The 56,761-nt window shown below is 58.1% G+C and carries 55 protein-coding genes and 2 tRNA genes; 41 read left to right on the top strand and 16 right to left on the bottom strand.

What is annotated here, in order from left to right:
* Positions 1-201 precede the first annotated feature (201 nt).
* The gene (locus tag HY29_RS18440) at positions 202-441 is read left to right on the top strand and encodes a hypothetical protein (RefSeq protein WP_051601355.1); all 240 of its coding nucleotides are present in this window, start codon (positions 202-204) and stop codon (positions 439-441) included.
* A 171-nt stretch (positions 442-612) separates the two neighbouring features.
* Here the strand turns inward: HY29_RS18440 and HY29_RS09050 are convergent, their stop codons facing one another.
* The 3 genes from HY29_RS09050 to HY29_RS09040 form a co-directional block, all read right to left on the bottom strand.
* On the bottom strand, positions 613-1,794 hold the full coding sequence (locus tag HY29_RS09050) for a DUF6538 domain-containing protein (protein ID WP_051601353.1): 1,182 nt from the start codon (positions 1,792-1,794) through the stop codon (positions 613-615).
* A 128-nt stretch (positions 1,795-1,922) separates the two neighbouring features.
* A tRNA-Gly gene (locus HY29_RS09045) sits at positions 1,923-1,996 on the bottom strand.
* 70 nt (positions 1,997-2,066) lie between these two features.
* Positions 2,067-3,608 carry an alpha-N-arabinofuranosidase gene (locus HY29_RS09040; RefSeq protein WP_034795938.1) on the bottom strand — a complete coding sequence of 514 codons (1,542 nt, stop codon included), beginning with the start codon at positions 3,606-3,608 and terminating at the stop codon, positions 2,067-2,069.
* 138 nt (positions 3,609-3,746) lie between these two features.
* On the opposite strand from HY29_RS09040, the gene crcB reads away from it, so the two are divergent.
* The 8 genes from crcB (at position 3,747) to HY29_RS09000 (ending at position 11,411) form a co-directional block, all read left to right on the top strand.
* Positions 3,747-4,130, top strand: a complete 384-nt coding sequence (crcB, locus tag HY29_RS09035; protein ID WP_034795935.1) for a fluoride efflux transporter CrcB — start codon at positions 3,747-3,749, stop codon at positions 4,128-4,130.
* Entirely contained in the window at positions 4,127-5,173 is a 1,047-nt protein-coding gene (locus HY29_RS09030; RefSeq protein ID WP_034795933.1) for an RluA family pseudouridine synthase, read from the top strand. The genes crcB and HY29_RS09030 overlap by 4 nt, the downstream gene beginning before the upstream one ends.
* On the top strand, positions 5,173-5,853 hold the full coding sequence (locus HY29_RS09025) for an HAD-IA family hydrolase (RefSeq protein WP_034795931.1): 681 nt from the start codon (positions 5,173-5,175) through the stop codon (positions 5,851-5,853). The genes HY29_RS09030 and HY29_RS09025 overlap by 1 nt, the downstream gene beginning before the upstream one ends.
* Before the next feature lie 150 nt (positions 5,854-6,003).
* Positions 6,004-6,717, top strand: coding sequence for an ATP12 family chaperone protein (locus HY29_RS09020; RefSeq protein WP_034795927.1), 714 nt, complete (start codon positions 6,004-6,006; stop codon positions 6,715-6,717).
* A 107-nt stretch (positions 6,718-6,824) separates the two neighbouring features.
* Positions 6,825-7,379: a hypothetical protein gene (locus HY29_RS19185; RefSeq protein ID WP_155838273.1), complete on the top strand. Its 555-nt coding sequence runs from the start codon at positions 6,825-6,827 to the stop codon at positions 7,377-7,379.
* Positions 7,380-7,559: 180 nt separating this feature from the next.
* A complete protein-coding gene (locus HY29_RS09010) occupies positions 7,560-9,092 on the top strand; it encodes an acyl-CoA carboxylase subunit beta (protein ID WP_034795921.1) in 1,533 nt (510 codons plus the stop codon).
* Between the two features lie 259 nt (positions 9,093-9,351).
* Positions 9,352-10,185: an alpha/beta fold hydrolase gene (locus HY29_RS09005; RefSeq protein WP_155838272.1), complete on the top strand. Its 834-nt coding sequence runs from the start codon at positions 9,352-9,354 to the stop codon at positions 10,183-10,185.
* A gap of 443 nt (positions 10,186-10,628) precedes the next feature.
* Entirely contained in the window at positions 10,629-11,411 is a 783-nt protein-coding gene (locus HY29_RS09000) for a PhyR family response regulator anti-anti-sigma factor (protein ID WP_034795916.1), read from the top strand.
* 12 nt (positions 11,412-11,423) lie between these two features.
* On the opposite strand, the gene HY29_RS08995 is transcribed toward HY29_RS09000, so the two are convergent.
* Positions 11,424-13,547: a TonB-dependent receptor gene (locus tag HY29_RS08995; RefSeq protein ID WP_034795913.1), complete on the bottom strand. Its 2,124-nt coding sequence runs from the start codon at positions 13,545-13,547 to the stop codon at positions 11,424-11,426.
* A gap of 523 nt (positions 13,548-14,070) precedes the next feature.
* Here HY29_RS08995 and HY29_RS08990 point away from each other — a divergent pair.
* From HY29_RS08990 to HY29_RS08980, 3 genes are all read left to right on the top strand, one after another.
* Positions 14,071-15,657, top strand: a complete 1,587-nt coding sequence (locus tag HY29_RS08990) for an MFS transporter (RefSeq protein ID WP_034795910.1) — start codon at positions 14,071-14,073, stop codon at positions 15,655-15,657.
* Between the two features lie 16 nt (positions 15,658-15,673).
* Positions 15,674-16,450: a hypothetical protein gene (locus tag HY29_RS08985; RefSeq protein WP_155838271.1), complete on the top strand. Its 777-nt coding sequence runs from the start codon at positions 15,674-15,676 to the stop codon at positions 16,448-16,450.
* 96 nt (positions 16,451-16,546) lie between these two features.
* A complete protein-coding gene (locus tag HY29_RS08980) occupies positions 16,547-18,481 on the top strand; it encodes a glycoside hydrolase family 9 protein (RefSeq protein WP_051601352.1) in 1,935 nt (644 codons plus the stop codon).
* A 14-nt stretch (positions 18,482-18,495) separates the two neighbouring features.
* Here HY29_RS08980 and xth read toward each other — a convergent pair whose 3' ends face one another.
* Positions 18,496-19,272, bottom strand: coding sequence for an exodeoxyribonuclease III (gene xth, locus HY29_RS08975; protein ID WP_034795904.1), 777 nt, complete (start codon positions 19,270-19,272; stop codon positions 18,496-18,498).
* Between the two features lie 81 nt (positions 19,273-19,353).
* Between xth and tatA the strand changes: the two genes are divergently transcribed.
* The 9 genes from tatA to secF all read left to right on the top strand — a co-directional run bounded on the left by tatA (position 19,354) and on the right by secF (position 26,868).
* A complete protein-coding gene (tatA, locus tag HY29_RS08970; protein ID WP_034795900.1) occupies positions 19,354-19,572 on the top strand; it encodes a twin-arginine translocase TatA/TatE family subunit in 219 nt (72 codons plus the stop codon).
* A 24-nt stretch (positions 19,573-19,596) separates the two neighbouring features.
* On the top strand, positions 19,597-20,022 hold the full coding sequence (gene tatB / locus HY29_RS18430; protein WP_051601351.1) for a Sec-independent protein translocase protein TatB: 426 nt from the start codon (positions 19,597-19,599) through the stop codon (positions 20,020-20,022).
* Entirely contained in the window at positions 20,019-20,849 is an 831-nt protein-coding gene (gene tatC / locus HY29_RS08960; RefSeq protein WP_081811315.1) for a twin-arginine translocase subunit TatC, read from the top strand. Before tatB ends, tatC begins: the two co-directional genes overlap by 4 nt.
* 87 nt (positions 20,850-20,936) lie before the next feature.
* A complete protein-coding gene (serS, locus tag HY29_RS08955; protein WP_034795897.1) occupies positions 20,937-22,223 on the top strand; it encodes a serine--tRNA ligase in 1,287 nt (428 codons plus the stop codon).
* A 114-nt stretch (positions 22,224-22,337) separates the two neighbouring features.
* Positions 22,338-23,099 (top strand): 5'/3'-nucleotidase SurE, encoded by a 762-nt coding sequence (surE, locus tag HY29_RS08950; protein WP_034795894.1) that lies wholly within the window; start codon positions 22,338-22,340, stop codon positions 23,097-23,099.
* Positions 23,087-23,740 (top strand): class I SAM-dependent methyltransferase, encoded by a 654-nt coding sequence (locus tag HY29_RS08945; RefSeq protein WP_034795890.1) that lies wholly within the window; start codon positions 23,087-23,089, stop codon positions 23,738-23,740. Before surE ends, HY29_RS08945 begins: the two co-directional genes overlap by 13 nt.
* Positions 23,741-23,832: 92 nt before the next feature.
* Positions 23,833-24,204 (top strand): preprotein translocase subunit YajC, encoded by a 372-nt coding sequence (gene yajC, locus HY29_RS08940; RefSeq protein WP_051601350.1) that lies wholly within the window; start codon positions 23,833-23,835, stop codon positions 24,202-24,204.
* Between the two features lie 48 nt (positions 24,205-24,252).
* Positions 24,253-25,860 (top strand): protein translocase subunit SecD, encoded by a 1,608-nt coding sequence (gene secD / locus HY29_RS08935; RefSeq protein WP_034795888.1) that lies wholly within the window; start codon positions 24,253-24,255, stop codon positions 25,858-25,860.
* An 18-nt stretch (positions 25,861-25,878) separates the two neighbouring features.
* Positions 25,879-26,868: a protein translocase subunit SecF gene (gene secF, locus HY29_RS08930; protein ID WP_034795886.1), complete on the top strand. Its 990-nt coding sequence runs from the start codon at positions 25,879-25,881 to the stop codon at positions 26,866-26,868.
* 18 nt (positions 26,869-26,886) lie between these two features.
* On the opposite strand, the gene HY29_RS08925 is transcribed toward secF, so the two are convergent.
* Positions 26,887-27,450 carry an LOG family protein gene (locus HY29_RS08925; protein WP_034795884.1) on the bottom strand — a complete coding sequence of 188 codons (564 nt, stop codon included), beginning with the start codon at positions 27,448-27,450 and terminating at the stop codon, positions 26,887-26,889.
* Positions 27,451-27,592: 142 nt separating this feature from the next.
* Here HY29_RS08925 and HY29_RS08920 point away from each other — a divergent pair, with 142 nt between their 5' ends.
* Together HY29_RS08920 and HY29_RS08915 are read left to right on the top strand one after the other, a co-directional pair.
* Positions 27,593-29,431: an ABCB family ABC transporter ATP-binding protein/permease gene (locus HY29_RS08920; protein ID WP_241765174.1), complete on the top strand. Its 1,839-nt coding sequence runs from the start codon at positions 27,593-27,595 to the stop codon at positions 29,429-29,431.
* Between the two features lie 18 nt (positions 29,432-29,449).
* A complete protein-coding gene (locus HY29_RS08915; RefSeq protein WP_034795879.1) occupies positions 29,450-30,322 on the top strand; it encodes a phosphatidylserine decarboxylase in 873 nt (290 codons plus the stop codon).
* On the opposite strand, the gene HY29_RS08910 is transcribed toward HY29_RS08915, so the two are convergent.
* Positions 30,319-30,534: a DUF2842 domain-containing protein gene (locus HY29_RS08910; protein ID WP_034795876.1), complete on the bottom strand. Its 216-nt coding sequence runs from the start codon at positions 30,532-30,534 to the stop codon at positions 30,319-30,321. The genes HY29_RS08915 and HY29_RS08910 overlap by 4 nt on opposite strands.
* Positions 30,535-30,608: 74 nt before the next feature.
* Here HY29_RS08910 and HY29_RS08905 point away from each other — a divergent pair, with 74 nt between their 5' ends.
* Entirely contained in the window at positions 30,609-31,664 is a 1,056-nt protein-coding gene (locus tag HY29_RS08905; protein WP_034795873.1) for a COX15/CtaA family protein, read from the top strand.
* Here HY29_RS08905 and HY29_RS08900 read toward each other — a convergent pair.
* The gene (locus HY29_RS08900; RefSeq protein ID WP_034795870.1) at positions 31,637-32,608 is read right to left on the bottom strand and encodes a hypothetical protein; all 972 of its coding nucleotides are present in this window, start codon (positions 32,606-32,608) and stop codon (positions 31,637-31,639) included. The two genes, HY29_RS08905 and HY29_RS08900, sit on opposite strands and share 28 nt — an antisense overlap.
* A 38-nt stretch (positions 32,609-32,646) precedes the next feature.
* On the opposite strand from HY29_RS08900, the gene rplM reads away from it, so the two are divergent.
* From rplM to argC, 3 genes are all read left to right on the top strand, one after another.
* Positions 32,647-33,111 carry a 50S ribosomal protein L13 gene (gene rplM / locus HY29_RS08895; RefSeq protein WP_034795868.1) on the top strand — a complete coding sequence of 155 codons (465 nt, stop codon included), beginning with the start codon at positions 32,647-32,649 and terminating at the stop codon, positions 33,109-33,111.
* A gap of 5 nt (positions 33,112-33,116) precedes the next feature.
* A complete protein-coding gene (gene rpsI, locus HY29_RS08890; RefSeq protein WP_034795865.1) occupies positions 33,117-33,602 on the top strand; it encodes a 30S ribosomal protein S9 in 486 nt (161 codons plus the stop codon).
* 84 nt (positions 33,603-33,686) lie between these two features.
* On the top strand, positions 33,687-34,634 hold the full coding sequence (argC, locus tag HY29_RS08885; RefSeq protein WP_034795862.1) for an N-acetyl-gamma-glutamyl-phosphate reductase: 948 nt from the start codon (positions 33,687-33,689) through the stop codon (positions 34,632-34,634).
* Positions 34,635-34,638: 4 nt separating this feature from the next.
* On the opposite strand, the gene HY29_RS08880 is transcribed toward argC, so the two are convergent.
* A complete protein-coding gene (locus tag HY29_RS08880; RefSeq protein WP_034795859.1) occupies positions 34,639-36,474 on the bottom strand; it encodes a PHA/PHB synthase family protein in 1,836 nt (611 codons plus the stop codon).
* A gap of 72 nt (positions 36,475-36,546) precedes the next feature.
* Here HY29_RS08880 and HY29_RS08875 point away from each other — a divergent pair, with 72 nt between their 5' ends.
* The 12 genes from HY29_RS08875 to HY29_RS19180 all read left to right on the top strand — a co-directional run bounded on the left by HY29_RS08875 (position 36,547) and on the right by HY29_RS19180 (position 46,876).
* Positions 36,547-36,984 (top strand): hypothetical protein, encoded by a 438-nt coding sequence (locus tag HY29_RS08875; protein WP_034795856.1) that lies wholly within the window; start codon positions 36,547-36,549, stop codon positions 36,982-36,984.
* Positions 36,981-38,189, top strand: a complete 1,209-nt coding sequence (locus tag HY29_RS08870; protein ID WP_034795854.1) for an LL-diaminopimelate aminotransferase — start codon at positions 36,981-36,983, stop codon at positions 38,187-38,189. The genes HY29_RS08875 and HY29_RS08870 overlap by 4 nt, the downstream gene beginning before the upstream one ends.
* A gap of 74 nt (positions 38,190-38,263) precedes the next feature.
* The gene (locus tag HY29_RS08865; RefSeq protein WP_034795851.1) at positions 38,264-39,547 is read left to right on the top strand and encodes a homoserine dehydrogenase; all 1,284 of its coding nucleotides are present in this window, start codon (positions 38,264-38,266) and stop codon (positions 39,545-39,547) included.
* A 57-nt stretch (positions 39,548-39,604) separates the two neighbouring features.
* Positions 39,605-40,558: a class II fructose-bisphosphatase gene (gene glpX, locus HY29_RS08860; RefSeq protein WP_034795848.1), complete on the top strand. Its 954-nt coding sequence runs from the start codon at positions 39,605-39,607 to the stop codon at positions 40,556-40,558.
* 65 nt (positions 40,559-40,623) lie between these two features.
* On the top strand, positions 40,624-42,417 hold the full coding sequence (gene recJ / locus HY29_RS08855; protein WP_034795845.1) for a single-stranded-DNA-specific exonuclease RecJ: 1,794 nt from the start codon (positions 40,624-40,626) through the stop codon (positions 42,415-42,417).
* A gap of 79 nt (positions 42,418-42,496) precedes the next feature.
* Positions 42,497-42,571 (top strand) — tRNA-Glu (locus HY29_RS08850).
* Between the two features lie 122 nt (positions 42,572-42,693).
* The gene (locus HY29_RS08845) at positions 42,694-43,218 is read left to right on the top strand and encodes a cold-shock protein (protein ID WP_051601349.1); all 525 of its coding nucleotides are present in this window, start codon (positions 42,694-42,696) and stop codon (positions 43,216-43,218) included.
* 53 nt (positions 43,219-43,271) lie between these two features.
* A complete protein-coding gene (locus HY29_RS08840) occupies positions 43,272-43,727 on the top strand; it encodes a DUF192 domain-containing protein (RefSeq protein ID WP_034795842.1) in 456 nt (151 codons plus the stop codon).
* Complete coding sequence (locus tag HY29_RS08835) at positions 43,720-44,151, top strand: PaaI family thioesterase (RefSeq protein ID WP_241765173.1); 432 nt, start codon at positions 43,720-43,722, stop codon at positions 44,149-44,151. Before HY29_RS08840 ends, HY29_RS08835 begins: the two co-directional genes overlap by 8 nt.
* Positions 44,152-44,256: 105 nt before the next feature.
* Positions 44,257-45,675: a cytochrome ubiquinol oxidase subunit I gene (locus HY29_RS08830; protein ID WP_034795839.1), complete on the top strand. Its 1,419-nt coding sequence runs from the start codon at positions 44,257-44,259 to the stop codon at positions 45,673-45,675.
* Between the two features lie 9 nt (positions 45,676-45,684).
* Positions 45,685-46,740 carry a cytochrome d ubiquinol oxidase subunit II gene (gene cydB, locus HY29_RS08825; protein WP_034795837.1) on the top strand — a complete coding sequence of 352 codons (1,056 nt, stop codon included), beginning with the start codon at positions 45,685-45,687 and terminating at the stop codon, positions 46,738-46,740.
* Positions 46,730-46,876, top strand: a complete 147-nt coding sequence (locus HY29_RS19180) for a hypothetical protein (protein WP_155838270.1) — start codon at positions 46,730-46,732, stop codon at positions 46,874-46,876. Before cydB ends, HY29_RS19180 begins: the two co-directional genes overlap by 11 nt.
* Here the strand turns inward: HY29_RS19180 and HY29_RS08820 are convergent.
* The 3 genes from HY29_RS08820 to groES form a co-directional block, all read right to left on the bottom strand.
* Positions 46,866-48,470, bottom strand: coding sequence for an acyl-CoA synthetase (locus HY29_RS08820; RefSeq protein WP_034795835.1), 1,605 nt, complete (start codon positions 48,468-48,470; stop codon positions 46,866-46,868). The genes HY29_RS19180 and HY29_RS08820 overlap by 11 nt on opposite strands.
* Positions 48,471-48,662: 192 nt before the next feature.
* Positions 48,663-50,312 carry a chaperonin GroEL gene (gene groL, locus HY29_RS08815; protein ID WP_034795833.1) on the bottom strand — a complete coding sequence of 550 codons (1,650 nt, stop codon included), beginning with the start codon at positions 50,310-50,312 and terminating at the stop codon, positions 48,663-48,665.
* Positions 50,313-50,366: 54 nt separating this feature from the next.
* A complete protein-coding gene (gene groES, locus HY29_RS08810; RefSeq protein WP_034795831.1) occupies positions 50,367-50,657 on the bottom strand; it encodes a co-chaperone GroES in 291 nt (96 codons plus the stop codon).
* Between the two features lie 414 nt (positions 50,658-51,071).
* On the opposite strand from groES, the gene HY29_RS08805 reads away from it, so the two are divergent.
* On the top strand, positions 51,072-51,827 hold the full coding sequence (locus tag HY29_RS08805; RefSeq protein WP_155838269.1) for a GGDEF domain-containing protein: 756 nt from the start codon (positions 51,072-51,074) through the stop codon (positions 51,825-51,827).
* Between the two features lie 42 nt (positions 51,828-51,869).
* Positions 51,870-53,009, top strand: coding sequence for a DUF3137 domain-containing protein (locus tag HY29_RS08800; RefSeq protein WP_034795829.1), 1,140 nt, complete (start codon positions 51,870-51,872; stop codon positions 53,007-53,009).
* Positions 53,010-53,018: 9 nt separating this feature from the next.
* On the opposite strand, the gene HY29_RS08795 is transcribed toward HY29_RS08800, so the two are convergent.
* From HY29_RS08795 to HY29_RS19360, 4 genes are all read right to left on the bottom strand, one after another.
* Entirely contained in the window at positions 53,019-53,966 is a 948-nt protein-coding gene (locus HY29_RS08795) for an RDD family protein (RefSeq protein WP_241765171.1), read from the bottom strand.
* Positions 53,963-54,967, bottom strand: coding sequence for a stage II sporulation protein M (locus tag HY29_RS08790; protein ID WP_034795826.1), 1,005 nt, complete (start codon positions 54,965-54,967; stop codon positions 53,963-53,965). The genes HY29_RS08795 and HY29_RS08790 overlap by 4 nt, the downstream gene beginning before the upstream one ends.
* Entirely contained in the window at positions 54,964-56,277 is a 1,314-nt protein-coding gene (locus tag HY29_RS08785; protein WP_034795823.1) for a DUF58 domain-containing protein, read from the bottom strand. Before HY29_RS08785 ends, HY29_RS08790 begins: the two co-directional genes overlap by 4 nt.
* On the bottom strand, positions 56,274-56,761 hold a 488-nt coding region (locus HY29_RS19360; RefSeq protein ID WP_034795820.1), incomplete at its 5' end, for an AAA family ATPase. The genes HY29_RS08785 and HY29_RS19360, both read right to left, overlap by 4 nt.

The raw sequence follows: 56,761 nt of genomic DNA, 5'->3' as shown, positions 1-56,761 counted from the left end.
CTGGAGATCTATCTATTGGGGGAGCTAGAGCTATTATAGGTTGCCGGTGCTCCATCATTCGAAGTCGTAGGCATGCCTCGGCTGTCTGACTGCCTAACGCCGTAGCGACCCATGAAGCAATTGCTGTTGCGGACAATTGCTAAACGTTGCCTGAAAATTCCCACGCTCCAACTATGATTAGTCGCCGTCGTGCGGATCATTATGGCAATGACGGTTTCGGACGACACACTCGCTCACGCGCGCACCCTGGCCGCCGAAATCGTAGCGACTTTCGGTATGACCTATATGCCGATCTACAAACTGCTCGATGACGAAATTCAAAAACGCGAACAGGAAGCAGCGTCCATTCACGCGATCCTGTCGGGTCACACCGCGCTTACGCCGCGCGCAGGGCGTCGAAAGCGCGAAAGAAGTTTTTCGGAACGCGGTGCGCGATTTTGAGAAGTTCCTTGCGTTGATATTCGAGCGAACCGCCGGTTCCGTATTCCGGCCGGTCATTCTTGTGTCCCATGAGAAGCATGCGGAGCTCGTAGTCGACATGACCTTCCTTCATCCTGTCTTCGAAGGAATGCCGGAACGAGTAGATGACATGCCGTTCGGTAGGGAAGAGACCTAAGCGCCTATAGGCGGCATTGGCGGCCGCCGAAAACGCGTTCGTCTTGTCGTGATACTTCGGGAAACCGTTCGGCGCGCGCTTGGCCGCTTCCAGTGAAATGCCGACGAGCGGTATGCGGCGCACGGACGTTTCAGTTTTAACCTCGTGATCTTCGCGGTCTGGAATGACGAGATGCGGAATCTTGGCGTCAAGGCAGATGTCTTCGGCCGCAGATTAATGATCTCTCCTGGCCGACATCCGGTTTCAATGATCATGAGCGGCGCTAGGAACATCTCGTCGGTCAGGCGCTCATACCAACCCGGGACGAGTAGTTTTTCGCGCACCCATTTGTCCGCAAAGGGCGGATATTTCCGCGTGCCGCGGTTTCGCCGATCCTTGAAGGTGAGGTTCCGGAACGGGTTCAGCCGCGTCTCATCGCCGACATACTTAAAATAGTCCGTATAGAGCCTGCGTATATCGCCGAAGTGCCGATCAGCCGTTTTTGGCTGCTTGGGCTTTGCCGCAGGATCAGACGGAGACACTTCGCCGTTCCAGAAGTCGTAATATTTCTGGCCGTGCTCCCGGGTGATGTCGACCATGGCGAGGTCGCCAATCACGTCGACGAAGTATTTCAGCGAGAGATCCTTTGTGGCTTTCCACCGGCGCTTCTGTTGGGGAGATTTCTTGACGAGCAGGGGCGGCGCAATTTTGGTCTGGTAGATTTCCATCGCCTCACTGACTGAGACCTTCGGCTCCTCCACTGCGCCAAGCATCGCGGCGACATCTTCTTCGTTCAAGGCGCCGTTCGAAGGCGCTCGGCGTTCGATCGCCTGAAGCCGGCTCACGACCTCGTCGATCATGCCCGGAGTGGCCAATTCGTCCATCGCCCGGAACCGGAAGCCGGCCGCGAGCGCCCGGGCCTTGGCGACCTCGTATCGCTTTCGCGCATGTTCGATGTCCATGGGCTCGCCCATGCGTTCGAGGTCGAGCGACAGGCGCAGTTTTCCCCAATAGCTTTCGTCCGCGTCGACGAGTTCGTCGCGTCTCGCCCGGGCGACTTCGAGCGACGATGTACCGAGGGCGATCCGGATGAATTCGCTCGGATAGAAGGGGCGCAAACGGGTCGGGACGCGGCGGTAATAATAGTACCGCCCGCCACGCTGCTTGAGGAATTTGTCGTCGTCCGTGGACTGAGCCATGCCAAAATTGTAGCCCAGTTTGTATCAAAAAAGTAGCCCAAAAATCGCCGGTTTGAGAATCGAACCCTCGACCAGAAAACAATAGAGGTATGTTTTCAATGGGTTATTTCGAAATGTCGGTGATAAACTGGAGCGGGTGAAGAGAATCGAACTCTCGTCGTCAGCTTGGGAAGCTGCTGCTCTACCATTGAGCTACACCCGCCGTGCAAATGTATTTGAGATGGAATCTGCCGCCGCGCAAGAGAAAAGGCGGTGGCAGATGCCTAAAGACATTATTCAAGGGTGACAACAAGCACCGAGCGCGGCGGTACGGAAAGGATCAAATCGCCGCCGCTGCCTTCCGTGCGGTACGGCACAGGATGGACACGGTTCGGATCCTCGAACGTGTTGTGCGCATCCATGGTTTTGCCTTGAAGAATCCGGCCTATGGCGGTGGAGGCACCGAAGGCGCTCGCATCGACCAGATGGTTGTCTCTAGCGGATGCATTCACAACGGCCAGGACTATCTTGCCCTCTTCTGTGAGGGCCGCGCTGACACTGATTGCGGGGACGGTAACATCTGCATAGGTGTAGTCCGGTGACTGAATATCCAGATCCAGCGCCTCGGCGCCCATGAAGGGCTTGTACATCTCGAACACATGGTAGGTCGGTGTCAGCACCATGTCCGGGCCATCTGTCAGGATCATGGCCTGCAGAACATTCACCATCTGCGCGATGTTCGTCATCCTCACGACATCGGCATTCTCGTGAAAGATGTTCAGATTCAGGCCCGCGACGACCGCATCACGGATGCTGCCCTGCTGGTATAGCGCCGGAGGGTTTGTGTCCTCGTCCTGGTCTACCCACATGCCCCATTCGTCGACATAGAGACCGAACTCGTCTGCCGGAAGTTCATGCTCTTCGAAGATGGCGCGTTGGTCGGCGATAACATCCGCCATGCGCAATGTGCGCTTCATGGTCGAGGCCCACTCTGCTTCCGGGAAGCCCGTGGCCGGGCCTTTCTTTCCCCAGTCACCCGTCGGCAGAGTATAAACGTGGAGAGAGATACCTTCTGCCAGATCGTCAATATAGGGGTGCTGCAAAATCGTGTCGGCATATTCCGGATTGCCGTCATGCGCGCCGGAAATGATGCGGACAGGTTGCTCTCCAGCGGTCTTCGCGAAGCTGGCATATTGCGAATAGAGATCGGCGTAGGTCTCGGCGGTAAAGTGGCCGCCACAGCCCCAGGTTTCGTTGCCGATGGACAGATAGTCGACCTTCCATGGCGTTGCCCTGCCATTTTCCTCACGCTCTGCTGCGCGGTCGCCGGTCTCGGCGGTGATATATTCCAGCCAGTCGGCCGCCTCTTTTGCTGTGCCCGTGCCAAGGTTCACATTGAGATAGGTTTTCGCGCCAAGGCGTTCCGCGAAATCGAAGAACTCATGTGTTCCGAAGGCATTCGTCTCAGGCGTTCCGCCCCACACCATGTTCACGCGCAGGGGGCGTTCAGCCTCCGGGCCAATGCCGTCCTGCCAGTGATACAGGTCCGCGAAGCAGCCACCCGGCCAGCGCACCACTGGCACTTCCAGCGCTTTCAGGGCATCGAACACATCGTTGCGAATGCCGTCAGTATTGGGGATTTCGCTATCTTCACCGACCCAGATGCCGCCATAGGGCTGGGTGCCGACATGTTCCAGAAACTGACCATATATTTCTGGCGCAATCGTGTGTGTGGGTGCGTCAGCGTGCACTTCGATGCGCGCTTGTGCCAATGCAGGTGCCGCGCTGAGCAGCAAACCGGCGCTTATCAGGCCCGCCGCGATACGAGTTTTCATGAATGCCTCCCTAAAGTTTCGAGTTATTTTAGCGCTAACATTCGGGTGCTCCGGGCCTCAAAGTCAAGCTGCAATCCTTTTCGCAACAACGTCATGGCGGCACTGGCTAAGCGCGCCTGTTGACGGTAGAAGGCGGCCATGAACGGATTTCTCGCAGTCGCAGCTGGCGGCGCCCTGGGCGCGGCTCTCCGGCATGGTGTCGGCCTGTTGGCCGTACGCCACCTTCCAGCCGGCTGGCCGCATGGCACATTCCTTGTGAATATACTGGGCAGCCTGCTCATGGGCCTGTTTATTGGCTGGTTAGCGCTGCGTAGCCAGGGCGAGCCCCAGGCGATGCGTCTGTTTCTGGCCACGGGCCTTCTGGGCGGCTTCACGACGTTTTCAGCGTTTTCGCTGGAAGTGTCGAATTTCATCCGGAGTGGCGACGTGACGAAGGCGGCGCTTTACGCTGTTCTCTCGGTCACTCTTGGTCTCTTGGCATTGTTTATTGGGCTGTGGATAGCCCGGAAAGTGTTCGCATGAGCGGCCAGATTGTCACCGAAACGGTTTCCGAAAAGGAAGCAGACACACGTCTTGACCGATGGGTGAAGCGGCGCGTGCAGGTCTCCCAGGGGCAGATCGAGAAAATGCTCCGCACGGGGCAGATCCGCGTAGACGGGTCGCGCGCCAAGGCCAATACCCGCCTTCAGGCTGGCCAGCAGGTGCGTCTGCCTATTCTGGATACTGAATCCTCCCGCCCAGCTCAGAAAAAGGCTGATCGGGTATCCCAGGAAGACCGGGAATTCATCCGCAGTCTCATCCTTTATGAAGACGACGAGATGATCGCCATCAACAAGCCGGCCGGCATTGCCGTACAGGGTGGATCCGGCCAGGGGCGGCATATTGATGGCATGCTCGCGGCTCTGGGGGATGGAGAGCATCGCCCGGTTCTCGTGCACCGGCTCGACAAGGATACGAGCGGCGTACTGCTGCTCGCCAAGTATCCGAAAGCTGCCGCGCAGCTGTCTGAGAAGTTTCGCAGCCGTGACATGAGCAAGGTTTACTGGGCCGTCACTGTCGGTGTGCCCAACCCTCCCTTTGGTCAGATTCGCTGCTGGATGGTGAAGGGCATTGAAGACGAGAATGAAGAGGGCGGCTACCGCATTATCAATCCCAAGGCACGCGGACGCCGTGATGCGGATCGTGAGCGCATGTTCCGCTCTGCGCAGGGCGTCGAAGGCGCGCGTCATTCGATTACGGATTATGCGGTCGTTTCGACTGCGGGGCAGAAAGCTGCTTGGGTCGCCATGAAGCCGGAGACGGGGCGGATGCACCAGCTGCGTTTCCACATGCTGGAAATGCAAACCTCCATTCTGGGAGATTTCAAATATCAGTGCCGCCGGGAAGTTCCGCAGGGACTCGCGCCCGGCTTGCATCTTCATGCGCGCGCGCTGATTATCCCGCGTCAGAATGCAAAACCGATTAAAATCGTTGCGCCGCTGCCGCCGCATATCAAGCAGACCTTCGAAGCGTTGGGATTCCTGGAACAGGAAGCGGGCAAAGACCCGCTGGCGCCATTCGTCTGATGTCCGGGCTGAAACTCGCTATATGGGACGTGGACGGAACACTCGTCGACAGTCGTGAAACCATTCACAATGTGATGGTGGAAACTTTCCACCTGTCAGGCCTCACGCCGCCTGAATATGATGCTACGCGGCGCATTGTGGGACTAAGCCTGCACGAGGCTTGTGGCCAATTGGCTCCGGATGCCAATGCAGATGACATCGAGAAACTGGTTGCGGACTATCGCAACACATGGGTGCGTGCCCGCAGCCAGCCGGGTTTTTCCCAGCCACTCTATGATGGCGCGCTGGAAACGCTCGAGGCGCTTCGGCAGGAAGGCTGGCTGATTGCCATGGCCACCGGCAAGACCCGTAGGGGCATTGCCAGCCTGTTTGAGCTGCACCAGCTGGAGCACTTCTTTGACACCATATGGTGCGCCGATGACGGCCCAGGAAAGCCGAACCCCTATATGGTCGAGCAGGCCATGGGGGCGCTTGGCGCTGCGCCCCACGAAAGCCTCATGATTGGCGATGCCATTCATGACATCTCAATGGGACGGGCCGCGGGTGTCTACACGCATGGCGTCACCTGGGGCTTTGGCGCTGCGCACGAACTGGAAGAAGTTGGGGCAAACGAAGTGCACCATGACTTCAGTTCACTGCGCGACAGCCTGCTGGCGTTTGAGGCAAAGCCGAACGCCTAGTTCGCTCCATGCGATACTCGGCTTGACCTAAGTGGAAGTGCAAGCTTATCCGGTCCAGGTGGTTCGGGTATACGCTGGCCATGCGTTGATATTTGGCCGACAGCATATCTGCCCTTGGAAAGCGCCCCTTCAGCGCGTACATGCGCGGCCATGACTGACGAAACTCCAAAGCCTAAGCGTTTCTACGAAACTGCTCGCGCTGAGCAGATGCCCGGTGGCTGGACGGTCCAGCTGGACGAGCGCGCGATCAAGACTCCTGCGCGCGCGGCTATGCTACTGCCGACTGAAAAACTGGCAAAAGCCGTGGCAGCTGAATGGAATGCGCAGGAAGAACAAATCGACCTTCTGTCCATGCATCTGACGCGCCTCGCAAATGTCGCGATCGATCGCACGCCTGAGGTTCGCTATGAGATGGCTGACGAGTTGGCGCGGTACTGCGAGACAGACCTCATCTGCCATATCGCTGAAGACGATGAGGAACTGGCTGAACGTGAAGAGGCCCATTGGGCGCCCATCCGGGCATGGGCAGGGCAGGCATTGGATGTCATCCTCGTGCCGGTGGAAGGTATTATTGCCTCACCGCAACCGGATGCCTCGCTTGAGGCCGCCCGCACCTATGCGCTTTCTCTGGATGATTTTGCCCTTACCGGCCTTGTGTATGCTTTCGGTCTTTATGGCTCTGCTGTTCTTGCGATGGCTGTTCTCGAAGGAGAGCTGTCTGCGACAGATGCCTTTGAAATTTCCCGCATTGATGAAGCCTGGCAGGCGTCGCAATGGGGTGAAGATGATGAGGCAAAGGCCGCGACAGCTCTGCGCCGCATTGAAGCCAAGGCTCTGGATACCTGGCTGTCCGGTCTGAACTGAGCCTTTCTGGCGGTGTCGGCCACCTGAATTCCTGATGAACCCTGGTGAAACCGGCGATGAACGCGCCGGTCAGATACCGTTCCGATGTGCCGTGTTCTGATGCACGCATGATGAAACGCATCATGAATATCCGAGTGGCTGCCGTTGCCGTTGCTGCGTCAGCTCTCACCGTAGCCCCGGCGGTTGCCGATCCTGGTCGGAGTAGCCCTGCCAGGATTGAAGCCCGCCTGGGCTCAAATACAGGTCTGGTGGTCAGTGTGGGGCACAATAATCGTGGCCATCACGGTCGCCGCCATGGAGGCTATCGCCTGAATGAGTGGGGCCAGACACGTTCCGAGGAGCGTCAGTTACGCCGTCAGGCGGTTCAGACTTGCCGGGCCGAGATCAATCGCGCCGCATGGCGTATTGGCTATCGTGATGTTGACTTTGATGATGGTCGACGTGTGCGCCAGGTTGGCCCTTATGGTTTCCGCATCCTCTTTGATGATGTCGAGTTTGAAGGCCGGCGTCGGGATCGCGAGCAGGATATAACCTGCGTGGTTCGCCGCGGTCATATTGCCCGTCTCGAGGGCATTCCGGACAGAGGACATTATCGCAAAGGCCACAGATATGATCAGGGCTATCGCAACGGAAGAGACGGTCGGCATCGTCGCAGTCACTAAGGCGGCTAACGTCGCGTCACCCTTTTAACCAGCCAGCCAGAATGGCGGCTTCTGCGCAGTGCCTCGGGTTTTACACCTGGGGCACTGTTGTTTGAAAAGGCCTAACGACGCACTTGCGTTTGCTGTTCTGCTGTATAAGCACGTCTGAAACAAAGAGTAACAGACGGCTGGGAGAGGCCCATGAAGGACGTAATCGAAGCGCTGGAAGCAAAACGCGAGCAGGCCCGGCTGGGCGGCGGCGAAGCCAGGATCGAGAAGCAGCATGCCAAGGGCAAGCTGACAGCTCGGGAGCGGATAGGCGTTCTTCTGGATGAAGGCAGCTTCGAAGAGTACGACATGTTTGTGGAGCACCAATGCTCCGATTTCGGCATGGAAGAGCAAAAGGTTCCGGGCGATGGCGTCGTCACGGGGCAGGGCATGGTCAATGGCCGTCTCGTCTATGTCTTTTCAAAGGACTTCACCGTTTTCGGCGGATCGCTTTCCAAGGCCCACGCTGCGAAGATCGTGAAGGTACAGCAGGCGGCCGCCCGTAATGGTGCGCCCGTGATCGGCATCTTTGATGCTGGCGGCGCACGTATTCAGGAAGGCGTCGATTCGCTCGCTGGCTATGCAGACATCTTCATGGAGAACGTCCTCTCTTCCGGCGTGATCCCGCAGATCTCTGTCATCATGGGCCCCTGTGCGGGCGGCGATGTTTACTCTCCTGCCCTGACCGACTTCATCTTCATGGTGAAGGATACTTCCTATATGTACGTCACCGGTCCGGATGTTGTGAAAACCGTGACCAATGAAGACGTCTCCCACGAAGACCTTGGCGGTGCCCGGGTCCACGCGGCCAAGTCCGGTGTCGTGGACGGCGCGTTCGAGAACGACATCGAGGCGCTGGTTCAGATGCGACGTCTGATCGATTTCCTCCCAGGCTCCAACCGCGAAGACCCGCCAGTCCGGACGGTGTACGATTCTGCGGAGCGGATTGAGGACAGCCTCGACACGCTGATCCCGCCGAACCCGAACACGCCTTACGATATGAAAGAGCTGATTGAGAAGGTGGCCGATGAAGGCGACTTCTTCGAAATCAGCCCGAATTTCGGGGCGAACATCCTCTGCGGTTTTGGCCGCATTGAAGGGTCTACCGTTGGCTTCGTCGCCAACCAGCCAATGACGCTGGCCGGTGTTCTGGACATTGATGCCTCCCGTAAGGCGGCTCGGTTTGTGCGGTTCTGCGACTGCTTCAATATTCCGGTCGTGACCTTTGTTGACGTTCCGGGCTTCATGCCGGGCACGAAGCAGGAATATGGCGGTCTGATCAAGCACGGGGCAAAGCTTCTGTTCGCCTATGCCGAGGCAACTGTGCCCAAAGTAACGGTCATCACGCGGAAAGCCTATGGCGGCGCCTATGACGTGATGAGTTCCAAGCATCTGCGCGGCGACGTGAACTATGCTTGGCCGACGGCTGAGATTGCCGTGATGGGTGCAAAAGGTGCTGTTGAGATCATCTTCCGCAAGGACCTTGGGGATGATGAGAAAATCGCTGCGCATACGAAGATGTATGAAGATAATTTCGCGAACCCCTATGTCGCTGCGCGCAAGGGCTATATCGACGATATCATCATGCCGCACTCAACGCGGCGCCGCGTCGCCAAGGCGCTGCGTACCCTGCGGACCAAGCAGCTGGAAAACCCTTGGAAGAAACACGATAATATTCCGCTCTAGGACACGGCCTGGAGTTTGAGACCTATTCTGCCCAGGGCCAGATAGCCACTATACTGGCCCTGGGCGTGTTTGATTACGTATACAAATCTTAGGTGCAGAAGATTTGATGCGCGCTCTTATCTGTAAGGATACCTGCTGATGGGCAGCATCAGGTCGCTTATGGAAAATTACCCGGAAGTCTCCGGGAAAGCTGTCCGGTTCAAAGATGCAGGCAAGTGATATGCGTTGTGCCCTAGGGCGACCCTATCAGGTATTTTCGGTGGGTAAGTGCTCGCTGGAATACATGGTGTGCGGGTCGGATGAGCTTGTACCGCTCGTCCTTATCCATTCCGTAGAATATCCTGGCTGGCCGCCCCAAGACTTCTGCCAAGAAGCAGAGGCTGCAGGCTTTCAGGTGATTGCGGTCCGGCGCCCGGGGTTTGGCAATAATCCGGCCCTTCCATGCATGAAGGGGCAGGCGGATCTGATTGCGGATTTTCTTCGTGAGAATGATTTAAGGGGCGCTGTGATCGCGCTGTCCGGTACCGGATGTCCGATCGGTTACAAACTAGCCAAGATGCCTGATTTGGGGATCCGGACATCAATCTTCGTCAATTGCTGTTTCAATTACGATCAGATCGCCCAGTTCCAGCCCGAGTGGTACAGCAAGATCATTCAGCAGACCCTGAACAGTGTCTCTGGTGCAAGGCTGTCCCTGATGGCTCTCAAAAGCTCTTGGGGCATTTTCGGCCGCGCCTGGGTGCATGAAACTGCTCTGGCAAAAAGCAAGGGAGACATCTCCTTTCTGCGCGAAAATCCAAAGCTTGTGTCCGAGGCGATTGATAACCTTCTTGCCCGGCTGGATGTTCACACATTCCATACGGAAATCTCGTCTTCGGTCAGAACAGACCCTTGCTTGACCGATGGCTATTTCGAGGATGTGCCAGCGCTTGTCATGTCTGGCAGTGAGACCACGGCGACATGGAAAAAGGGCGTAGAGGGCGAGGTCGCGCGTCTCGGACTACCTGCAGTTACCTATCTGCCTTCTGGAGACTTTCTTGCGGTCTATCAGTCGCCAAGGGAGTTTTTTGTTTCTCTACAAAAGCAGATGTGAATGGGGCTACCCAAGTTAGAATTGGCTCACCTGAGCCGGCAGGCTTAACCGGAACAATTTGAGTTTCATGCGGCTGCGGAATGACCGTGCAAAGTGACTGCGAATTCCCGGCTCGGGTGAGAGGTTTTCGCTTCGCCAGGCCAATATATACGGCATTCTGTAATAACCATTAAGGGTATTGATTTGCCAGTTTGCACATAAATTTACAAAGGAGTAACGGAGCTTCCTCTACCTATGTCCCTAGGATATATACGTATAGCTTTTTCAAGCTGTCGGGGAAACAGTGTCAGAGCGTGATTTAGGTTTGGTTTTAGGGTGGCGTGGTCTGTCCAAGGATCGACGAATAGGGGACTTCGAGCTTGAGAAACAAGACAACGGGAACCTTTGGTTTATTTGGGGCTTGGAACTAGGTTATCTGTCCTGTTCTGGTTAGGGGGGGCTGAATGCTCTCAGATCTGATATCTTCTGAATTGCCGTATCTGCGCCGTTATGCGCGAGGGCTCATGGGTCAGCAAACCGAGGGTGACGCTGCCGTTGAGGACATGATCGAGTCCTTGATCTTCCGCATTTCTGTTGCGCCTGAGATAAAATTCAACAGGGCTGACCTGTTTGCGGAACTCGACAAGACTGCTCGCAAACGCATTGCAGCCTTGTCTGATGACAGTGGCATCGCGCGCATCCTGAATGCCATGTCGACAGAAGAGCGTCGTACGCTACTGCTGACCATTGTTGAAGGTTTCACAATTGCGGAGACCTCCAAAATCCTTGGCATGACTATCGACAAGGTAGAGGATACGCTGAAGACAGCGGAGACCACGATTACGCACGCGGTTTCGACGCCTGTCCTGATCATCGAGGATGAGACGCTGATTTCTTATCAGCTTTCCCAGATCGTGCGTGACGCGGGGCATACGATCGCGGCTGTTGCGACCACGCAGGGAGAAGCCGTGGAATTTGCGCGAAATGGCAAGTTTGGTCTGATCCTTTCGGATATTCGGCTGGCAGATGGTTCGACCGGTATTGATGCCGTCTCGGACATTGAAGGCTTCACCGATGACGACGTGCCTGTGGTCTACATCACGGCTTATCCGGAAATGCTGTTGCAGGGTGGAGTAGGCGAACCGGCCTACCTGATCCCCAAACCGTTCGATCCGTTGCACGTTCGTACGGTGATTGATCAGGCTGTCCTGTCCGCCTACCTCGCAGATTCACGCAAGGCCGCCTAAGGCCTCGCTCCCTTAAAACGAGACCTTGATACCGGCGCGGATATTCTGCCCCGGTGCAGGAACCGTGTCTTTCAGGACGGAGGTCGAATAGCGAACTTCCTCGTCCGTCAGGTTGCGGCCCTCAACAAACAATTGCGTGCCTTCTTTGCCAAAGCCGAGCGCGGAGAGCTTGAGGGCAGCGCGTGCGCCGAAGGTCGTATAGCCATCGGTGGGGAGGCTGCCTGCGCCTGGATCATCCTGGTCGGCAGCAATGGTCATGTTGGCCTGTACCGTCCAGAGTTTCCAATCGGCTTGCACTGAGCTGTGGAAGGTTACCGGCGGCAGGTAAGGAATATTCCCCCCATCATCCAGTTCACCATTCACGAAGTCGACGCTCGCCTTTGCCGTCCAGTCGGCTGATAGGGCGCTTTGCGGGATTTTGGCTTCTCCATAGATTTCGCCGCCAACGAATTTCGCATCCTGCTGGCTGAACAGGTATACCGGAACACCGTCCACCACATCCGTCAGGGCGCCTTCATTCAGGGTTGACCCTGGCGTCAGATAGATGAAGCCGTCAAAGTCTGTGAGGAACAGGTTGCCGCCTGCGCTGAGCCAATCATTCTCCCAGCGTATCGTTGCTTCCAGGTTGGTGCCCTTTTCCTTGTCGAGCGCCGTGTTGCCAACTTCATACTGGCTCGTGGCAAGGTGAGCGCCGTCGGCGAAGAGTTCGCTCTCATTTGGGGCGCGCTCGGTGTAGGAGAGCTGAACGCCTGTGAACCAGCCTGTTCCCCAGTGCGCATGCGCTCCCAGTGAACCGCTGACCAGATTGAAGTCGACTTTTCCGGCGACGGAGTTGTCGAGTTCGACATCATCAAAGCGTAGCCCGCCTTCAAGACCTGCATCGTCATTCAGTTCATAGGTCTCATAGACAAAGACACCCAGATTTTTGGTCTTTGTCGGCGTAATGAACGCCTCATCGCCAAATGCGCCGAGTTTCTTGTCGAGGTATTGAAGGCCGAATGCGCCCTCGATGTTCCCGATCAAGTTGCCGACTTCCAGGCGCCCTTCCGTGCCATCCGTATCATAGCGCGTGCCAGGCTCGCCCGGTCCTTCGAATTCTGTATGGGTGTAGTCGGCGACAGAGATGTTCGCTGCCACATCCGTGAGAATGCCGTAGTTCAGATTCATACCACCGCGGAAGTCGTAGCGGGTCTGCTCAAGATCGATGAAGGGGCTTTCTTCTTCATGTTCGGCTTCTTCCTCGCCGTCATGACCTTCTTCTGCGTGCTCATGTCCCGGCAGGCCGTATTCGGAGGTTTGGTGCCTGACGCCGAAGCCCAGGAAGCCATTGTCGCCTACCCAAGACAATCCACCAGCAAATGTGCCGGTCTGCAGGAAGGAATTTTCGAGCGTGCCATAAGCTTCTTCATGCTCGTGGTCGTGATCTTCTTCGCCCTCTTCATGCGTCTCGCCTTCCTCATGTTCTTCCGAAGCCCTGAGGCGGGAGGATTCTGCAAATCCCGGAATGTCGTAATTCCCGAAGTCACGAGCCGAAGCAGAGAGCGTCAGTACGAACGGCCCCGTTGTGTAGCGTACCTTGCCAGCAGTCTCGGTGCCATCGCTGACGCTGTTGGTCGCCGCAAGCCCATCAAAGCTGAGGGGCTCATCAGGTAATTCCTCGGCAATCAGGCCATCGATTACGTTGACCACGCCGCCGATAGCCTGTCCGCCATAGGCGAGCGCTGCCGGCCCGCGCAGGATCTCAACTTTTTCCGCATCAATGCCGTCGGCTGCGGCCTGGTGGTCCGGTGAGGCGGCAGAGACGTCGATCACGCCGATGCCGTTGGTGAGAACCAGGACGCGTTCCGCACCAAGCCCGCGCAGGACCGGACGGCTGGCGCCCTGTCCGAAGAAGGTGGTGGAGACGCCTGGCTCTGAGGCCAGCGTGTCGCCCAGTGTGCCGGAGAGTTTTTGAACCAGTTCATCACGATTGATGGCCGTGGCATTGCCGATCATTTCGTCGGTGTCACGTTGCGGTCCAACGCCGGTCACGATGATCGTATCCAGCGTTTCCGGAGCTTCTTGAGCGAAAGCAAGTGGGCTTGCGCCCAACAGAAGGGTCGCCGCAAGCACGCGGCGTTTATGGGAGGATTTCATTTCAGGTATTTCCTTACAACAATAGGCAGGGCTGCCCACAGGCAGCGAATTCAGGGCTTATTGTTGTAAGGAAGGTGGACTTCGGGGAGGAGGCGCACGGCCCGGCGGGCGGCTCCAGCTAGGCGCTTCAATATAGAAAGACGTTTGAGCAATTTCAGGTGCCGGCAAGGCGGGTGGCAGAGTATCAAAGGTCGGCAGGATCGCTTGATCCTGGGTGAGGACCTTTATCTGACATGTAACGCCATAATGCTTGTGCGGCTGGTCAGCATGCGCCGCCGAATGCCCAAGGGCCAGCGCCTGTACGAAGATGTACAGCGCAGCCAGAAAGGACAGGCGGTGTGTGTTGAGACGCCGTTTGCTCATTGTTACTCAGTTACACCCAGTTGCAGCATTCGCAAGCGCTCCAACAGCTAAAAAACATTACGAAACGCACCTGCGGCTCCAGTTTTCAGGGTTTGGTAACCAAGGAGTCGCATCTTGGCGAAGGTTAATAAAAAGCCTTGCGCTGTTAAGAGGATGTAGCATGTCGAAGAAAGCTGTGCGCTGGGGCGCAGACGTTGGATGCCAGACGAAAGTTAAGCCGCTGGAGATTCGCAACGACCTTTCCGACCATGGTTTGAAGGGTAAACGCGCTCAAGGACAATTGGGTCTGAACCGTCAATTGACGAAGATGGCGGCCAAAAAGGATGCGCGGGATGGACTGCCTGTCTCCGAAGCAATCACTCAGGATCAATGGAGTGAGTGCGAGCAGCAGATTGCCGAGCGCGCAGAGGATGTTCGCCGCGGCCTGGGCACTTGGCTGACCACAACGGCCGCCACTATTCGCAACTATATCAGCGACTACACGCCGGTAGACGTTTATCCGGACCAGCTGCGCGAGGCGATCAAGTCCGAAGAGAATGAATATCGCCATTATGAGCTGGACGATGTGCATGATGCCAAGGAAACCCATACAGCTGCGATCATCGAACTCCAGCAGTTCCGCGCCCGGCATGGTGACCGCATTGGTGACCGTACGCCGGACATCAAGAAGAATGTCGAACAGGCGATCGCGATTCTGATTTTCATCATGGTGCTGGAAGGCGGCTTCAATGCGCTGCTGTTCAAGGATGCTCAGGCGAATGGCCTGATGGGCGGCCTGATGATTGCCTTCGGCGTCTCAGCCGTGAACGTGATGTTTGGTGTCATCGGGGGCTTCTTTGGTCTTCGTTACCTGAACCATCCGGCACTGCCAGCGAAGATCCTCGGCGGCACGGTCGCCATGGTGTGTATTCTGTCAGGTATCTTCCTGAACTTCTTTGTCGCGCATTTCCGCGATGCTGTGGAACTGGGCCTCATGGCTGCGGCAGAAGCTGGCACGCTGGGTAGTTTTTCCATGTTCTCGATTGCGCCGGGGGATGTGCTGAATTCCATGTTCCCGAACATCTTTGGCTTGGAGAGTTTCCTTGCCCTTGGTCTGCTCTTCATGGGGCTCGCTGTCTTCGGACTGGCGATCTATGAGGGCTATGATCGCATCTCGGACCGCTATCCCGGCTATGGTCGCGTATGGCGGAAAGAACGCCGTGCTTATGAGCGCCGTCAGGAAGTGCGTAATGGCGTGCGGGATGATCTGTCGGAGTACTTCTCCAATTGTCGCCTCTGGTTCGAGACCCAGCAATCGCGTCATGTCGCTGCCAAGCGTGAGATCGAGAAGGCGATGAACCTGCTGGAAACACGCCGCGACTTTGCGGCTGCGATTGCTGCACGCGCTGCAGATCAGGAGCGCAGCCTGAAGGTTGCCTACCGCCAGGCCCACCGCCGTGCACGCAATGCCAATCGCGACCGTCTGGGCGACCAGGCGCCGTGCCCTGCCTATTTCGACGAGATCGTCACGCCGCAGCTGCCGCCTTTTGACTTCTCCAAGGAGCGTGAGCAGGCGAACAATGCGATCTCGGCTCTTGATCATAACATCAAGGCCCTGAACCTAACGCGTGAATGGCTGGAGCAGCACATTCAGGAAGTCCAGAAAGGTCTGTCTTCCATCGAGAAGAAAGTTGCTGACGAACTTGGCAAAGTGCGCGATGCCAAAGGCGCAACGCATGTGCCGGTTGATCAGGCACGGCGCGCGTAGAGGGAGACTGTAAGGCATGGCACGTCGCAGAAGTGACAGGGGCCCATGGTTTTGGCGCGGCATGATCGCGCTAATGCTGGGAGGTGTCTTCGGACTGTTCGCAATCGTTGCGTTCAACCAGCCGCCCAGCTTGATGGCAGACACACAGTGCCGGATGGATCGAAAAGACCCGGCGCATACGATCATCCTCGTCGACCAGTCTGACCCATTCAATCCCAATGATCTGGACTGGGTTTATGAGTTTGTCGACGCTGAAGCGCGCAGCCTGCCGAAATACGGCCGCCTGACGGTCATGACCCCTAATGCCGAAAGCCCTTACGATCCGAAAGTCGTGTATGTGGCGTGTTCCCCGGGAAGCGCTGCAGATGCCAATCCGCTATTCCAGAATCCGAAAATGATTGAACAGACTTGGCAGAATGACTTCTACAAACCGCTGATTGCCAAGGTGGAAGAGACGCTTCTCGACAAGCGCCAGCCCAGTTCCCCCTTGTCAGAAGCGATCTATTCCATCGCAGACCGTGCCGATTTCCAGGAAGGTGAAGGCCTGCGCCGCGTCGTGCTGGTATCGGACTTGATGCAGCATTCCGACGGATTCAGCTTTTACAAGACGGGCGCGGACTATGACGCCTATCTCGATTCAAAGCTGGCAGAAACTAAGCCCCAGATGGAAGGCGTTGAAGTTGTCGCCCGCGTGGTCCCGCGTCAGATCTACGACCTGCCTATTTCCGATGTGAAGTCGTTCTGGCGCGCATATTTCACGGAAGCAGGCGCGGAATATGGCTCTGTAAACTGATCCCCAGTTTTCGCGCCATATACGCGGCGCGGGAATGTCTGGCCCCATAATTGCACCTTCTATGCGTAGAATTCGTGCAATTTTGGGACGGACATCATGTTTACTTTTTGCAGAACCGGCCTGACGGCCCTCGCTTCAGTGGTTTTGCTTGCCGCTTGTTCGACAACAGATACAGGCAGTTCAGAGGCGTCAGGCGCATCCGGCAGGACTGCGACCCCAATTGGGAAGACGCGCCAGCAAGAATATCTCGAAGCCTTCAACGCACCGCGCGGCAAGGTTCGTGCGACGCAGACCGGCATTCGCCCAGGCTACAATTTTGTCGGCATTGCCGAAACGGACATCACATATCCTCTTCCTTGGGAAATCATGACCAAGGATGGCACAATCGTCGCCAGTGGCATGACTGTGCCTTACGGTCTTCATGAAGGTTCTGGCGAGCCTATTCACCTGATCATTGCGAACGACCTGACCACGCGAGGCAAGGGGCTTGTCCTGCAAGTCAAAAATGTCGGGGAAAGCCATCCGTTTGACGTATCCGAAGATGTCTTTCGCGATCTCAAATACGATATGCTGAGCTATTTCTATCACAATCGGGCTGGCATGCCGATCGAAGCGAAATATGCTGGCGGCGAGCAATGGAGCCGACCTGCCGGCCATGAAAACGAAGTGCTGACCTGTTTCAACGGTATCGACAAGGCCGGCATCAAATGGCCCGGATGCCATTACCGGCTGGACGTCACCGGTGGCTGGTATGATGCGGGCGACCACGGCAAATATGTTGTCGATAGCGGCATCAGTGTCTGGACCCTGCTCGATGCGTATGAGCGCGGAGCCAAAGGCTTTGCTGATGGTGAGGTGAACATCCCGGAAGCCGGTAACGGTGAGAACGATCTGCTGGATGAAGCCCGCTACAATATTGATTTCATGATGAGCATGCAGGCGCCTGATAATGCTCACGCAGCTGTCCTGCTGGGCGATGTAGGCGGCGACCTGGCCAATGCCAAGCCGGAAGTGATCGACGTGTCAGGCATGGTGCATCACAAAGCAGGCGACACATCCTGGGCGTCTTTCCCTTTGATGCCGCACATGAACACAAAATCCCGTGCTCTGTTCCCGCCTTCCACGGCGGCGACCCTGCACCTTGCGGCCGTTGGTGCCCAGTGCGCCCGCGTATTCCGCGGAATTGACGATGCCTATGCTGACAAATGTCTGAAAGCATCAGAACGTGCCTATGCGGCGGCCAAGCGTGTGCCGGATGCCTATGCGCATGACAATTTCCAAGGGACGGGCCCGTACTCCTCGAACGATCTGCGTAGCGAGTTTTACTGGGCTGCTGCCGAACTCTACGTCACGACAGGAGAGGCGGGATATCAGGCAGATGTGAAAGCGTCTCAAGCTAAGCTGGATCACTGGCCGCTGAGCAGCCGGGAAGAGATCAACTGGCATGAAACCGAGGGCCTTGGCATTATCACGCTGGCCCGGTTCTCACCTGATGCAGAGATGAAGGCTCAGGCGATCGAAGGCCTGAAGTCTACGGCAGATGGCTATACCAGCCAGATCATTCATGAGGGTTATCAGATCCCGATCAATCGCGGTGTCTGGCCGTGGGGGTCCATTGGCACGCTGGCCAATCGAGGCCTTCTGCTGGGCACGGCATATGATCTGACAGGTGATACGCGCTACCGCAATGCAGCGCTGGACCTGTTGGACTATATTCTCGGCCGCAACCCGCGCGACATTTCCTATGTCTCCGGTCATGGCGAGAATGCCGTGAAGGCGCTGCACCATCGCTTCTGGGCGGGCGCTTATTATCCGGGCTACCCGTTGCCCCCGGCAGGCGTTGTCTCCGGTGGGCCCAACAATACCAATCCTTCAGGCCCTGTTTCGCGCACAATTATTGAGCAGTGCCATGCCCAGACCTGCTTTGTGGATCACAATGATGCGTATGAGCTGAACGGCGTTGGCATCAACATCCAGGCGGCAACCTTCTGGCTGGCAGCCTGGGCTGACGATATCGACCGCGCCAACTAAATCTGAAGGTGGAACTAGTCCTCAAACGTGCCGATGATCGGCACATGGTCTGAGGGCTTTTCCATCTCGCGGGCCTTGCGGTAGATCTCGACAGACTGGAGACGATCTGATGCCTGTGGCGAACAGAGCAGGTGGTCGATGCGGATGCCGTGATCTTTCTTGAAGGCGCCGCCCTGATAGTCCCAGAATGTGTATTGATGGGCGCGCCCGTCGGTCAGTTCGAAAGCGTCGGCAAGGCCGAGATATTTGAGCTTGCGGAATTCGGCACGTGTTGAGGGTAGGGCCAGGGCGTCATCCTGCCAGACCGTCTCGTCCCAGCAATCAACCGGCGTTGGAATGCAGTTATAGTCGCCGCACAGCACAAACGCCTCATCCTGCTTCAGCAGGTTGCGGGCATGACGCTCCAGCGCGTCCATCCATTCCATCTTGTAGTCATATTTCACGCCGGGGGCCGGATTGCCATTCGGTAGATAGAGCCCACCCACGCGAATCGGGGAGTCTGCCAGGACCAGCGCTTCGATATAGCGCGCCTGATCATCTTCCAGAGTCGGAAGGCCTTTCGTCACATCCTCTATCTCATGCCGGGAGAGCAGGGCGACGCCATTATAGCTCTTTTGTCCCAAAACGGCACAATTCCAGCCCTGTTCTTCTATCTCCAGATAAGGAAAGGCGTCCGTCTCGCATTTGATTTCCTGCAGGCAGATCACATCACAGTTTATATCCTGTAATACCTCCAACACTGTGGGGAGGCGGGCCTTGATCGAGTTGACATTCCAGGTGGCGATACGCATGAGGTCTCTATTAGCAGCTTCGCCCCATTGTTCCAGCGGGCAGTGCTGTCTATAATTGGGTAATTCCTCAAGGAGAACCGCATGTCGCCGAGTTGGATTCAATTGCTGATCGTCGTGGTCGTTGCGCTGCTCCTGTTTGGAGGCCGTGGCCGCATTTCCTCGATCATGGGCGACATGGCGAAAGGCATTGGTGCTTTCCGCAAGGGCCTGAAGGATGAGGAAGAGACCAAATCCGTCGAGAAAGACGAATCCATGGTCAACGTCACCCCTCAAAAAGACGAGACGAAGGCCTCGTCATAATTCGCCGAGTGGAGGGCGCATAGAATGCTGCCCGGAATCGGGTTTTCCGAACTCCTTTTGCTGGGGCTTGCGGCGCTGATTATTGTTGGCCCGAAAGACCTGCCATTGATGATGCGCCGTGTCGGACAGTTTGTCGGCAAGGGCCGCGCCATGGCACGTGAGTTTCAGGCTGCCTTCGAAGATATCGCTCGTCAGAGCGAACTGGATGAATTGCGCAAGGAAATCGAGAGCCTGAAGCGCGACAATTCCATGCAGGATGCGGCCGCTGATCTCGCCGCAGTGGAGGCCGATATCAATTCTGCGGTTATGGCGCAGCATCCGCAGGCCGAAGCGCCGTCCAGGCCGCAACCGACAGAGCCTGTTGAGGTGCCGGATGACTCCAAATTGACCAACCAGCCGGACACGCCGGAAAGCGTCGAGACCAAGAAACCCGGGGATGACGCTGCGTGAATAAAGTGCCCCCCAAAGACGAACAGCCCGATTTCACGGATGATGAAGTTGAGGCGAGCCGCGCGCCGCTGCTTGAGCACCTGACAGAGTTGCGTAGCCGCCTGATCAAGTCGCTCATCGCGCTTAGCGTTGCGTCCATTGTCTGTTTCTTCTTTGCCGAGCACATTTACGACTTCCTGCTGGCGCCCTTTGCGCGCATGGCAGAGGGCGTACGCGGTGCGCCGCTGGAACTGATCTTCACCGGCCCGATGGAGTTCTTCTTTGCAAAGCTGAAGCTGGCCGTGTTTGCGGGTATCTTCATTTCCTTCCCGGTCATGGCCTGGCAGGTCTATCGCTTTGTGGCACCGGGGCTCTACAAGGAAGAACGGGGCGCGTTCTGGCCGTATCTTGTCTTCGCGCCGCTTCTGTTCGTGCTGGGCGCGACCTTTGTTTACTTCCTGATGCTGCCCATGCTGGCGCGCTTTGCTGTGTCTCAGGAGCAGATCGAGAGCAGTGTCGCGACGATCAAGCTGTTGCCGCGTGTCTCGGAATATCTCTCTTTGGTGATGGCGCTGATGCTGGCCTTTGGCCTGTCTTTCCAGCTGCCGGTGATTCTCAGCCTTCTGGGCCGCATCGGGATTGTCTCATCGGATGCGCTGGCCAAGGGCCGGAAATATGCCATCGTTGGCATCCTGGCGTTTGCTGCCTTCTTCACCCCTCCGGATGTGATCTCACAGGTTTTGCTGACCGTGCCGGTGCTTTGCCTGTATGAAATCTCGATCTGGTGCGTGAAGCTGATCGAGAAGAAAAAGGCCGAGCAGGATGCTGAAGCTGAGGCAGAGTCCTGATCCAGGCCTCGTAAGCACTTCCCCCGGTTGCAGCTTTGCCCGCTGCGGATTACAGCAGTGACCGACTGATCAGACAGGAAACACCCCATGTTCGATATCCGTGCCATCCGTGAAAATCCCGACGCATTCCGCGCCGCCTGGAACCGGAAGAAGCCGGGCCTGGGCGACTCCGTGGATGAAATCCTGGCGCATGACACCGCCGTCCGCACAGCGGTGACCGACAAGCAGGAGGCCGAGAAGGCCCGCAATGAAACCTCCAAACTGATCGGCAAGGCGAAAGCCTCTGGCGATGAGGCGGAGTTTGAGCGCCTGCGCAAAGTCGTCGCCGATGCCAAGGAAACGATCGAAGCGGCTGGGGAGCAGGAAGAGGCGGCCCGCAAGCTGCTGGACGATCTGCTCTATGGTCTGCCAAACATTCCGCTGGACGAAGTGCCGGAAGGTCAGGACGAAGACGGCAATATCGAGCAGAGCCGCTGGGGCGAGCCGAAAACCTATGATTTCGAGGTGAAAGACCATGCCGACCTCGGTGAGGCGCTCGGCATGATGGATTTCGAAACCGCCGCCAAGATGAGCGGCGCGCGCTTTGTGCTACTCTCCGGAAAGCTCGCCCGTCTGGAACGTGCGCTCGCCGCCTTTATGCTGGACGTGCAGACGGAAGAGCATGGGTACACGGAATGCTCTCCGCCTGTTTTGGTCAAGGACCAAGCACTTGTAGGGACTGGCCAGCTGCCTAAATTTGCGGAAGATTTGTTCAAGACAACAGCTGATCATTACCTCATTCCCACAGCAGAAGTCCCTCTCACGAACATCGTCCGTGAGACGATCATTGAGCCGGGCTACTTGCCGCGCCGATTTACCGCGCACACGCCATGCTTCCGGTCGGAAGCGGGCAGCGCAGGGCGTGACACGAAGGGCATGATCCGCCTGCACCAGTTCAACAAGGTGGAGCTCGTTTCTGTCGTCGCGAACCAAGAAGAGGGGCTGCAGGAGCTGGAGCGCATGACCGGATGCGCTGAGGAAATCCTGAAGCGTCTGGATCTGCCATTCCGCCGTATGCTGCTGTGTGCCGGTGACATGGGGGCAGGCGCGCGCAAGACCTATGACCTCGAAGTCTGGTTGCCGAGCCAGGATACCTATCGCGAAATCAGCTCTTGCTCCTACTGCGGAGACTATCAGGCCCGCCGCATGAATGCGCGCTACCGCCCCGAAGCTGGTGCGAAACCTGAATTCGTCCACACACTGAACGGGTCCGGCCTCGCTGTCGGCCGCACCTTGGTAGCGATCCTTGAGAACTACCAGAACGCCGACGGCTCGATCACCGTGCCGGAAGCCCTGCGCGGCTACATGAACGGCCTAGAGGTGATTTCGGCATGAGCGCTCACCTCTCAAGTGGAGGGGGCTAGCTGTGAGACATGGATTCATCTCTATCCCGGTCGCGGGACAGGAGGGCCCCATCACGTCAGCGATGGGAGGTGAGGGAATGCTACGATGAAAATTCTTCTGACCAATGATGATGGAATCAACGCGCCGGGCCTGGCCGTGCTGGAAGAGATCGCGCGGGAGATTTCCGATGATATCTGGATCGCCGCGCCGGAAGAGGAGCAGTCCGGCAAGGGCCGCGCCATCTCTCTGACGCACCCGGTGCGCACCCGCAAAGTAGGTGACAAGGCCTGGGCCGTGGCGGGTACGCCGTCTGACTGCGTGTTGCTGGCGACCCATAATCTGATGCCGGAAAAGCCTGACCTTGTGCTCTCAGGCGTCAATCGCGGCCAGAATATTGCCGAGGATACGAGCTTCTCCGGAACGATTGCCGGCGCCATGTTCGGCATGCAGATGGGCATTCCTTCCGTCGCCCTCAGCCAGGCGCAAAGCTTTCGTGAGCGTGGGTCTCTGCCTTGGGACACAGCCCGCAAATGGGGCAGCAAGGCGCTGAAGCCGCTGATCGAAACGGGCTGGCCGGGCGATGTCGTGATGAATGTGAACTTCCCGGATGTGGACCCTGATGATGTTAAAGGCATCAAGGTGACGCGTCAGGGATTCCGGGATGAATCCATCATCCATACCGACCGGCGCGAAGACCTGCGTGGCAATGATTATTACTGGATCGGCTATCGCGGTAAGCGCTCCAAACCTGCCGAGGGAACCGATCTCCGCGCCATCTATGATGGCTATGTCTCCATCTCTCCGCTTCATGTGGACTTGACGCATGAAGTGTTCCTCAGGACGCTGCGCGAGATATGGAAGAGCTGATCGCCGACCCGTTCCGTGCTGCCCGCCTCGTCCTGCGCCTGCGTCAGGAGGGCGTAACCGATGATGCGGTGCTGAAGGCTATGGAAACCATCGACCGAGGCGCCTTTGTTGAGGGAGAGGAGCTGAAGAAGCTCGCCTTTGATGATTGCGTGCTGCCAATCCCCTGTGGCCAGACCATCCCGCGCCCTGCCGTGACCGGGCAGCTGTTGCAGGCCATGGGGCTCGGCCCGTCGCGGCTGGCGCGTATCCTGCTCGTTGGCATGGGGTCTGGCTATACGGCGGCGCTCGCCGGACAACTCGGCTCGGATGTCTTCGCGGTTGAGCGCTATGACCGCCTGACCGAAGCCGCGCGCCAGCGCATTGTGCGGCTGGGCCTTGGCAATGTCGCTGTACGTCATGGGGACGGCATGCTCGGCTGGGCAGAGCGTGGACCTTATGACCGCATCGTTCTGACAGGACAGGTGGATGAGGTGTCCGACACCCTTCTTTCGCAACTCGGCAAGGACGGGCTGCTGCTGGCGCCCATGTTGCACGAGGGCAGACAACAGATTGCGCGCATGAATGCGGATCGCAAGACAGAGTGGATTGGCCTGTCTTTCCCGCTTCCACCTCTGGCCGAGGGAAAATCCCGCGTTCTCTAGATGGATTTGCGCATGTGCAGGCCTTGTTTGCCAATACATGCGGCCACAGCTATAGGGGCAGGAAATTCTCAGGGGTTCACGGGAGACATATCATGCTGAACAGACTTGCCGCACTGACGATCGGGGCGACTGCCCTTGGCCTGCCCGCACTGGCGCAAGCTGCTCCATCCCAATCCGGTCCAAGCATTATCAGCCAGATTCTGCTGTTTCTGCCGCTGATCCTGATCTTCTACTTCCTGCTGATGCGTCCGCAGCAGCAGCGTGCCAAAAAGCACAAAGCCATGGTCGAGGGCCTGAAGCGCGGCGATACGGTCGTCACATCCGGTGGCCTGGTCGGCAAAGTTACCAAGGCAGGTGACACAGAGATCACCGTTGAACTGGGTGACAATATGCGCGTCCAGATGATCAAGGCGATGGTCATCGAAGTGCGCGGCAAGAATGATCCCGTTCCAGCCAACGACTAAGGGCCTTTAGGGCCGGCTGCCGGCCCGCCCCACGATAAGGAATACCCAATGCTTCAGTTTCCACCCTGGAAGGTTGCGCTCATCCTGTTGGCTCTGGCGTGGGGCGTCGTCATGGCGCTGCCCAACGTCGTGAACATGCAGAATGCGCCTGGTTTCATGCCAAAGAAGGGCGTGAACCTTGGCCTGGACCTTCAGGGCGGTGTCTATCTGATGATGGAGATCAATCCCAATGAGGTGATTGCGAACCGTCTGGAAGTGTTTGCAGGCGATGTGCGCGGTGCGCTCAGCAATGTTGCCCCGTCCGAACGCATTGGCCACATTCCGGAAGTGAAAGGCCGTGAGCTTGAGATCAAGCTGACCCGCCCGGATGCAGATGGCAATTTTCCGCTTGATGAGGCCCTGCGCCGTATCCGCAAGCTGAATGGCCCTGTGGAAGGCGCCATTGGCGGCGCCAAGACTTACGAGATCGAACCGCGTGGGAACGACACGATTATCGTGACCGTGCCGCAGGCGTCTGAGGAAGCCCTCATGAAAGACGCCCTCGGCAAGACGATGACCATCGTCCGCCGCCGGGTGGACCCGGATGGGGTTTCGGAGATTTCCATCACGCCTCAGGGCAATAGCCGCATCATTCTTGAAGCGCCGGGCGAGCCCGATCCGCAGCGTCTGAAGGACCTCCTCAGCCGCGACGGCAAGATGACTTTCAATCTGGTCGACAATAGCCCATCCGCCATCGCGGCGGCACAGAGGGGGGTGGTGAAGCCTGGCTATCGTCTGCTGGAGGGCTCGACCACAGGTCCGCTTCTGGTTCGCACCATTCCGGAAGTCGTCGGCTCTGACATTGCCAATGCGGCGCAAGGATTTGACGAGGCAAACCGCCCGCAGATCAACTTCCGCCTCAACAGCAATGGCGCGCGTAAATTCTACAACACAACCCGTAGCAATTCAGGCAAGCTGTTTGGCATCGTTCTGGATGACGTGATCATGTCCGCGCCTCGGATCAATGAACCGATCGCTGGCGGCAATGTTCGCATCACGGGCGACTTCACTCAGGAAGAGGCCCAGGATCTGGCCGCGATCATCGAAGCCGGTGAGATGCCTGCGAAGGTTCAGTTCCTGGATCAGCGTACTGTCAGCCCCACACTTGGACATGACTCCATCCGTGCGGGGACGCGCGCGTCTATCATCGGACTCGTGCTGGTCGCGATCTTCATGATTGTGGCCTATGGCCTGATGGGCGGTCTGGCCGTGGCCTCACTGGCCGCGAACATCATTTTGATCCTGGGGGCGCTTTCAGGGCTTGGCGCGACGCTGACCCTGCCAGGTATTGCCGGAATCATCCTGACCATCGGTATGGCCGTGGACGCCAACGTGCTTGTGTTTGAACGTATTCGCGAAGAACAGCGGGCCGGACGGTCGCCTATGACCGCCGTGCAGGCGGGCTATGAGCGTGCGCTCTCAACCATTCTGGATGCCAACATCACCACGCTGATTGCGGCTGTGATCCTCTATCTGCTTGGGTCTGGTCCGGTGAAAGGTTTCGCCGTCACCTTGGCGATCGGTATTGTGACCTCCGTGTTTACGGCTTTTGTCGTCACGCGCTGGTTCACCGTCATGTGGCTGAAAGCCTTCCGTCCCAAGAAGCTCGCAGTCTAGGCCTGCAGGAGATACATCATGCTACTCAAATACTGGCCTGAACAAACAAATCTGAAGTTCATGAATTTGCGCCTGATCGGCGCCATGGTTTCAGCTTTGATGATTGCGGCATCCGTTTTCTTCCTCGGCACGCGTGGCCTCAATTTCGGGGTCGACTTTGCCGGTGGTACGGTGATGGAGCTGGAACAGACGGATACGATCACGGTTGAGGCTGTGCGCGCAGCCATGCCGCTCAGCGCTGAAGTGAACAGCGCGGTCGGCACCGATGCGCGCAGTATCGTTGTCGTAAAGTTCGGTGAAGCTGATCCTGCAGCACTGGGTGAGGCGTTTCAGGCGCTGCCGCCCGCTGAACAGGCTGAACGCGCAACCGGCGCAACCAATGAGCTCGTGGTCCGTGTGCTGAAAGAGGCGCTAGGCATCTCAGACGATCAGTTCCTCCGCAATGATTCCGTGGGTCCGAAAGTGTCCAGTGAGCTGTTCCGGGATGGTATTACCGCGCTCGTTGTCGCGCTTGTGCTGATGCTGGCTTATATCTGGTTCCGCTTTGAGTGGCAGTTTTCCGTCGGCGCTGTTGCGGCCTTGGCGCACGATGTGATCATCACACTTGGCGTGTTCTCGCTGCTGCAGATGGAATTCAACCTGACAACCATCGCAGCCCTGCTGACGATCATTGGTTATTCCATGAACGATACGGTTGTTGTGTTTGACCGGGTGCGGGAAGAAAAGCGCAAATACAAGAAGATGCCGGATCGTCAGGTGATTGACCTGGCCCTGAACAGCACGCTGTCTCGTACCTTGCTGACCTCCGGCACGACCCTTCTGGCGCTGTTGGCAATCTTCTTCCTGGGCGGTCCGGTTCTGCGCGGCATGAGCTTCGCGTTGATCTGGGGCATTCTGATCGGGACGTACTCATCCATCTTCATCGCCTCCAGCATTGTGCTGGCGCTGGGCATGGATCTGAACAAGAAACCGGTCGAAGACGTGCAAGGCTTCCAGGGCGCGCCGTAGCTTTAACGGCGCGTTCCCTCATTCCCCCAATACGATATGACGCTGCAGCAGGGCGTCGATGGCGTCCTTCGGCGTATCGCAATGTACGAGCGATGCGCGGAAGGTTTCCGGCGTGAATTTTCCGTCGATGATATGATCCATAAGTTCGAAGAAGGGTGACCAGAAGCCGTCTTCGTCCAGGAAGGCCATAGGCTTGGCATGCAGGCCGAGACGAGCCCATGACAGGATTTCAACCGCTTCTTCCAGCGTGCCGATGCCGCCCGGGAGCACGATGAAGGCGTCCGATTCATCGAACATCATCTGTTTCCGGATGTGCATGTTTTCGACGATGCGGTGCTCCACCTCATCATAGATCATTTCCTTGTTCAGCAGGAAGCGGGGCATGATGCCCAGCACATCGCCGGCAGACTCATGGGCTGCGCGCGCGCAGGCGCCCATCAGGCCAACGCCGCCACCGCCATAGACCAGGCGTAAATCATGCTTGGCGAGTTCGCGGCCCAATTCCTCGGCCAGTCTGAGATAGCCTGGCTGAACCGCATCGGAGGCACCGCAATACACGCAGACCGACTTGATTTTGCTCATTCGAAACACGCCTTTCTACTGGGTGGGCTAGCCCGTATATGGGGCCTGCGACGCAACCGCCAGTGACATTTTCACGGTGCTTTGCCGTCTCTGGCAACATCCAGGGTTTGCTGTCTGGATGTTTTGCCACCATATGCGGGCGATGACGAATCCACATCAAGCCCCGGCGAACCATGACAAGATCGAGAGCGCCGATGGCGGGCTTGGCGGGTCAATCCTTCGAATTCTGAAACTGCTTAGTCGGCCGGAATTGTCGAAATGGCGCGTCGTGATGGTGCTGGCCATCCTGCTGACGCTTGCCGCCTCGGTTCTGGAAGTTGTGTCTCCCTTGCTGCTGGGCCATGCGATCAACCGCGCGGTCCCTGAGGGCGGTGAGGCGGCGGCCTTTGGCGCGGCCGCCCTGTGGCTGACTTTGGGCATCGGCATCCGCTTCCTGGCTGCGGCCATGCCGCAAATGCGGGACTGGCTATTTTCACCTGTCAGCCAGGATGCCCAACGTATCGCCAGCGTGGATGCCTTTGGCCACGCGCAGTCGCTGTCCCTGAATTTCCACCAGACCCGCCGGACAGGAGCGCTCAACCGGATTATCGAGCGCGGCGCCAATGCCATCGACTATCTGATCCGATTCCTGGCGTTCAATATCGGTCCGACCTTCATTCGGCTGATCCTCGCCTCAATCGCGTTAGGTGTGGCCTATGACTACAGGCTTTCCCTGATCGCCATCGTCACGATCATCATCTACGTTATTGCGACCGTCGTGATCACAGAGTGGCGCGTGCGCCAGCGCCGCAGAATGAATGAGGCGGACACGCACTTCCGCGCGACATCTGTCGACATCCTGACCAATTTCGAAACCGTGAAGGCCTTCGCAGCAGAGCGCCGCGAGACAGGACGCTTCAATGATGCGATGCGCACGTACAATCATCGCTATGTCGAAGCTGTGCGCTCCATGTACATCCTGAACGCGACGCAGGCGCTCATCATGAATGGCGGCTTGCTGGCCGTTCTGGTGCTGTCTGCGTTCAACGTCATTCAGGGCACGATGAAGGTGGGCGACCTGACCGCCGTCATGCTGATGCTGCTGTCGCTCTACGCCCCTTTGAACATTCTCGGCTGGGCCTGGCGGGAGATCAAGCAAGGCGCCGTGGATCTGGAAAAGCTCTATGGCCTGCTTTCCATGAAGACTGAAGTGGCAGACGCTCCGGATGCGCATGCACTGAATAAGCCGTCAGGCCATGTCGAGTTTCAGAATGTCGGCTTCAATCATGAAGGCCGCGCGGTTGGTGTTCGCGACATCAGTTTTGACCTGCCGCCTGGCCGCAAGATCGCTTTTGTCGGCACATCTGGGGCGGGCAAATCCACGCTGCTGAAACTGTTGTTCCGGTTCTATGACGTCGATAGTGGGCGTGTTCTGGTGGATAATCAGGATGTGCGTACGCTGACGCAGGAATCCCTGCGCAAGGCATTGGGGCTCGTGCCTCAGGACGTGGTGCTGTTCAACGATACGATTCGCTCCAACATTGCCTATGCGCGTCCTGACGCAACGCATGAGGAAATCCGGGACGCGGCCCGCCGGGCCCAATTGCTGGATTTCATCGAATCGCTGCCAGAAGCTTGGGACACGCGTGTCGGCGAACGCGGACTGAAGCTGTCAGGCGGCGAGAAGCAGCGGGTTGGCATTGCCCGTGTCATTCTGGCCGACCCTGCGATTCTGGTCCTGGATGAGGCGACGTCTGCGCTCGACAGTGCGACAGAGGCGGCGGTACAGGATGCACTCGACGAGGCTGCAGAAGGCCGCACCACGCTGATGGTGGCCCACCGCCTGTCGACCGTGAAATCGGCCGACGAAATCATTGTTCTTGAGGCAGGCCGCGTGATTGAGCGCGGTACACATGCCGAGCTGCTGTCAAAAGGCGGCAAATATGCTGATATGTGGGAAAGACAGGCAAAGAGCGCCGAAATTGCACTCGATGAAGTTTAACAGGAAGGCCCGCCCGGCATGAGCGAAGACCTTGAACGCAAATCTACTCCCTGGCTGACAGCTGGCTTCGATTGGGAGGGGGTGGCAGCGGCTTTGGCAGCCTTGTTGATTGGCATGCTGCTCGGCGCGTTATGGTCGGTTCTGTTCTGGATTGGCTTCGCGGTCATGGTCGCCGCGCTTCTCTCCGGGCGTTGGTCCAAACGGGCGGCCCCGGATCTCGCCAATGGCATCATCGCACCATGTGACGGTCTTGTCGTATCGGTTTCGCGTGAAGATCCGCCGAGCGAGCTGCGCATGACAGAAAAGCCGACCATGCGCATCCGAATCTCTTCATCCCCAGCCGCAACGAATCGCCTCTATGCGCCGATTGCCGGCAGCGTGGAGAGTTTGATTGTTGAGCCGGGGGATCGTTCTGTGCCGCTTGCCATGCGGCCTGAAGATGATGGTCTCACGGTTTCCTATCTGACTTTTGAAAGCCAGGACCATCAGGTGGGTGTGCGCCTGGCGTCTGGTGGGCTGGGACCGCGCCAGGAAATCGAAGTGGAGTCGGGAGACATTCTTCGCCTGGGTCGAGTGTTCGGCAAACGCCGCCTTGGCGGCTGGTGCGATATCTATGTTCCGGCAAATACAGGCCAGCTGATCTGGCCAGGGCAGACCCTCGTCGGCGGCGAAACCGTTCTCGGGCGCCTCAAATCCTCCAGTGATCCCGATCTCTTTGAAGATGTGCTCGGCGTGCAAGAGCCTGACGAAATCGAGGAAGAGATCGTCGACGAGGTGGAAGACGAGGATGATGACTATCCTGAGCCGGATGAGGCAGACACGCCGGAAGACCCGGCCGTCATGTTTGCGCGGTTGAGGGAAGCAGCAAAGAACAAGCCCGCAGGAGACTAGTCTTCGTCTTTTGGGGCATTGCGGTTCATCCAGGCAAAGATCGGCTTGAAGGGGATGATCCAGCCGATTCCGCCCACGACATAGAACATCACAATCGCCCATTTGGGCCATCCGGAGACCATTGGGCCGACGGTGCCGATCATGATGATCCAGCACATCATGAAGGCCAGCAGGATCAGAGTCGCGACAATTTTCCGGTTTTCATAGCTCATTCCAACTGCCTTTCAGCTGCACATGCGACGTCTCCGCCTCTTGCGCCCGCAACAGCTTGGATCATGTATCGCGCATGAGTGAAACATCAAAGATCAGCCCATCCGCCGTCTGGATCCGCCGCTGGCTCGTCCTGATGGGCCTGATGGTCTACGCCATGATTCTGATCGGCGGCGCCACGCGCCTGACCGATTCCGGGCTCTCCATTACAGAATGGAACCCGGTCAGCGGCGCTTTGCCGCCTCTGTCAGAGCATGCTTGGCAGGTTGAGTTTGCGAAGTATCGGGAGACCTCTGAATACCAATTGGTCAACAAGGGCATGTCCCTGGCCGAGTTCCAGCAGATCTTCTGGTGGGAATGGGGGCACCGTTTCTTCGGGCGGATGATTGGTCTGGTGGCCGTTCTGGGACTGGTCGTGTTTGCAGTTCGCAAATGGCTGACGCCCCGGCTGACAGGGCAGATTGTCGTTCTGATTGCGCTCGGCGGCCTGCAGGGGGCGATTGGCTGGTGGATGGTCGCCAGCGGCATTGGTGAGACAACACGCGTGGATGTGGCGCCATACCGCCTCATGACGCACTTCATGCTGGCATTGTTGATCATAGCCTATATCGCGTGGCTCTGGCTGAGCCTGGGGGATAAGCTGCGCCCCCGCGTATCATCGCAAACAAAGGCTGTGGCGGTGATTCTGCTGGTCGCGATCTTTCTCCAGATGGCAGCAGGCGCGCTTGTCGCGGGTCTGGATGCTGGCCGATCCTATAATGACTGGCCGTTGATGGCGGGAGAATTTGTGCCGTCTCATTATATTGAGCAGGGCCTCGGTATCCGCAGTCTTTTTGAAGGGCGTGCGGCGACCCAGTTCAATCACCGTATCCTTGCCTATCTGATCTGGGCGGGAAGCCTGACAGCGGCATGGGTGTACCGGAAGTCCGCGCTGAAGAACGCCTTCTTCATTCTGGCGGGGCTGGTCAGCCTTCAGGCTCTCTGGGGGATCATGACGCTTGTACATGCCGCCCCGATGAATCTGGCACTGATCCATCAGGGCATTGGCGTGATTGTGACCCTCGCGGCTGTACGCCTTGTCTGGCTGTCGCGAGGGCCGTCAGATTATCGCGAGCCCGCCAGGGTCAGCTGACTCGGGTCAATGAACACGGCCTGGTATTCACCGGGCTCGGTTTCGCCTGCCAGAACAATGACTCCGCCGGGATAGCCGCCTGCCATCATGACTCCTTTGGCCGCCAGGGCGTCTGGCTTGTCCGGGGCCACGACGGTGATGCCGTCACGGATATCTACATCTGTGTTCGTCATCCCCAAATCCGTGGATACGCGCAGGCCGCTCCCTTCCTCGATGGAGAGTAGGGCATCCAAGTCACCCCGGTTCAGCGACGCCGCGCTTATAGCGCGGGGGGAGGCGACCAGCGTGTCGCTGGTATAGACGCAGGATTTGATGGGGAAGTCGGTGAAAGTTGATTCGCCGCTATCCCATGTGAACTCGCCATTTTCCTCTTTGATGATTCCCGTCTGCAGGACGCGATCATTCGTTGAGGTCCAGTAGGCGAGGCGCATCAGACCGCCGGTTCTCATCTCTCCGGTACAGACACCGGCGATGGAGTGGTTATCCGGTATGGGCATGTCGACCTGGGCCGGGGCAAGCAGGCCATCCCCATAGATATAGGCCTTCAACTCCCCTTCGCGGGTGATTCCCGGGAAAATCGTGACGCTGCTGCCATTGATCGTGACATTGTGTCCTCCGCCGAGGGATGTCAGGCGGAAATTCGCTGGTTCGCCAACGATTTCGCCCTGCATGTTGATCAATTGCAGGCCGCCGCGCTCATAAGCGACGGCCAGAAGGCCGCCCATGCCGCCAGATAGCGCGATGGAGGCGACTTTGCCCTCCAAGGGGCGTGTGGCCCAAACTGCAGGCAATTCCACGCCTGTAGCGATTTCAGGGGTTTTTGGCGCTTCCTCCGGGGTATCGGCTTTCTTCGAGCAGCCAACTGCGGTAAAAAGCAGGGCAAGGCCAAGCCCTGCGTTGACAACCGGGGAAGTGGCGACTAAACGCCAGCGCTTGAATTGCATTCCATGAACTCCGAAAGCGAGAGGCTCTAAGTAGAGCGATGAAAACCTATAACGCACCAGCCGACGTAGAGCATAACTGGGTCGTGATCGACGCAACCGATGTTGTCGTCGGACGCCTTGCTTCATATGTTGCCAAGCGCCTGCGCGGCAAGCACCGCGCTGACTTTACCCCACACATCGATACGGGCGATCACGTCGTCATTATCAATGCTGACAAGGTGAAGTTCAGCGGTCGCAAGATGACCGACAAAGTGTACTACCGCCACACCGGGTATCCGGGCGGCATCAAGTCCACGACACCAGAAAAAATCCTGAACGGCCGTTTCCCTGAGCGTGCGATTGAACTCGCCGTGAAGCGCATGATGCCGAAAGAAAGCCCGCTTGCCCGCAAGCAGTTTGGTAAACTGCATGTCTATGGCGGCGCTGAGCACCCACATGAGGCCCAGAAGCCCGACACAGTCGACTTCAAGGCCATGAACCGCAAGAACGTTAAGGTCGCCTGATTATCATGACTGACACAGCAAACTCCCTCCAGGACCTCGGCGCCATGTCTGGCACACCGGAAGCTGAAGCTCCGGCTGCACCGGTTGAGCCGAAAATCGACGCGCAAGGCCGCGCTTACGGCACTGGACGCCGTAAGGAAGCTGTTGCCCGCGTCTGGATCAAGCCGGGCTCCGGCAAGGTCACGATCAATGGCCGCGATCAGGAACAATACTTTGCGCGCCCCGTGCTGCGCATGGTGATCGCCCAGCCGCTGGTCGAAGCAGGCCGTGAAGGCGAGTTTGATATTGTCGCAACCGTGAAAGGCTCTGGCCTGTCTGGTCAGGCAGGCGCTGTGCGTCACGGCCTGTCCCGCGCGCTCGTCAACTACGAGCCGGGCCTGCGTGCTGTTCTCAAGCCGTTCGGCTTCATGACCCGCGACCCGCGTGTCGTTGAACGTAAGAAATACGGTAAGGCCAAAGCCCGCCGTAGCTTCCAGTTCTCGAAGCGCTAGGCCGCAAACAGATTACGATTTTTCTGGCGGGCGCTTCGGTGACGAGGCGCCCGTTTTGTTTTGCGCAGCAGTGGGAATACGCGCATGCTCCCCAAAGTATTCATTGATGGCGAAGCCGGCACGACCGGACTTCAAATTGCAGAGCGTCTGCGGGCCCGCAACGATCTTGAGCTGATCTCTATTGATCCGGCCAAGCGCAAGGACAATGACGAGCGTGCACGGCTGATGAACATGTCAGACGCCGTGATTCTGTGCTTGCCGGATGAGGCTGCGCGTTTGGGCGTGTCACTGGTGACCAGTCCGAATACCGTCATCATCGATGCGTCAACGGCCCACCGGGTGAACAATAGCTGGACCTACGGCTTCCCCGAGATGGACAAGAATCAACGCGCAGCCATTCGGGCCTCGCGTCGCATCTCCAATCCCGGTTGTTATCCCACGGGTGTGATCGCGCTGTTGCGTCCGCTGATTTCAAAATGGCTGCTGCCAACTTCCTGGCCGATCGTGGTGTCCGCCGTGTCCGGTTATTCCGGTGGCGGCAAAGCCATGATCGCAGAGTTCGAGGATACCGAATCCGAAACATCCACGGATGAAAATTTCCGCATTTACGGTCTGACACAGAAGCACAAGCACCCGCCGGAAATGCGCAAATATTCCCGGCTTGAACACCTGCCTGTATTCATGCCGTCCGTCGGCCGCTTTGCGCAGGGTATGATTATCGAGATTGGTCTTCCGCTGTGGGCTATTCCAGGCAAACCAAAGCGCGCACAGCTACAGGCTGCGCTGGCGGCAGCCTATGAGGGCGAGCGTTTCGTGAAGGTCGCGACGCTGGCAGAGTGTGATGCGATGACGGGGCTTGAGCCGGAAGCCTGTAATGGCACAAACCGGCTGGAGCTGTTCGTGTTCGGATCGGATGAGGAAGTGCGTCTCGTGGCGCGGCTCGACAATCTGGGCAAGGGCGCATCGGGCGCCGCCGTTCAGAATCTCAACATCTCGCTCGGCTTTGACGAGGATGCAGGCCTTATCGCCTAGAAGCTTAGTCCAGCGGCAGCTTGATGTTTTCCAGGCGTACCTTCACATAAGTGCCTGGCGCTGCGCCGAGGCCCATATCCTTGGGCTGTTTCGCATTGACCTTCCGGCCAGATTTCGGCCGCAGCCATTCCCACCATGTTGGCCACCAGGAGCCTTTGTGCTCCTCAGCGCCTTCCATCCATTCTCCGCCGGTTTCCGGTAACTCGCCATCATTGGTCCAGTGGCAGTATTTCTGCGCGTCGGGATGGTTCACCACGCCGGCAATATGGCCGGATGCCGCCAGGATGAAATTGGTCTTGCCGCCAAATACCTTTGCCGTGCGATAGACGCTCTCCATCGGGCAGATGTGATCATCGCGGCTGGCCTGCACCATGACCGGTATTTTCACATTCTTGAGGTTGACCTTCTCGCCCAGCACCTTGAACTTGCCGCGGGCCAGCTTGTTCTTGGCATAGCAGTCTTTCAGGTATTTCTTGTGCACCTTACCGGGAATGTTGGTCTGGTCAGAGTTCCAGTAGAGCAGATCAAACGGGCGGGGCTCCTTGCCCAGCATGTACTGGTCAATGACATAGCGCCAGACCAGATCATTTGGGCGCAGCCAGTTGAAGGTCTCATACATCATCGTACCAGGCATCACGCCGCCATGTTCATCGATGATGGAGCCAAGATAGGCGCGTCCACTCTCGTCGGTGAAGACTTTCAGATCACCCGCCAGCGCAAAGTCTGACTGTGAGGCGAAGAAGGTGGTCGACTTGATGCGGTCATCGCCGTTCGCCGCCATATGGCCGAGCGCGGAAGAGAGCAGGGTGCCGCCGATACAATAGCCGACAGTGTTGAGAGACTTCTGACCGGTTGCCTGAAGCGTTGCTTCAACGGCAGCATAGATGCCGTTCTTGATGTAATCGTCCCAGCTGTAATCCTTCGTCACCTTGTCGGCTGAGCGCCAGGAGACGACAAACACGGAAAGCCCGCGATCCAGCAGCCAGCGGATCATGGAGTTCTCCTCGCGAAGGTCGAGGATGTAGAATTTGTTGATCCAGGGCGGGAAGATCAGCAATGGGCGGGCATAGGTCTGCTCGCCGGGCGGGGTGTAGTGGATCAGCTCGATCAGGTCATTGCGGAAGACGACTTGGCCCGGCGCGGTCGCGACGTTCTCGCCCAGTTGGAACTGGCTCTCATCGGTCTGGGTAATGTAGAGTTTGCCGCCGCCTTTTTTCACGTCTGCGCGTGCAAGGCGAATGCCCTCCAGCACGCTGGCTCCGCCACTCTGAATGAACTCGCGCATGGCCTGGGGGTTGCTGCCCAGGAAATTCGTAGGGGACAGGCTGTCGGCGATCTGCTGGCTGAAGAATTTGGTGCGGAAATGCAGATTGTCTGGCATTTCGTCCTGAACATGATCTGCCAGGCCCATCAGCCATTTGGCATTCACTTCATAGGCCTTGCGCATGAAGCGGAAGCCAAGATTGTTCTGCCATTCCGGATCAGAGAAGCGACGGTCGCGATTCTTGGCATGTTCGCCAGAGATGCCCTCGACGGCCATCTCCTGCCAAAGCTGCATCCAGCCCTGCATAAGCTCCATATTGGCATTCATGATGGCGCTTGGCTTCTGGCTGAAAGCCAGGCCAAGGGCCCTGAAAGCCTCACCGACCCCCATCGGGTCACCACTGGTGACGGTGCCCAATGGACCATTTCCTGTCAGGACATCTAGAAAAAGTGCCTGGGACTCTGTATTGGCCAGAGCCAGTGTGGTCAGCAGGGACTGCATCTCCAGTGGATTCTGGTGTGAAAGAAGCTCAGCCAGTGATGGTTGAGTACCTTTGTTGTCCTTGCGGTCCGCCATTCGTCCCAATGTCGCCTTGTTTAATTGCCTCTAAGTATCGTACCGAATGATTGTGATTTAATGAGTTTAACCATGAAAAACACGGTGATTCCCCTTATTGGTGTGTCATGTTTGCTTTTGGCTGGGTGCACAGGCTCGGTTGGCAAGGTGCGCACAGCCATAAACCAGGCGCCTGATTGGTACGATCAGCGGCGCGTGGAGATTCGTGGCGAGGGGTATCCCCACATCATTAATGTGCCCGAGATCGAGAAGGGCGAAGAGCCCGGCCAAACTCTTGAGGCGTCGAAGGCGCGCAGCGATGTGCTGCGAGCGGACTTTGAAACGAACGCACGAGCGGTTCCGCCCGCAGACGTCGCTGCCGAGATTGCCTCCCTTCGGGAAACAGTCCAGCGCGGGTTTGCGGGCTTTCAGGCTGATGCTGACTTCCTGACGGAAGAAGAGATTGAAGCCATCCGATCCGCTTTTGATGTTCCACGAGTTACGAAGGGCCTGAAGGCCGCAAGCAAATGAATACAGATTTCCACAAGATCCGCCGACTTCCGCCTTATGTCTTTGAGCAGGTAAACCGCCAAAAGGCTGCTTTGCGGGCGCAAGGCGCAGACATTATCGACCTTGGCATGGGCAATCCTGACATGCCGACACCGAGCCATATCGTCGACAAGCTGTGCGAGACAGCGCGTCGCCCTGACGTAAACGGCTATTCCGCTTCACGCGGCATCAAGGGTCTGCGCCGCGCCGTGACAGACTATTACAAGCGCCGCTTTGACGTGACGCTGGACAAGGACCGCGAGGTCATTGTCACGCTCGGCTCCAAGGAAGGCTTCGCCAATCTGGCGCAAGCGATTTCGGCTCCCGGCGATGTGATCCTGTCGCCTGACCCATCCTATCCGTTGCACTCATTCGGCTTCATCATTGCTGGAGCATCCATTCGCGGGGTGCCGGCTCATACGCCGGAGCAATACCTCTCCAATCTTGGCAAGGCTGTGCGCTATTGCGTGCCGCCGCCGACAGCCATGGTGCTGTGCTTCCCGTCCAACCCGACGGCCGAAGTCTGCGATCTGGACTTCTACAAGGAAGCCGTGAAGTTCGCCCGCAAGCATGATCTGATCGTGCTGTCGGACCTTGCCTATAACGAGATCTATTTCGAGGAGCCGACGCCCTCGATCCTCCAGGTGGATGGCGCGAAAGACATCGCGGTGGAGTTCACCACCATGTCCAAGACCTATTCCATGGCTGGCTGGCGGATCGGTTTCGTGGCGGGCAATGAAAAGCTTGTTGGCGCATTGGCTCGGGTGAAATCCTATCTGGACTATGGCGCCTATACGCCGATCCAGGTGGCTGCGACGGCTGCCCTTGATGGCCCTCAGGATTGTGTGGACGAAACGCGTCAGATCTATCGCACCCGCCGCGATGTGCTGGTCGAGAGCTTTACCCGCGCGGGCTGGGCTGTCCCAAGCCCTAAAGCGTCCATGTTTGCCTGGGCCCCGATCCCGGAGCCCCTGCGCGAGATGGGCAGCCTGGAGTTCTCTCTCCAGCTGATCAACGAGGCTCATGTCGCAGTTGCGCCAGGTGCCGGTTTTGGTGAGCAGGGAGACGGTCATGTCCGGATCGCGCTGGTCGAAAATGAACAGCGTATTCGTCAGGCCGCACGGAACATTCGCAAGTTCCTTCAGGCTCGTGGTGTGCAGGACATTTCTCCGGCTGCGGCGGAATAACGCCCACCCTCGACGCCTGCCATCAAACCCGCTATGCGCTGCCCTGACTGAACACTAAGCAGAAGGGGCACCAAGTGGCGCCATTACGGATAGGTATCGCAGGGCTCGGCCATGTCGGCTGTGGTCTCATTGAACTGGTTGAACGGCAGGATCGCCTGCGGATTCCGGGTCAGATTGAGATTACAGGCGTCAGCGCCCGCAGCCAGTCGCGTAACCGTCCGGTCGATACCAGCAAGTATCGCTGGTTCGATGACGCCGCCACCTTGGCCGAAGATCCGGATGTGGATGTCTTTGTTGAGCTTATTGGCGGGTCTGATGGCCCGGCCAAGTTCGCCGTTGAAGAGGCGTTGAAGGCAGGCAAGCCGGTGATCACGGCCAACAAGGCCCTGATCGCCAAGCATGGCATGGCGCTCGCCAAGCTGGCTGAAGAAAAGCAGGTCGATCTGCTCTTCGAGGCAGCTGTGGCGGGCGGCATACCGGTTGTGCGCGTTCTGCGCGACAGCCTGGCAGGTGTCGAGATCAAACGCGTCTCTGGCATCCTGAACGGCACGTGCAACTTCCTCACGACCACCATGCTGGAAACCGGCCGGTCCTATGATGATGTGCTGGCCGAAGCGCAAAAGCTTGGCTACGCCGAAGCCGATCCGACGCTGGATGTCTCCGGCATGGATGCCGCCCACAAGGCCGCGATCCTGTCAGCCATCGCCTTTTCCGCAGACCTCGACTTCTCCAAGGTGAAGGTCTCCGGGGTCGATACGATCGAGTTGGAGGATCTTCGTCTGGCAGATCGACTGGGCCTGCGGATCAAGCTCATTGCCGAGGGTGTGCTGACCGATGACGGTGTTGTGTGCCGTGTTGAGCCAATGGCGCTGCCTGTCTCGCATCCGCTGGCGCGCATTGACGGCTCGCTGAACACGGTTCGCATCGAAGGCGATCCGGTTGGCGCAGTAACGCTGACGGGGCCTGGTGCGGGCGCTGGTCCGACCGCGAGCGCCGTGATGGGCGATGTCGCAAAAATGTTCCGCCCCGCCATCCGTCCGGCCTTTGGCCGCGCAGAGCACCATATGGCACGACCCTTTACCGAAGGGCGCGGGGACGAAGTTTCTGCCTTCTTCCTGAGCATGAGGCTGGCCGACAAGCCAGGTGCATTGGCAGCCCTGTCGGAATCGTTGGCCGCAGAGGGGGTCTCTGTCGACAAGATCCTTCAGGACTCCGCAGATGAGAGCGGAGCGAGCCCGGTCGCCATCGTTACGCACAGATGTGCGCGGTCAAACATGCAGGCGGCCTTGGCCCGACTGCAAAAATTTGCAATTCCTGTCGACCCGCCGCGCCTAATTCGCATAGAAGCGGCAAGCTAATTGCTTTAGCCACAGGCATAGCCAAATGATTTTTTGCGTTCGGAGACAATAATATCCATGAAAAATAATGTTCTGACGCCCAGCCTCGCGGACTCGATGGTTCGCGTGACCGAAATTGCTGCCATTGCTGCAGCTAGCCTGGTGGGACGGGGCGATGAGAAGAAAGCGGATGCGGCAGCAGTTGATGCCATGCGCAGCGCTTTCAACGAAGTTGAGTTCCAGGGCCGTGTGGTCATTGGCGAAGGCGAACGTGACGAAGCGCCCATGCTGTACATTGGCGAGGAAGTCGGCACGGGCAAAGGTCCTGAGATCGACATTGCCCTTGATCCGCTGGAAGGTACCACGCTGACGGCCAAAGCGATGGCAAATGCCCTCGCCGTGCTGGCAATCGCTCCGCGCGGTGGCCTGCTGCATGCGCCAGATACCTATATGGACAAGATCGCGGTTGGCCCTGGCTATCCCGAAGGCATCATCAGCCTGGATGCAACACCAGCTGAAAACATTACAGCGCTGGCCAAGCACAAGGGTGTGGATGTCAGCGAGATGACGGCCTGCGTGCTGGATCGCCCCCGCCATGAAGGCATCATTGAGAGCCTGCGCTCCGTCGGCGCGCGTATCGCGCTGATCACCGATGGAGATGTGGCTGGCGTGATTGCCACGACCAACCCGCATACCGGCATTGATCTCTATGTCGGCCAGGGCGGCGCACCGGAAGGTGTTCTGGCCGCTGCTGCGCTCAAATGTGTTGGCGGCCAGATGTTCGGCCGTCTTGTCTTCCGCAATGAAGACGAGAAGAAGCGCGCCGAGCGCGTTGGCATCACGGATTTCGGCCGCACCTACGCCCTGAATGAACTGGCCTCTGGTGAAACCGTGTTCTGCGCAACAGGGGTCACCGATGGCTCCATGCTGACCGGTGTGAAGGCCAAGGGCGGCCGCGTGCACACTCATACGCTGGTGATGACGTCTGCTGACGGCATGGTGCGCTATGTGCGCTCTGACCGCCGCGCCTGATCCATCTGATTACAGTTAGACGCCATATGCGTTAGAGTCTCCGGGAAGCGATTCCCGGAGACTGCATGGCTGATCCTGCCCTAAAGCACGACAATACACTGTTTGACGTTCAGCGGTCCGCTACGGGCCGGTTCTGGACGCTGGCAGATGTCGACGAGGCACTCGTGCGGCGTCTGGCTCCCAGCGTCGGCGGATCGGACTTGCTCGCGCGTCTGCTGGCCGGGCGTGACGTGAGCCCCGAAGAGGCGGCAGGCTATCTCTCGCCCACATTGCGCGACACCTTTCCTGACCCTTCCAGCTTCGCTGACATGGACAAGGCCGCAGAGATCGTCATGGACGCGATCCTGGAAAAGAAGCGTGTTACCGTCTTTGCAGACTATGATGTAGATGGTGGTACCAGCTCCGCCACGCTGGCCCGATATTTCCGGGCTTGGGGGCAAGAACTCGGTCTTTACGTGCCGGACCGGCTGGAAGAGGGCTATGGCCCCTCGCCGGAGGCCTTCCGCCATCTGAAGGAAAGTGGGGCGGAACTCGTCATCACTGTGGATTGCGGTGCAGCTGCAACGGCGGCGCTGGAAGAGGCAGAACGAATAGGGCTGCCTGTGGTCGTGATTGACCACCATTTGATGGCAGGCCACCATCCGCCTGCGGCAGCGCTGGTCAATCCGAACCGCCCGGATGATACGTCTGGCTGCGGGCATCTCGCTGCTGCAGGAGTCGTGTTCGTCTTTGTTGCTGCCCTGAACCGTCTGGCCAGAGAACGCGGGATTGCGCCGCCAGAGGGCCTGCCGGATATCATGGCTTTCCTGGACCTCGCCGCACTGGGAACGTTGTGTGACATGTCTCCACTGCGTGGGGTGAACCGGGCCTTCGTGAAACAGGGCCTCACCATCCTGTCGCGTGGCCAGAATGAGGGACTGCGCGCTCTGGCAGAGGTCTCCGGCATCAGCAAGGTGGACAGCGTTTATCACGCGACCTTCATGCTGGGGCCGCGCCTGAATGCCGGCGGGCGTGTCGGTGACCCCTGGATTGCCGCAAAACTTCTGGCCACGGATGATCGGGCTGAGGCAATTGCTCTCGCAGAGCGCCTGCATGGCCTGAATGATGAGCGCAAGGCCGTCGAGGCCGCCATTCTGGATCAGGCCACTGCGCAAGCCGAGCAGGCGCTGGCGCGAAATCCTGAGCGTGGCATCATTATCGCAGGTGGCGAAGGCTGGCACCCAGGTGTGATCGGCATTGTTGCCGGACGCCTCAAGGAACGCTTTCACCTCCCCAGTATCGTGATTGGCTGGGGGCAGGGGCTTGGCCCGGTCGCCAAGGGGTCTGGCCGATCTGTGACCGGAGTAAATATTGGAGACGCTATTTCCGCTGCTGCGCGGGAAGGCGTCATCCTTTCTGGTGGTGGTCATGCCATGGCGGGCGGCCTCAGCCTTGAGCCAGAGCAGATCCCGGCCTTTGACGCATGGATGGTCAGCCACATGGCGCAATTCACGGCGGAGCGTGCCGCGGCGCTGGAGCTGCCTGTGGACGCCATACTGGCGCCTGGCGCTGCCTCACCGGCACTTGTGGATCAGATTGCGGGAATCGGCCCCTTCGGCGTGGGATCGCCTGAGCCTGTCTTTGCCATACGATCGGTGCATGTCACGGGCGTGCGCCAAGTGGGCGCCAACCATTTGAAATTCGTCGCAGAGGATTCCACCGGACGCCTCGACTGCATCGCCTGGCGCAGTGCTGACCAGCCCCTGGGAGAGGTTATTCGCCCAAATTCAAGGCTCCACCTTGTCGGTCGCCTCAAGGCGGATGAGTGGAATGGCCGGCGCCGGGTGCAGCTGGATGTCAGTGATGCGGCGGCAGACTGAACAAAGTGCAGAAAGATGTACGAATAGCGCTTTACGAGCCGGAACTGAGCCGCTATATCGCCGGTCTTCGAGCCGGTGCGGTCCCTTCGTCTATCGGTTAGGACGCCAGGTTTTCAACCTGGAAAGAGGGGTTCGATTCCCCTAGGGACTGCCATCTTCTTCCCATATTGCCGCACTATGGCTGAGCACGGCTATGGAAATTTCACGATAGATGTGAAGATCGCGTGACAAGCGCGTTAACACATTCTAGGTTTCGTGATTGGGGAATATGGGTTGATGACAAGAATTGCCGCCAAACCAGAATCTGACGCGTCACCGGAAGACGATGCTGTGCGTGTGATTGGCCGCGTCAAATGGTTCGACACGGTGAAAGGCTATGGATTCATAGTCGCTGAGTCGACATCGGACGCAAGCTTGTCCGGCGATGTGATGCTCCACGTTTCCTGCCTGCGCAATTATGGCGAATCCTATGCTGATGAAGGCGCGCGGATCGTATGCGATGCGGTGCAGGGCGAGCGCGGATGGCAAACGGCCAACATCATCGAGATGGAACGCCCTCGCGCGGTTGTGGCCAAGGAGAAGGGCATTGTCCGCGAATATGTGGATGTCACCCTGAAATGGTTCAACCGAACACGCGGCTATGGCTTCGTCCAGAAGGATGGCGTTGAGGAAGACATTTTCGTTCACGCTGTTGTGCTGCGCAAAGCGGGCTATGAAGAGATTGAACCTGGCACGCGCCTTGAGGTCACGCTCGAGAATGGCGCCAAGGGCGAGCATGTGAGCTACATTAAGCCTCGGTGAGGTACAGCCAAGATCGCTTGCGGCAGGGCAGGTGCCCGGCTAAACCATACCACATGATACGTTTTCTTACCTCTGCGATTGCATCGCTGTTTCTGCTTCTGCCTGCGGCGTATGCCCAGCTTGAAACAGGTCCGCTGAAGATTGTGTCTGGTGACACCATTCATGAATTCACCGTTGAGTTGGCGAATGATCCTGAAGAGGTTCAGATGGGCCTGATGAACCGTGAAGAGATGGCGCCGGATGCCGGCATGATCTTCGATTTCGGTGCCCCGCGTGAAGCCAATATGTGGATGAAGAACACGCTGATCCCGCTGGATATGCTGTTCCTGGATACCGATGGCACCGTGCTGGCGATTGCCCGCAATGCCGTGCCGGGCTCTCTGCGCCGCATCAATCCGGGCGTACCGGTGAAAGGCGTGCTGGAGCTGAATGGCGGCCGCGCCGCAGAACTTGGCATTGAGCCAGGCGATGTGGTCGAGCACGAGATATTCGGAAATCTGGGTGAGTGACCCCAGCGCGTCCATGACACCTCCACCGCCGGGATTTGCACCAACGCCATCCCGCGGAAAATTCACCCTGCACAATGGCCCCACATTCCGGGCAAGTGCCCCCGGGGATCTGCGCACAGGTCTCTGGGTGTTGGACCGTCACTGCAATGGCATGGGCTTTCTGCATGGAGGCATGATTTGCTCCTTCGCCGACAGCGCCCTGGCCTGGGCCGTCTGGAGTGAAACGGGCAAGATGTCGGTCACGATCAAGCTCAATATGGAATTCATGGACATTGTGAAAGAGGGCTGCTGGCTTGAAGCCCACCCTCATGTTACCCTCATCGACGGCGATCTTGTCCATGTCAGTGCGCGCCTGATGAAAGACGATGGGGGCATAGCCGCGCGCGCTGATGCGATATTCCGAACCCTGCGCCGCAAGGCGTAACAGAGACCTGTAGCTGCGTCAGACCATCGCGCGGCAGGACGTCCGGTGTAACGCTTTCCATAAGTATATTGTTAAGATTGCATATAACCATCCGGAGCCAGCCTCATGGAATTTGATGCACTTCTCTTATCGCGGCTACAATTTGCGTTTGTCGTCGCTTTTCACATTCTCTTTCCCGCTTTCACAATTGGCCTCGCTGCCTTCCTGGCAGTTTGCGAGGGCCTATGGCTGAAGACGGGCAAGGAGGTTTTTAAGCGCCTGTACCTGCACTGGGTAAAGATTTTCGCGCTCGCGTTTGCCATGGGCGTCGTCTCCGGTGTTGTGATGAGCTACCAGTTCGGTACCAACTGGAGCGTGTTCTCCGAGATCACCGGCAGCGTCATGGGGCCCATGCTGGCCTATGAGGTGCTGACAGCGTTCTTCCTGGAGGCGACATTCCTGGGCGTCATGCTGTTCGGTTGGCAGAAGGTGGGGCGCAAACTGCACTTTGTCGCAACTTGCGCCGTAGCTATCGGCACGACCATCTCGGCCTTCTGGATTCTGGCCGCGAACAGCTGGATGCAAACACCTGCGGGTTTTGCGATTGATCCAGAGACAGGCAATTTCTACGCAACCAGCTTTGTGGAAGCGATCTTCAACCCCAGCCTTCCGAGCCGCTTGGCGCACATGCTGCTGGCGGCATATACAACAACTGCTGCAGTCGTCATGGCCGCCGGGGGCTATCAGGTTCTGAAGGGCCGCATCACGGAGCCGACCAAATGGCAGATGCGTATGGCTGGCGGCACGCTGGCCATTCTCATGCCACTGCAAATTCTTGCCGGCCATTGGTCCGGCGAAGTCGCGCATGAACATCAGCCTGCAAAGATCGCGACCGTTGAAGGCTGGTGTGAAACAAAGGACTTGCAAGGGACGATCCTCATCGCCTGGCCTGATGATTCCGAATGCGGCCATACAGGCATCACCATTCCGAACACCAGCCCGCTCCTGTTCCCGAGTGTCCCCAAAGGTGAAGAGCTGAAAGGCATGGACAGCTTTGCGGAAGAGGATCGCCCGCCGATGTGGCTGATCTTCTATTCCTTCCGCATCATGGTTGGCGCTGGCCTTGGCATGCTAGCCATTGGCCTGTGGGCCTGTTTCCTGTGGTGGCGCGGAAAGCTGGACAAGCCTGGCCTGTTCCACATGGCGGCTGTTCCAGCCGGGGCACTTGGTTTCCTGGCTGTCGTAACCGGCTGGATCACGGCAGAGGTCGGGCGCCAGCCATATACAGTCTACGGACACTTGCGCACGGTGGACAGTCTGTCTCCGGTCACGGCCGGGCAGGTGGCAACATCCCTTATCGTGTTCATGGTTGTCTACGCCATCATCTTTACTGCGGGCGTCGTCTATATGGCACGCATCGCGACACGTGGCTTTGATGACAAGCCTACAGACCCGGCGAAACGCGAGCGCCGTGCGCCTGGTTCGCCCCTTGGCTCTGTCGATGACAAGGCCGAAGAAGGCGACGACATCGTGGCTACGGAATAGGAGGTTCCCATGGACATTGATCTACCCCTCATCTGGGCTCTCATCCTCGCTGTTGGTGTCATGATGTATGTGCTGCTCGACGGTTTCGACCTCGGCGTCGGCATGTTCACCGCCATCGCCAAGGATGAAGAAGAACGCAACATGATGACCGCCACGGTCGAACCGGTATGGGACGGCAATGAAACGTGGCTGATCATTGGCGGCGGCGGCCTGTTCGCGGCCTTCCCGACGGCCTACGCCATCATCATGCCAGCTTTTTACCTGCCGGTACTGATCATGCTGGCTGCGTTGATCTTTCGCGGCGTGGCATTTGAATTCCGTCACAAGGCGGTGCGAAAGCCGACGCGTCTGTTCTGGAACGGCGCATTTTATGGTGGCTCGTTCACGGCGGCTCTGTCTCAAGGCATTATGCTGGGCGGCATGGTGCAGGGAGTCCGGGTTGAAGGCGGCGCCTTTGCGGGCGGCACATTTGACTGGCTCACCCCTTTCACGCTGCTGACCGGTATTTCCGTCGTCATTGGCTACGTGCTGCTGGGCGCCTGCTGGCTCGTCCTCAAGACAGAGAATGAATTACACGCCAAAGCCCGTAAATGGGCACGGATGACGCTCGTAGGCGTGGCCATATGTTTTCTGGCGGTCAGCTTTGCGACCCTGTCACTTGATCCGTCCATTGGGGAGCGTTGGGGCTTCAGCATGAGCCATATAGACCCTGCACGTTTCCTGCCTCTGGCGCCTGTGCCGCTCGTCGGTATGGTTCTATGCGTCTGGATGTGGCGGGATCTTTCCATGAAACCGGGCGCTCTCGGATCTGCGCCTGACTGGCGGCCTTATCTGCTGGCTGTAGGCATCTTCCTCAGCGGCTATATCGGTCTTGGCGTCAGCCTGTTTCCCTACATTGTGCCGTATGAGATCTCTGTCTGGGAAGCTGCTGCGGCAGACAATGCGCTGATGCTGATGTTTGTTGGTGCCATTATCATGCTGCCGATCATCCTGACGTACACGGCCTATGTGTACAGCCTGTTCTGGGGCAAGGTGAAGCCGGGAGACGGATACCATGCGTCTTGAACCGGTTCAGCCGGGAGAGGACAAGGAGGAGCCACTTGCCAAGCGGCTCCTCTGGTTCTTCGGTATAGCCTTCGTGTCCATGCTCGTCGTGGCGGCTGTCGCCTACACGCTGCGCGGTTTCCTGCTCATGGGCTAATGCCGAGCTGCTCCAGAGCATAGGCCTTGATGGATTTGTAGTCCGCTTTGCCATTTGGCGCGCGGCCAAGATCCGTCTTGAACAGGATGGACTTCGGCGCCTTGTAGCGCGCAATGCGGCTCTGCACGAAGCTGCGTAACTCGTCTTCGCTGACATCGCTGTCCGTTGAGACAACGGCCGTCACCGCGCTGCCCCATTTGTCGTCAGGCACACCCACAACCAGCGCGTCTTTCACAGCGGCATGTTCCTTAAGGGCCTCTTCCACCTCTTCCGGGTATACCTTTTCGCCTGCTGTGTTGATGCAATTGGACCCGCGCCCGAGCAGCGTAATCGTGCCGTCTTCCTCAACCGTGCACCAGTCGCCCGGAATGGCGTACCGCATCCCATTGATCGTCCTGAAGGTCTTGGCGGACTTCGCTTCATCCTTGTAATAGCCGAGCGGTACAGCGCCGCCCCGTGCGATGTAGCCAGGCTCTCCGCTGCCTGGGACAACTTCCCGGTCATCCTCTGTGAAGACTTTGCATTTCGGTCCGATCTCGAACTTTGAGGTCTTTGTGCCGCCTTCCAGAGTGGTGGTGGATGAGCCAAAGCCCACGGCTTCTGATGCGCCGAAGCTGTCCATCATGGCGGCTTGCGGCATGTGACGCAACAGGCCCTGTTTCACTTCGGCGCTCCACATCACGCCGGAGGAAACAATGCTCTGTACAGAGCTGACATCCCAGCGGCCGGGATTCTCATCCAGGGCCTTCAGCATTGGTTTGCCGAACGCGTCGCCGACTATGGCCATGCTGGTTACGCCGTGTGCGGAAACTGTGTCCCACAGGTTTTCAGGGTCAAAGCCGGTATTTTGCTCCAGTGTGATGATTGCGCCGCCGCCAAGAATGGCGCCCATGGCTGTGAACAGGCCGGTGCCGTGCATCAGCGGACACGCCGGCACTTGCCGCGCGGTCTTGCCCATCAGTTGTACGGCCGGCAGGAATTCTTCCATGGTCGACGGGTAGGGGAGGCCAGCTTGTTCTGCGCCTTCCTTGGCAGCCTGTCGCCAGATACGTTGTGACCACATCACGCCTTTGGGCATACCTGTTGTGCCGCCTGTATACAGGAACAGCAAATCATCGGGAGAGCGCTCGATGCCAAGCGGAGAAGGATCACCCTCAGTCGCCAGTTTGTCATAGCTGTGAGCCCAGTCGGGAACCTCTCCGCCACCAATCTGTACCCAGACTTTTACGCCCGGCAGGCGTCCGCGCACCAACTCCACCTGATCCATGAATTGAACATCGTAAAATACGACCGTCGCATCGGAATTGTCGAAGATGTAGAACAGCTCATCCGCCAGGTAGCGATAGTTGACGTTCACATGCGTCAGCCGTGCCTTGAAGCAGGCGACCAGGGCTTCGGTATATTCCGTCTGATTGCGCAGATAGAAGCCGGCCTTGTCACCTGTTTTTGCCCCAAGGTCTCGCAGGTTACGCGCCAGCCTGTTGGAGCGGGCCGTCAGCTCTGGCCAGTATATCTGCCGGTCGCCATGCGCGAGAGCCAGATCTTCCGGGCCGAGCATTTGCCCGATCGCGTCCAGCATATCGCCAAAGTTCATGTCTGAGGATGTCGTCACGTCGCTTCTCTCCCATTATATTTTGGGTAGAGAGTAAGCGGTTTCCGTGGCGGTAGAGAAGCTGAAATCGCGATACATCCGGAGATGTTGGTTCAGGCTCTCTTGTCTCCGGCCACAAAAAAAGAGGCAGCACCGAAGTGCTGCCTCTCTGAGACTTTGCGTCTGGGGGAGGGCTTAGAAGCCCATGCCACCCATACCGCCCATGCCACCCATGTCCGGCATACCGCCGCCGCCAGCGGACTCTTTCTTCGGTGCTTCGGAGATAGAGGCCTCGGTGGTGATCAGCAGACCGGCAACGGAAGCAGCGTTCTGCAGGGCAGAGCGCACAACTTTGACCGGGTCGATGACACCCATGCCGACCAGGTCACCATATTCTTCGGTCTGAGCGTTGAAGCCATGCGAACGGCTCTTGGTTTGCAGGATCGTGTTGACGACCACAGACCCTTCAACGCCAGCGTTCTCGGCAATTTGACGAACCGGAGCTTCGAGTGCCTTGCGGACGATATCGATACCGGCTTTTTCGTCGTCGTTTTCGCCAACAACGTCGATGTTCTTGGAAGCGCGGAGCAGGGCCGTACCACCACCCGGGACGATGCCTTCTTCGACAGCGGCGCGGGTTGCGTTCAGGGCGTCGTCGACGCGGTCCTTACGCTCTTTCACTTCGACTTCGGTTGCACCGCCGACTTTGATGACAGCAACACCGCCAGCCAGTTTGGCCAGACGCTCTTGCAGTTTCTCTTTGTCGTAGTCGGAAGTCGTGTCTTCGATCTGTCTGCGGATCTGGCTGACACGGGCTTCGATGTCTTTTTTCTTGCCAGCGCCGTCCACGATGGTCGTGTCGTCTTTGGTGATGTTGACGCGTTTGGCAGTGCCGAGCATGTCCATGGAGACGTTCTCGAGCTTGATGCCGAGGTCTTCAGAGATCACCTGGCCGCCCGTCAGGACAGCGATATCCTGCAGCATGGCCTTGCGGCGGTCGCCGAAGCCAGGCGCTTTCACAGCAGCGATTTTCAGGCCGCCGCGCAGCTTGTTCACGACCAGCGTAGCCAGGGCTTCACCATCAACGTCTTCAGCGATGATCAGCAGCGGCTTCTGGGATTGGACAACCTGCTCCAGGATCGGCAGCAGAGGCTGCAGGCTGGAGAGTTTGGACTCGTGAAGCAGGATGAGCGCGTCGTCGAGTTCAGCGATCATCTTGTCCGGGTTGGTGATGAAGTACGGGGACAGGTAGCCACGATCGAACTGCATGCCTTCCACAACGTCCAGCTCGGTTTCGAGGGACTTGGCTTCTTCAACCGTGATGACGCCTTCATTGCCGACTTTCGCCATGGCTTCAGCGATCATGGAGCCAACTTCGGTGTCGCCGTTTGCGGAGATCGTACCGACCTGGGCAATCTCGTCGTTGGACTTCACTTTCTTGGAGTGGTGAGCGAGGTCTTTGACGACTTCAGCAGATGCTTTGTCGATACCGCGCTTCAGGTCCATCGGGTTCATGCCGGCAGCAACGCGCTTCATGCCTTCGCGAACGATGGCTTGAGCGAGAACGGTTGCTGTCGTGGTGCCGTCGCCGGCCACGTCATTGGCCTTGGAGGCGACTTCGCGCAGCATTTGTGCGCCCATGTTCTCCAGCTTGTCTTCAAGCTCGATCTCTTTTGCAACGGTGACGCCGTCCTTCGTGGTGCGCGGAGCGCCGAAGGATTTTTCGATGACAACGTTACGGCCTTTCGGGCCCAGGGTGACTTTCACGGCGTTAGCAAGAATATCGACGCCTTTCAGCATCTTCTCGCGGGCGTCTGCGCCGAAAACTACGTGTTTGGCTGACATATTGGATTACCTTTTTTGAGTATTCTGTCTGATCGAAAACGATGGGGCGGAGGCTTAGCTCTCCAGAACACCCATGATGTCGCTCTCTTTCATGATGAGCACTTCTTCGCCATCGACGGTCACTTCCGTGCCGGACCATTTGCCGAAGAGTACGCGGTCACCAACTTTGACGTCGAGCGCGACGCGCTCATTATCGTCACCGATGGCACCAGCGCCGACAGCAACGATTTCACCTTCCTGCGGCTTTTCCTTTGCGGAGTCAGGAATGATGATCCCGCCCTTGGTTTTCTCTTCTTCCTTGACGCGGCGCACGACGACACGGTCGTGCAGGGGACGAAGTTTCATTGGTTTTGCCCTCTTGTCCTAATTGACGAGTTCTCTTGAATGTCTAGTCGCCAGCGCATCAGTCAGGGGTTTAGCACTCGCCTGTACTGACTGCTAACGGTGATGCGGAGTTAAGGTCGCGACCTGTCACCGTCAACCGGCAAATTGCGAAATTTCTTCGAGTTAATCCGGAATGGACACACCGTTTTTCTGAAGCTGGCGATTAATCATGCCGGTGGCATAGGCTGGCCAGCTTCTGACCGTGGCGGGCACGGAAAAGCCTATGCGACAGCTATCATTCCTGCAGGATGTTGTACATGCGCCTCAGCGTTACGTTTCCAAAAGGTGAACGACGGTTGCGGAAAGTTTTATATCGGATTGACGATAAAATATCCTTCTTGTGAGAAAAGGACGCTCCAGGATGGGAGAGTGCAGGTGTCGGATCGAACCAAAGATGTAATCGAGTCTCTGACGTTTTTCGCATTTGTAGCGATTACAGCGCTTTGCTTGTCATTCACCTTTTCAATTATTGTCTATTCTCTTGGCCTGCCAGCAGACCCTGAGAACTTTATTGTCGCCAACTTGTTCATCGCGACCTGTGTCGCTGTGCCGACAGGTGCCATTGCCGCCCAGCACGAGTTTCGGATGCGTATCTATCAGCGCACTCTGGAGGACATTGCCTCAACCGATCCGCTGACGGGCTTGCTGAACCGGAAGTTCTTCCGCCAGTTCGCCGTCGAGGAACTGGCCCGCATGAAGCGCACCGAGGTGACCTCCGCCATCGCATTGTTCGATCTGGACTACTTCAAGGCCGTGAACGACCGCTACGGTCATGGCGGCGGCGATGTTGTACTGCGCGAGATTGCGGCTGTGGCCTATTCCGAGCTGCGAGGCCCGTTCGACCGTCTTGGCCGCTGGGGCGGTGAGGAATTCGTCATCATGCTCAGCAATGTCGAGCTGGAGCAGGCCCAAAGCGTTTGCGAGCGCGTTCGGGCATCCATCGAGCGGCACATGATCTTCCTGGATGGCCAGCCGGTTAACGTGACGGCCAGCTTCGGTCTGGCACTTCTTCCGCCGGGCGCTGACTTCGACAAGGTTCTTGAACAAGCGGACCACGCTCTGTACGATTCCAAGGCGAAGGGACGTAATTGCGTGTCCGTTTTGGGAAGACCTCAACGGGTTGCGGCCTGATGCGTCTGCCCTGACGGGCAGAGCATGGGGGATCATTCAAACATGTCAGCACTACCGGAAAAGGATTCCGGCGCCACCATGAGTGTGCCTGAACTGGCTGCAATTGCTGCCAGCAGACCAGAATTCGAACACGCCCCGCGTATCTGGTCCGACGTTCTCGTGCCCGAGCTTGGCCGCCGTGAAGCAGACCGTAAAGCCTGCATCGGCCGCGCCATTCGCAACAGCATTATCGCCGCTGCCAGCGTGCTGGTCATATTCATTGTGCTTAGCGTGACAGGCGTCATCCAGGGGCTGATGTTTAATTTCCCTCTCATGTTTTTTACGATGATGGTGGCTGTTGCCCTGTTTGCCGGCGTGGCGTGGGGCCGCGTGTTCAATATGAAGTCCCAGACCAAGCAATTGGTTCTGTCTGCGGCGTGCACACCATTGGGCTTCAGATATGACACGCTTCATCCAGATTTGGGCGGCGTAGAAGATCTCAGGTCGCTTGGCGGCCGCTTGTCTGAATGGATGAAGTATCACAATTCGGGCGGAGGCCCGAAAGTCCAGACTCCCTTCGGGGACTTCGAGACATTTAATGGAGACGTGGCGCCGAGCCCCGCCTACGAGATCCTTAAGGCGGCCGGGTTGCTGCGGGGGCATTCCAAGCGCCGCTTTGAAGACCTGATCACGGGAGAGCGCGCCGGCGCCAAATTTGCCCTTGTCGAGGCGAAACTCGCCACCGGAGGCAAGAACAGCACAACCGTTTTCGAAGGCATCCTGGTGCACATCGAATATCCCGAACGCTTTCTCGGCCGCACCCTGATGGCCCGGTCCGGCTGGTGGAAGCGAGGCCGCAAAACCGCAGGACTGAAGAAGGTCGATCTTATCTCGAAGGAGCTTCAACGCGCCTTTACGGTTTACTCGACCGATCAGGTGGAGGCGCGGGAGTTGCTGTCGCCGGACAGGATGGAGCGTCTTATCGCCCTGGAACGCCACTTCTCAGGTGGCAAGCTGCGCGGTGTGTTCGAGGATGGCCATATGAGCCTCGCCCTGGAGGCTGGCGATCAGTTCGAAGCAGGCTCTATCTTCAAGCCGCTTGTCGATGCGAGCCGGTTCACCTCCGCGCTGACAGAGCTTGGGCTGGTATGTGATCTGATTGACGGCTTCCTGACCCGTGACTGGGTGAAGGGACGGCTCTGACGGTTCGTCCTATCGCGTATCGTATTTGTCGGCCTTGCGATCGCCCAGCAGCATCCGCTGTTCCAAACGGCGGCGCAAAGCGGCGTAGTACGCTTCCAGGAATGCGATATCCGTTTCTCCCGGCTGCGGCTGCCAGCCGATCTTTGTGCGGATACGCAGTGCGACCTGAGACTTCACTTCTTCAGTTGAGTTTCTCAGCACATCTTCCAGAACGTGAAGCTCGTGAATGCCATAGGCATCGGCTTGTGCCGGCGTGAAGGCAAACCTGCCCGGCAAGGCCTGGCTGGCCGCAGAGGACGCGATATCGCCCATCAGCTTTGCCTTGGGCGCGTGGATCACCCAGGTGCCGGCGATCAGGTCCCCGACACGCATCTTGTCCTTGTTGAAGACAGGGAAGAACAGGAAAATCCCGGACCAGACGAGCCCCAGAAGGGCGATCCAGCCCGAAACGCCCGTGCCGCCCATCATCAGGAACTGAAAGGGCAGGCCGACTTCGATTTCGCGGATGAAGTTGCGCGCGAGCACCGAATTGGCGGTCAGCCTGCCGCCATTCCGGGCGGCTACGCGTATGCCCAGTGCGCGCTTGCCCGGCGTGGCGGATTTTGGCCCGAGCTCAAAGAATATGTAATAGAAGTTCCGCACGAAAAAGAAGAACACCAGCCAGACGGCAAACGCGACATTCGCGCTGCCACTTCCCATGGCGCGCATCGCATAGCTTAGCCCGATGGAGGTGGCGATGACGATTGCCCACTGGATTGCCACATCAATCAGGAATGCCCCTGCGCGCTCGGTTGCCGTAGACAGCTTCAGATGAATGACCGCACCTTCCGGCGTCACCAATTCGCGGACCAGTTTGGACTGGCGCTGGGTTTCCAGCATGCGCGCGCGGCGGCGCTGGTCGGCTTCGATCTGAAGGCGGCTCAAATTCTGCGGGGCGTGAGGAACAGTTGCGTTCATATCTTCGTCTCGTCCCGGCGCGGCAGATAGAAATAGGACAGCCACATCAGGAGCATCCAAATGGCGATTGCATACCGGATCACATCGCTATTGATCATTTGCCGGCCGAAGCCTTCCAGAATTGCGGCCACGATCAGCATGATGACGCAGCCCATCGCAATCGTTGCCGCTTTCTGCCCGGCCTGACGCGCAGAAGCGAGCCGGGTCATGCGTCCCGGAAAGGCGACGGCCCCGCCGATCACGAAGCCGGCTGCGCCTGCGAGAATAATGGCGAACAGCTCTGTCGTGCCATGGATCATCAGCCATCCGGTGAATTCATAACCGAGGCCTTTGCTCCAGAAGACGGCATACATCGATCCCAGATGCACGCCATTATAGATCAATAGCCAGGCGGTCGGGATGCCGAAGGCAAAGCCAAGGGCGAAGGCGAACAGGGCGATCTGGGCATTGTTGTTGAACAGGAAGCTCGCAAACGAACTCAATTGACCGTCTCCGGTCGTCGTCGGGTCGTGATAAATTGTGGAGCGCAGATAATCCACCGTTGCGTCGGGATTGCGCCCTTCCCAGAAACTGTTGCCATGGAAGGTCCAGAACCAGTCCATGTCCTGCATGCACAGGAAGAAGGCCAGCGCGCCGCCCCCGAACAGGAACAGCGTTGCCAGAAGCGTCGGCCCGATGGCTGCGGAAACACAGGCCGGCCAGTCCCTGCGCAGAAAGTCCATGATCCGCTCGCCGATGGAGGCGCGGGTGCCGTACACGTAGAAATAGGCTCGTGTGCACAGGCTTTCGAGATACGCGATGACGTTCTGGTCCAGAGAAATGGACCGGGCCACCGAAAGCGATGATACAGCCTGCCGGTAGAGGCGTGGCAGGGCCATCATGTCTTCATCACTCAGGGCCTTCACGCCATTATTTTCTGCGCGCGTCAGGATCAGGTCCAGCTTCCGCCAGTCAGTCTCTCTTTCCTCACGGAAGCGATATGATTTTAGAAGGTCGCTCACAGCATGTCCCTCTGCTTGATCTGGATGTAGCGCGAGATCAGTTCCGCCCCGAACTCTTCCGGCCGTGTCTCGATCACCTGAACGCCCATACGCTGCAGGCGCCGCAGCACGATATCGCGCTCTGCCATCAGCGTGTCTGCGATCACTGCGCGGCTGACATCGTCGGTCGTGAGGGGCTGGGCGTCGACCATGCCGGTCAGGGCTTCATCCTCGAACGTGGCAAACAGAACCAGATGCCGGTCGGTCAGGCGTTTGACATTTTCCAGCATCAGCTCTGCTGAGATCGTATCGACGAAATCCGAGAAGATGATGATCAGGCTCCTCCGCTCCAGCCGGCTGGCCAGATTTGAAAGGGCGAGCGTGAAGTTTGCTTCTTCCGAGGAATAGTCGAGTTCTGCCGCCAGGCTCTGCGCCTTAGTGAAAGCGCGCTGGCCCGCCAGGAAGCCACTCATCAGGCCCGGGCGCTCATCAAAACCATACAGCATGGTCCTGTCGCCATTGCGCAGCGACACAAAGCTCAGCAAAAGGCCGGCATTGATGGCCCGGTCAATCTTTGGCACCCCGCCCAGCGGTTCGCTCATCAGGCGGCCTGTGTCGAAGGCAAACACGATATTGTGGTTGCGTTCTGTCCGGAATTCCTTGGCCAGCAGATGGCGGTGACGGGCTGAATGCTTCCAGTCAATGGCGCGCCGGTCCATCCCGGTTGTGAATTCGCGCAGGGCGTCAAACTCGCTGCCATCGCCCTTGTCTACCTGCATCTTGATGCCGAATTCCGCATCTCGCGAATACAGGCGGATCGCTTCATCCTTCACCCAGCGGATATTGGGCGTCACGGGAATGTCCGTGTTCAGCTCCAGGATATGCCGCTTCTGCACCAGGCCCAGCGGCCCCTGCCAGCGGCTCCACAGCTTTACAAGCTGCGCCATGCCGCGACGCAGGGGCGACAGCTCAAATGTATAACTCCGTTCACGGTCATTCCAGCCGCGCAAGCCCTTGGCCGGCATGTCTTCCAGGCGTTCATTCACTTCAAGCAGGATCTCTATCCGACGGGGGAGCGCCCCTGTGGTGAATTCCAGTGTCAGGTCCACAGGGTCCGTTGCGCCAACATAGAGCAAGGGCGGGGCATCCACCTTCACCTGATAGGCACGCAGGCTGGCCCCCACCATGGCATCCAGCAGGATGAGGCCGCTAATCGCGCCGATCCACCCGGCGCAGACGGTCCACAATTCCGGACGCATCAGCGCAATCAGCACCATCAGGGGCACGCCGAGCAGCATCAGGAAAATGGCGCGGGGGGTGGGAGAGATCACCGTGGCGCAGCCGTCTGTTCAATGATGGACGCAAGCGTCTCGTCGGTCGTTTTGCCTTCAATCTCCGCGCCGGGAGACAGCAGAACGCGGTGACGCAGAGCCGGCAGGGCCAGCAGTTTCACATCATCCGGAATGACAAAGTCCCGCCCGTCCAGCGCCGCGCGCGCCCTTGCAGCTGTCGCAAGCGCTGCCGCTGCACGCGGGGACGCACCGGTTTCCAGCGCTGGTGAAGTCCGTGTCGCGCGGATGATGTCCACGATATAGGCGATGATGTCATCCTGCAGACGGGCCTCCGCCACAGACGCGACAGCCTCCGCCAGTTCTTCGGCAGAGACGACAGGGTCCACACCGAAGCCTTGCGCAGTCTTCATGCCGGTGCGTGTGCCATGTTGCGCGACAATGGCCAGCTCTTCCTCACGGCTCGGATAATCCAGCGTATGTTTGAACAGGAAACGGTCGAGCTGGGCTTCGGGCAGGGGATAGG

This window comes from Hyphomonas beringensis (assembly GCF_000682755.1).
Classification (GTDB): Bacteria; Pseudomonadota; Alphaproteobacteria; order Caulobacterales; family Hyphomonadaceae; genus Hyphomonas; species Hyphomonas beringensis.
This window is presented reverse-complemented; position numbering and strand designations above follow the sequence as displayed.

Excerpts from the sequence above, each read along its gene's own strand:
- argC (WP_034795862.1), top strand. The coding sequence starts at position 33,687 with ATGCTCCCCAAAGTATTCATTGATGGCGAAGCCGGCACGACCGGACTT.
- groES (WP_034795831.1), bottom strand. The coding sequence starts at position 50,657 with ATGAAACTTCGTCCCCTGCACGACCGTGTCGTCGTGCGCCGCGTCAAG.
- crcB (WP_034795935.1), top strand. The coding sequence starts at position 3,747 with ATGAACGGATTTCTCGCAGTCGCAGCTGGCGGCGCCCTGGGCGCGGCT.
- HY29_RS08880 (WP_034795859.1), bottom strand. The coding sequence starts at position 36,474 with ATGGCGGACCGCAAGGACAACAAAGGTACTCAACCATCACTGGCTGAG.
- yajC (WP_051601350.1), top strand. The coding sequence starts at position 23,833 with ATGCTGAACAGACTTGCCGCACTGACGATCGGGGCGACTGCCCTTGGC.
- groL (WP_034795833.1), bottom strand. The coding sequence starts at position 50,312 with ATGTCAGCCAAACACGTAGTTTTCGGCGCAGACGCCCGCGAGAAGATG.
- HY29_RS09010 (WP_034795921.1), top strand. The coding sequence starts at position 7,560 with ATGAAGGACGTAATCGAAGCGCTGGAAGCAAAACGCGAGCAGGCCCGG.
- HY29_RS09000 (WP_034795916.1), top strand. The coding sequence starts at position 10,629 with ATGCTCTCAGATCTGATATCTTCTGAATTGCCGTATCTGCGCCGTTAT.
- HY29_RS09040 (WP_034795938.1), bottom strand. The coding sequence starts at position 3,608 with ATGAAAACTCGTATCGCGGCGGGCCTGATAAGCGCCGGTTTGCTGCTC.
- HY29_RS08915 (WP_034795879.1), top strand. The coding sequence starts at position 29,450 with ATGAGCGAAGACCTTGAACGCAAATCTACTCCCTGGCTGACAGCTGGC.
- HY29_RS08920 (WP_241765174.1), top strand. The coding sequence starts at position 27,593 with ATGACGAATCCACATCAAGCCCCGGCGAACCATGACAAGATCGAGAGC.
- HY29_RS08830 (WP_034795839.1), top strand. The coding sequence starts at position 44,257 with ATGGAATTTGATGCACTTCTCTTATCGCGGCTACAATTTGCGTTTGTC.
- HY29_RS08990 (WP_034795910.1), top strand. The coding sequence starts at position 14,071 with ATGTCGAAGAAAGCTGTGCGCTGGGGCGCAGACGTTGGATGCCAGACG.
- HY29_RS08995 (WP_034795913.1), bottom strand. The coding sequence starts at position 13,547 with ATGAAATCCTCCCATAAACGCCGCGTGCTTGCGGCGACCCTTCTGTTG.
- HY29_RS08840 (WP_034795842.1), top strand. The coding sequence starts at position 43,272 with ATGATACGTTTTCTTACCTCTGCGATTGCATCGCTGTTTCTGCTTCTG.
- HY29_RS08900 (WP_034795870.1), bottom strand. The coding sequence starts at position 32,608 with ATGCAATTCAAGCGCTGGCGTTTAGTCGCCACTTCCCCGGTTGTCAAC.
- HY29_RS08980 (WP_051601352.1), top strand. The coding sequence starts at position 16,547 with ATGTTTACTTTTTGCAGAACCGGCCTGACGGCCCTCGCTTCAGTGGTT.
- serS (WP_034795897.1), top strand. The coding sequence starts at position 20,937 with ATGTTCGATATCCGTGCCATCCGTGAAAATCCCGACGCATTCCGCGCC.
- HY29_RS08985 (WP_155838271.1), top strand. The coding sequence starts at position 15,674 with ATGGCACGTCGCAGAAGTGACAGGGGCCCATGGTTTTGGCGCGGCATG.
- rplM (WP_034795868.1), top strand. The coding sequence starts at position 32,647 with ATGAAAACCTATAACGCACCAGCCGACGTAGAGCATAACTGGGTCGTG.
- HY29_RS08820 (WP_034795835.1), bottom strand. The coding sequence starts at position 48,470 with ATGAACTTTGGCGATATGCTGGACGCGATCGGGCAAATGCTCGGCCCG.
- secD (WP_034795888.1), top strand. The coding sequence starts at position 24,253 with ATGCTTCAGTTTCCACCCTGGAAGGTTGCGCTCATCCTGTTGGCTCTG.
- rpsI (WP_034795865.1), top strand. The coding sequence starts at position 33,117 with ATGACTGACACAGCAAACTCCCTCCAGGACCTCGGCGCCATGTCTGGC.
- HY29_RS08870 (WP_034795854.1), top strand. The coding sequence starts at position 36,981 with ATGAATACAGATTTCCACAAGATCCGCCGACTTCCGCCTTATGTCTTT.
- HY29_RS08845 (WP_051601349.1), top strand. The coding sequence starts at position 42,694 with ATGACAAGAATTGCCGCCAAACCAGAATCTGACGCGTCACCGGAAGAC.
- cydB (WP_034795837.1), top strand. The coding sequence starts at position 45,685 with ATGGACATTGATCTACCCCTCATCTGGGCTCTCATCCTCGCTGTTGGT.
- secF (WP_034795886.1), top strand. The coding sequence starts at position 25,879 with ATGCTACTCAAATACTGGCCTGAACAAACAAATCTGAAGTTCATGAAT.
- HY29_RS19185 (WP_155838273.1), top strand. The coding sequence starts at position 6,825 with ATGATGAAACGCATCATGAATATCCGAGTGGCTGCCGTTGCCGTTGCT.
- HY29_RS08875 (WP_034795856.1), top strand. The coding sequence starts at position 36,547 with ATGAAAAACACGGTGATTCCCCTTATTGGTGTGTCATGTTTGCTTTTG.
- tatA (WP_034795900.1), top strand. The coding sequence starts at position 19,354 with ATGTCGCCGAGTTGGATTCAATTGCTGATCGTCGTGGTCGTTGCGCTG.
- tatB (WP_051601351.1), top strand. The coding sequence starts at position 19,597 with ATGCTGCCCGGAATCGGGTTTTCCGAACTCCTTTTGCTGGGGCTTGCG.
- HY29_RS08925 (WP_034795884.1), bottom strand. The coding sequence starts at position 27,450 with ATGAGCAAAATCAAGTCGGTCTGCGTGTATTGCGGTGCCTCCGATGCG.
- HY29_RS08800 (WP_034795829.1), top strand. The coding sequence starts at position 51,870 with ATGTCAGCACTACCGGAAAAGGATTCCGGCGCCACCATGAGTGTGCCT.
- HY29_RS08910 (WP_034795876.1), bottom strand. The coding sequence starts at position 30,534 with ATGAGCTATGAAAACCGGAAAATTGTCGCGACTCTGATCCTGCTGGCC.
- HY29_RS09025 (WP_034795931.1), top strand. The coding sequence starts at position 5,173 with ATGTCCGGGCTGAAACTCGCTATATGGGACGTGGACGGAACACTCGTC.
- HY29_RS09050 (WP_051601353.1), bottom strand. The coding sequence starts at position 1,794 with ATGGCTCAGTCCACGGACGACGACAAATTCCTCAAGCAGCGTGGCGGG.
- recJ (WP_034795845.1), top strand. The coding sequence starts at position 40,624 with ATGGCTGATCCTGCCCTAAAGCACGACAATACACTGTTTGACGTTCAG.
- xth (WP_034795904.1), bottom strand. The coding sequence starts at position 19,272 with ATGCGTATCGCCACCTGGAATGTCAACTCGATCAAGGCCCGCCTCCCC.
- surE (WP_034795894.1), top strand. The coding sequence starts at position 22,338 with ATGAAAATTCTTCTGACCAATGATGATGGAATCAACGCGCCGGGCCTG.
- HY29_RS08795 (WP_241765171.1), bottom strand. The coding sequence starts at position 53,966 with ATGAACGCAACTGTTCCTCACGCCCCGCAGAATTTGAGCCGCCTTCAG.
- HY29_RS18440 (WP_051601355.1), top strand. The coding sequence starts at position 202 with ATGGCAATGACGGTTTCGGACGACACACTCGCTCACGCGCGCACCCTG.
- HY29_RS09030 (WP_034795933.1), top strand. The coding sequence starts at position 4,127 with ATGAGCGGCCAGATTGTCACCGAAACGGTTTCCGAAAAGGAAGCAGAC.
- glpX (WP_034795848.1), top strand. The coding sequence starts at position 39,605 with ATGAAAAATAATGTTCTGACGCCCAGCCTCGCGGACTCGATGGTTCGC.
- HY29_RS08905 (WP_034795873.1), top strand. The coding sequence starts at position 30,609 with ATGAGTGAAACATCAAAGATCAGCCCATCCGCCGTCTGGATCCGCCGC.
- HY29_RS08945 (WP_034795890.1), top strand. The coding sequence starts at position 23,087 with ATGGAAGAGCTGATCGCCGACCCGTTCCGTGCTGCCCGCCTCGTCCTG.
- HY29_RS19180 (WP_155838270.1), top strand. The coding sequence starts at position 46,730 with ATGCGTCTTGAACCGGTTCAGCCGGGAGAGGACAAGGAGGAGCCACTT.
- HY29_RS09020 (WP_034795927.1), top strand. The coding sequence starts at position 6,004 with ATGACTGACGAAACTCCAAAGCCTAAGCGTTTCTACGAAACTGCTCGC.